At 61.2% G+C, this 57671-nt stretch carries 48 protein-coding genes; 21 read left to right on the forward strand and 27 right to left on the reverse strand.

From position 1 onward, the window contains the following. Nucleotides 1-167 precede the first annotated feature (167 nt). Nucleotides 168-1358, reverse strand: a complete 1191-nt coding sequence (gene metK / locus CKW29_RS19775) for a methionine adenosyltransferase (RefSeq protein ID WP_095081468.1) — start codon at nt 1356-1358, stop codon at nt 168-170. 19 nt (nt 1359-1377) lie between these two features. Continuing rightward, nucleotides 1378-2373, reverse strand: coding sequence for a metalloregulator ArsR/SmtB family transcription factor (locus CKW29_RS19780; RefSeq protein WP_095081467.1), 996 nt, complete (start codon nt 2371-2373; stop codon nt 1378-1380). Nucleotides 2374-2646: 273 nt separating this feature from the next. Between CKW29_RS19780 and tkt the strand changes: the two genes are divergently transcribed. The 6 genes from tkt to fba all read left to right on the forward strand — a co-directional run bounded on the left by tkt (nt 2647) and on the right by fba (nt 8998). Next, nucleotides 2647-4644, forward strand: coding sequence for a transketolase (gene tkt, locus CKW29_RS19785; RefSeq protein WP_095148945.1), 1998 nt, complete (start codon nt 2647-2649; stop codon nt 4642-4644). Nucleotides 4645-4837: 193 nt separating this feature from the next. Next, nucleotides 4838-5893 carry an erythrose-4-phosphate dehydrogenase gene (gene epd / locus CKW29_RS19790; protein ID WP_095146143.1) on the forward strand — a complete coding sequence of 352 codons (1056 nt, stop codon included), beginning with the start codon at nt 4838-4840 and terminating at the stop codon, nt 5891-5893. 25 nt (nt 5894-5918) lie between these two features. Continuing rightward, nucleotides 5919-7082: a phosphoglycerate kinase gene (locus tag CKW29_RS19795; protein WP_095146145.1), complete on the forward strand. Its 1164-nt coding sequence runs from the start codon at nt 5919-5921 to the stop codon at nt 7080-7082. Nucleotides 7083-7116: 34 nt separating this feature from the next. After that, the gene (locus CKW29_RS19800) at nt 7117-7338 is read left to right on the forward strand and encodes a hypothetical protein (protein WP_095146147.1); all 222 of its coding nucleotides are present in this window, start codon (nt 7117-7119) and stop codon (nt 7336-7338) included. Between the two features lie 59 nt (nt 7339-7397). Continuing rightward, on the forward strand, nt 7398-7733 hold the full coding sequence (locus tag CKW29_RS19805) for an MliC family protein (RefSeq protein ID WP_095146148.1): 336 nt from the start codon (nt 7398-7400) through the stop codon (nt 7731-7733). Between the two features lie 200 nt (nt 7734-7933). Beyond that, nucleotides 7934-8998: a class II fructose-bisphosphate aldolase gene (gene fba / locus CKW29_RS19810; RefSeq protein ID WP_095146150.1), complete on the forward strand. Its 1065-nt coding sequence runs from the start codon at nt 7934-7936 to the stop codon at nt 8996-8998. 87 nt (nt 8999-9085) lie between these two features. Here fba and CKW29_RS19815 read toward each other — a convergent pair whose 3' ends face one another. The 3 genes from CKW29_RS19815 to CKW29_RS19825 form a co-directional block, all read right to left on the reverse strand. After that, on the reverse strand, nt 9086-10285 hold the full coding sequence (locus tag CKW29_RS19815; RefSeq protein ID WP_095148946.1) for a type II toxin-antitoxin system HipA family toxin: 1200 nt from the start codon (nt 10283-10285) through the stop codon (nt 9086-9088). Beyond that, on the reverse strand, nt 10282-10533 hold the full coding sequence (locus CKW29_RS19820) for a helix-turn-helix transcriptional regulator (protein ID WP_095146154.1): 252 nt from the start codon (nt 10531-10533) through the stop codon (nt 10282-10284). The genes CKW29_RS19815 and CKW29_RS19820 overlap by 4 nt, the downstream gene beginning before the upstream one ends. Before the next feature lie 76 nt (nt 10534-10609). After that, nucleotides 10610-11281: a polysaccharide lyase family 7 protein gene (locus CKW29_RS19825; RefSeq protein ID WP_095146156.1), complete on the reverse strand. Its 672-nt coding sequence runs from the start codon at nt 11279-11281 to the stop codon at nt 10610-10612. A gap of 308 nt (nt 11282-11589) precedes the next feature. On the opposite strand from CKW29_RS19825, the gene CKW29_RS19830 reads away from it, so the two are divergent. The 3 genes from CKW29_RS19830 to CKW29_RS19840 are packed head-to-tail and all read left to right on the forward strand — an operon-like array spanning nt 11590 to nt 14567. Further along, nucleotides 11590-13713 carry a bifunctional diguanylate cyclase/phosphodiesterase gene (locus CKW29_RS19830; protein ID WP_095148947.1) on the forward strand — a complete coding sequence of 708 codons (2124 nt, stop codon included), beginning with the start codon at nt 11590-11592 and terminating at the stop codon, nt 13711-13713. Nucleotides 13714-13755: 42 nt separating this feature from the next. Then, nucleotides 13756-14247: a M48 family metallopeptidase gene (locus CKW29_RS19835; RefSeq protein ID WP_095146160.1), complete on the forward strand. Its 492-nt coding sequence runs from the start codon at nt 13756-13758 to the stop codon at nt 14245-14247. Between the two features lie 23 nt (nt 14248-14270). Further along, nucleotides 14271-14567 carry a helix-turn-helix domain-containing protein gene (locus CKW29_RS19840; protein WP_095146162.1) on the forward strand — a complete coding sequence of 99 codons (297 nt, stop codon included), beginning with the start codon at nt 14271-14273 and terminating at the stop codon, nt 14565-14567. Nucleotides 14568-14773: 206 nt separating this feature from the next. Here CKW29_RS19840 and CKW29_RS19845 read toward each other — a convergent pair whose 3' ends face one another. Then, nucleotides 14774-15226 carry a GNAT family N-acetyltransferase gene (locus CKW29_RS19845; protein WP_095147470.1) on the reverse strand — a complete coding sequence of 151 codons (453 nt, stop codon included), beginning with the start codon at nt 15224-15226 and terminating at the stop codon, nt 14774-14776. A 266-nt stretch (nt 15227-15492) separates the two neighbouring features. Between CKW29_RS19845 and CKW29_RS19850 the strand changes: the two genes are divergently transcribed. After that, nucleotides 15493-16230 (forward strand): ABC transporter substrate-binding protein, encoded by a 738-nt coding sequence (locus CKW29_RS19850; RefSeq protein ID WP_095147471.1) that lies wholly within the window; start codon nt 15493-15495, stop codon nt 16228-16230. 103 nt (nt 16231-16333) lie between these two features. Here CKW29_RS19850 and yccS read toward each other — a convergent pair whose 3' ends face one another. From yccS to betI, 10 genes are all read right to left on the reverse strand, one after another. Further along, on the reverse strand, nt 16334-18517 hold the full coding sequence (yccS, locus tag CKW29_RS19855) for a YccS family putative transporter (RefSeq protein WP_095147472.1): 2184 nt from the start codon (nt 18515-18517) through the stop codon (nt 16334-16336). A gap of 128 nt (nt 18518-18645) precedes the next feature. Continuing rightward, nucleotides 18646-19824: an NAD(P)/FAD-dependent oxidoreductase gene (locus tag CKW29_RS19860; protein ID WP_095147473.1), complete on the reverse strand. Its 1179-nt coding sequence runs from the start codon at nt 19822-19824 to the stop codon at nt 18646-18648. Nucleotides 19825-20034: 210 nt separating this feature from the next. After that, nucleotides 20035-21372 (reverse strand): ATP-dependent RNA helicase DbpA, encoded by a 1338-nt coding sequence (gene dbpA, locus CKW29_RS19865; RefSeq protein WP_371850799.1) that lies wholly within the window; start codon nt 21370-21372, stop codon nt 20035-20037. Nucleotides 21373-21528: 156 nt separating this feature from the next. After that, nucleotides 21529-22956: a multidrug transporter subunit MdtD gene (mdtD, locus tag CKW29_RS19870; protein ID WP_095147475.1), complete on the reverse strand. Its 1428-nt coding sequence runs from the start codon at nt 22954-22956 to the stop codon at nt 21529-21531. A 135-nt stretch (nt 22957-23091) separates the two neighbouring features. Further along, nucleotides 23092-24429, reverse strand: a complete 1338-nt coding sequence (locus tag CKW29_RS19875) for a TldD/PmbA family protein (protein ID WP_095148949.1) — start codon at nt 24427-24429, stop codon at nt 23092-23094. Continuing rightward, the gene (locus CKW29_RS19880; RefSeq protein ID WP_095147477.1) at nt 24429-25871 is read right to left on the reverse strand and encodes a TldD/PmbA family protein; all 1443 of its coding nucleotides are present in this window, start codon (nt 25869-25871) and stop codon (nt 24429-24431) included. Before CKW29_RS19880 ends, CKW29_RS19875 begins: the two co-directional genes overlap by 1 nt. Nucleotides 25872-26031: 160 nt before the next feature. Continuing rightward, on the reverse strand, nt 26032-26727 hold the full coding sequence (locus CKW29_RS19885) for an RraA family protein (protein WP_095147478.1): 696 nt from the start codon (nt 26725-26727) through the stop codon (nt 26032-26034). Between the two features lie 267 nt (nt 26728-26994). Beyond that, nucleotides 26995-28698 carry a choline dehydrogenase gene (gene betA / locus CKW29_RS19890; protein ID WP_095147479.1) on the reverse strand — a complete coding sequence of 568 codons (1704 nt, stop codon included), beginning with the start codon at nt 28696-28698 and terminating at the stop codon, nt 26995-26997. Nucleotides 28699-28841: 143 nt separating this feature from the next. Continuing rightward, complete coding sequence (gene betB / locus CKW29_RS19895) at nt 28842-30314, reverse strand: betaine-aldehyde dehydrogenase (RefSeq protein WP_095147480.1); 1473 nt, start codon at nt 30312-30314, stop codon at nt 28842-28844. Between the two features lie 178 nt (nt 30315-30492). Further along, nucleotides 30493-31101 (reverse strand): transcriptional regulator BetI, encoded by a 609-nt coding sequence (gene betI, locus CKW29_RS19900; protein ID WP_095147481.1) that lies wholly within the window; start codon nt 31099-31101, stop codon nt 30493-30495. 482 nt (nt 31102-31583) lie between these two features. Here betI and CKW29_RS19905 point away from each other — a divergent pair, with 482 nt between their 5' ends. Beyond that, nucleotides 31584-33524 (forward strand): BCCT family transporter, encoded by a 1941-nt coding sequence (locus tag CKW29_RS19905; RefSeq protein ID WP_256577110.1) that lies wholly within the window; start codon nt 31584-31586, stop codon nt 33522-33524. Between the two features lie 254 nt (nt 33525-33778). Here CKW29_RS19905 and choV read toward each other — a convergent pair whose 3' ends face one another. The 3 genes from choV to CKW29_RS19920 all read right to left on the reverse strand — a co-directional run bounded on the left by choV (nt 33779) and on the right by CKW29_RS19920 (nt 36813). After that, a complete protein-coding gene (gene choV / locus CKW29_RS19910; RefSeq protein WP_095147483.1) occupies nt 33779-34957 on the reverse strand; it encodes a choline ABC transporter ATP-binding protein in 1179 nt (392 codons plus the stop codon). Next, nucleotides 34954-35799, reverse strand: a complete 846-nt coding sequence (gene choW, locus CKW29_RS19915) for a choline ABC transporter permease subunit (RefSeq protein ID WP_095147484.1) — start codon at nt 35797-35799, stop codon at nt 34954-34956. The genes choV and choW overlap by 4 nt, the downstream gene beginning before the upstream one ends. 66 nt (nt 35800-35865) lie before the next feature. Next, nucleotides 35866-36813, reverse strand: coding sequence for a choline ABC transporter substrate-binding protein (locus CKW29_RS19920; RefSeq protein WP_095147485.1), 948 nt, complete (start codon nt 36811-36813; stop codon nt 35866-35868). Nucleotides 36814-37249: 436 nt separating this feature from the next. On the opposite strand from CKW29_RS19920, the gene CKW29_RS19925 reads away from it, so the two are divergent. Continuing rightward, nucleotides 37250-38626 carry an L-serine ammonia-lyase gene (locus tag CKW29_RS19925; protein ID WP_095148950.1) on the forward strand — a complete coding sequence of 459 codons (1377 nt, stop codon included), beginning with the start codon at nt 37250-37252 and terminating at the stop codon, nt 38624-38626. Between the two features lie 451 nt (nt 38627-39077). Further along, nucleotides 39078-40181: a GlxA family transcriptional regulator gene (locus CKW29_RS19930; protein WP_095081422.1), complete on the forward strand. Its 1104-nt coding sequence runs from the start codon at nt 39078-39080 to the stop codon at nt 40179-40181. 173 nt (nt 40182-40354) lie between these two features. Here CKW29_RS19930 and CKW29_RS19935 read toward each other — a convergent pair whose 3' ends face one another. From CKW29_RS19935 to CKW29_RS19965, 6 genes are all read right to left on the reverse strand, one after another. Further along, nucleotides 40355-40624 carry a hypothetical protein gene (locus CKW29_RS19935; protein ID WP_095147487.1) on the reverse strand — a complete coding sequence of 90 codons (270 nt, stop codon included), beginning with the start codon at nt 40622-40624 and terminating at the stop codon, nt 40355-40357. A 297-nt stretch (nt 40625-40921) separates the two neighbouring features. Further along, nucleotides 40922-42085, reverse strand: a complete 1164-nt coding sequence (locus CKW29_RS19945; RefSeq protein ID WP_095148951.1) for a gamma-butyrobetaine dioxygenase — start codon at nt 42083-42085, stop codon at nt 40922-40924. Between the two features lie 19 nt (nt 42086-42104). After that, entirely contained in the window at nt 42105-42581 is a 477-nt protein-coding gene (locus tag CKW29_RS19950; protein WP_095148952.1) for a thioesterase family protein, read from the reverse strand. A gap of 25 nt (nt 42582-42606) precedes the next feature. Next, complete coding sequence (locus CKW29_RS19955; protein ID WP_095147217.1) at nt 42607-43572, reverse strand: L-carnitine dehydrogenase; 966 nt, start codon at nt 43570-43572, stop codon at nt 42607-42609. A 53-nt stretch (nt 43573-43625) separates the two neighbouring features. Next, the gene (locus CKW29_RS19960) at nt 43626-44513 is read right to left on the reverse strand and encodes a 3-keto-5-aminohexanoate cleavage protein (RefSeq protein WP_095148953.1); all 888 of its coding nucleotides are present in this window, start codon (nt 44511-44513) and stop codon (nt 43626-43628) included. Between the two features lie 101 nt (nt 44514-44614). Beyond that, entirely contained in the window at nt 44615-45559 is a 945-nt protein-coding gene (locus CKW29_RS19965; protein WP_095148954.1) for a choline ABC transporter substrate-binding protein, read from the reverse strand. Nucleotides 45560-45752: 193 nt separating this feature from the next. Here CKW29_RS19965 and CKW29_RS19970 point away from each other — a divergent pair, with 193 nt between their 5' ends. Then, nucleotides 45753-46697, forward strand: a complete 945-nt coding sequence (locus CKW29_RS19970; protein ID WP_095147215.1) for a GlxA family transcriptional regulator — start codon at nt 45753-45755, stop codon at nt 46695-46697. Nucleotides 46698-46737: 40 nt separating this feature from the next. Here CKW29_RS19970 and CKW29_RS19975 read toward each other — a convergent pair whose 3' ends face one another. Together CKW29_RS19975 and CKW29_RS19980 are read right to left on the reverse strand one after the other, a co-directional pair. After that, a complete protein-coding gene (locus CKW29_RS19975; protein ID WP_095147214.1) occupies nt 46738-47154 on the reverse strand; it encodes a DUF3010 family protein in 417 nt (138 codons plus the stop codon). A gap of 117 nt (nt 47155-47271) precedes the next feature. Beyond that, entirely contained in the window at nt 47272-47673 is a 402-nt protein-coding gene (locus CKW29_RS19980) for a lysozyme inhibitor LprI family protein (protein ID WP_095147213.1), read from the reverse strand. Between the two features lie 237 nt (nt 47674-47910). On the opposite strand from CKW29_RS19980, the gene CKW29_RS19985 reads away from it, so the two are divergent. The 7 genes from CKW29_RS19985 to CKW29_RS20015 all read left to right on the forward strand — a co-directional run bounded on the left by CKW29_RS19985 (nt 47911) and on the right by CKW29_RS20015 (nt 56823). Then, nucleotides 47911-48888, forward strand: a complete 978-nt coding sequence (locus CKW29_RS19985) for a dipeptidase (protein WP_095147212.1) — start codon at nt 47911-47913, stop codon at nt 48886-48888. Between the two features lie 213 nt (nt 48889-49101). Further along, nucleotides 49102-49632: a DUF5943 domain-containing protein gene (locus tag CKW29_RS19990; RefSeq protein WP_095147211.1), complete on the forward strand. Its 531-nt coding sequence runs from the start codon at nt 49102-49104 to the stop codon at nt 49630-49632. A 15-nt stretch (nt 49633-49647) separates the two neighbouring features. Beyond that, nucleotides 49648-51708: a dimethylglycine demethylation protein DgcA gene (dgcA, locus tag CKW29_RS19995; protein ID WP_095147210.1), complete on the forward strand. Its 2061-nt coding sequence runs from the start codon at nt 49648-49650 to the stop codon at nt 51706-51708. 111 nt (nt 51709-51819) lie between these two features. Continuing rightward, complete coding sequence (dgcB, locus tag CKW29_RS20000) at nt 51820-53781, forward strand: dimethylglycine demethylation protein DgcB (RefSeq protein ID WP_095147209.1); 1962 nt, start codon at nt 51820-51822, stop codon at nt 53779-53781. Continuing rightward, on the forward strand, nt 53781-55001 hold the full coding sequence (locus tag CKW29_RS20005) for an electron transfer flavoprotein subunit alpha/FixB family protein (RefSeq protein ID WP_095147208.1): 1221 nt from the start codon (nt 53781-53783) through the stop codon (nt 54999-55001). Before dgcB ends, CKW29_RS20005 begins: the two co-directional genes overlap by 1 nt. A gap of 15 nt (nt 55002-55016) precedes the next feature. After that, a complete protein-coding gene (locus tag CKW29_RS20010) occupies nt 55017-55787 on the forward strand; it encodes an electron transfer flavoprotein subunit beta (RefSeq protein ID WP_095147207.1) in 771 nt (256 codons plus the stop codon). A gap of 124 nt (nt 55788-55911) precedes the next feature. Then, the gene (locus CKW29_RS20015; protein WP_095148975.1) at nt 55912-56823 is read left to right on the forward strand and encodes an RHS repeat-associated core domain-containing protein; all 912 of its coding nucleotides are present in this window, start codon (nt 55912-55914) and stop codon (nt 56821-56823) included. Nucleotides 56824-57671 lie beyond the last annotated feature (848 nt).

A 57671-nucleotide genomic window follows, 5' to 3' on the forward strand; every position in this document is an offset into this window, starting at 1 on the left:
TTTGCCGATGTCGATACCGAGAAGCGTCATCGTATTCATGAGAGATCCTCCGTCCGAAAACGAGAAAAGCCCTGCAAGCGTAAACCTGCAGGGCTTCTCGGTCAGGCTGACCATCTCATTAGCCCCGCAGGGCGAGCCGTGCGGGGCTTTTGCTGTAGCCTGGAGGCTTACAGGCCGGCGGCGGAACGCAGGGCGTCGGCGCGGTCGGTTTTTTCCCAGGTGAAGGTGGTGAAGGTGTCTTCGCCCACGGTCTTGGTTTCCGGAGTACGACCGAAGTGGCCGTAAGCAGCGGTTTCCTGGTACATCGGGTGCAGCAGCTCGAGCATGGTGGTGATCGCGTATGGACGCAGGTCGAACACTTCGCGGACCAGTTTGATGATCTTGTCATCGCTGATCTTGCCGGTGCCGAAGGTGTTCAACGAGATCGAAGTCGGCTGAGCGACGCCGATGGCGTAGGAAACCTGAATCTCGCAACGCTCGGCCAGGCCAGCTGCCACGATGTTCTTGGCCACATAGCGACCCGCGTAGGCGGCCGAACGGTCAACCTTCGATGGATCCTTGCCGGAGAACGCGCCGCCACCGTGACGGGCCATGCCGCCGTAGGTGTCAACGATGATCTTGCGGCCGGTCAGGCCGCAGTCGCCCACCGGGCCACCAATGATGAACTGGCCGGTCGGGTTGATGTGGAACTGGGTGTCCTTGTGCAGCAGTTCGGCAGGCAGTACGTGCTTGACGATCAGCTCCATCACGCCTTCGCGCAGGTCCTTGTACGACACTTCCGGGTTGTGCTGGGTCGACAGAACGACGGCGTCGATACCCACCACCTTGCCGTTTTCATAGCGGCAGGTGACCTGGGACTTGGCGTCCGGACGCAACCAGGGCAGCAGGCCGGATTTACGGGCTTCGGCCTGGCGCTGCACCAGTTGGTGCGAGAAGGTGATCGGGGCCGGCATCAGCACGTCGGTTTCGTTGCTGGCGTAGCCGAACATCAGGCCCTGGTCGCCGGCACCCTGATCTTCAGGCTTGGCACGGTCGACGCCCTGGTTGATGTCGGGGGACTGCTTGCCGATGATGTTCATCACGCCGCAGGTCGCGCCGTCGAAACCGACGTCGGAGCTGTTGTAGCCGATGTCGGTGATGACGTCACGAACGATCTGCTCCAGGTCAACCCAGGCCGAGGTGGTGACTTCGCCGGCGATGATCGCCACGCCCGTTTTCACCAGAGTCTCGCACGCCACACGGGCGAACTTGTCTTCAGCAATGATGGCGTCCAGCACCGCATCAGAAATCTGGTCGGCGATTTTGTCCGGATGCCCTTCAGACACGGACTCGGAGGTGAAAAGGGAGTATTCGCTCATCTCGATGTTTTCCTGATATTTACCGATGGTGAGTGTCGCCAGCCGGTCGCTGAAAATGGCGGACCTGAATCTGGAAACCATTACGTAAGCCTACATAGAGGCTTTCCCCGGGAACGAGTCCCGCAGCGGTGGCCCAACGGGCCAGATCGTCCTGTTCAAACCCCAACCAAAGATCACCGCAGGCCTCCCTGGCCCAACTTTGGTTGTGACTGCATAACTCTGTCACTAACAGGCTACCGCCTGGTTGCAGCAAGCCGGCCATCTGCTTGAGCGCATCGGCGGGTGCGGCGAAATGGTGCAAGACCATGTTCAGTACAACGCAATCGGCCGCCAGGCTCACGCCATTTAATGCATCGGCCAATTGAAGGCTGACATTGGTCAGCGTTTCACGCTCGCAGACCTGACGCGCCAGTTCGAGCATGGCCGGGCTGTTGTCGAGGGCCGTGACCTGGGTGAAGCGTCGTGCAAGCTCCGGCAGAAAACTGCCGTCGCCAGGGCCGACTTCGATGGCGGTGGCCGCTTCGTTGAAACTCAGTTTGTCGAGCAATGCCAGTACGCTCTCGCGGTACTGTGGCAGGCCAGCGATCAAGTCTTGCTGGGCACGAAATTTTTCCGCAACCCGTGAGAAAAAGTCCTGGCTGGCGGCAGCCCGCTGCCCGTGGACCTGACTGATCCGCGATTGCACATCGCCGGGCAAGGTCAGGTTGTCCACTTCTTCAAGCAAGGCAGCGTGCAGCTTGCCTCCGAGCAACTCGGTGTGGGGCAGGGCGCGACGGTAGAAAATCGCGTTGCCTTCACGGCGGGTTGCCACCAGGTCGGCCTGGGCCAGCACCTTGAGGTGGTGGCTCATGCCCGATTGGCCGGTTGCAAAGATCTGCGCCAGTTCCAGTACGCCAAACGAGTCGTTGGCCAGGGCGCGCAATACATTCAGCCGCAACGGATCGCCGCCGGCCTTGCACAGGGCCGCCAGCTCGTCGCAATCGTCGTGGCGAATGGAAGGCACGCGTAAATTCATAAGGCTGGCAGTCTAGTCACGCGTCGAAAGCACCGCAAGGTCAATATCAAAAAGTTTTGATATTGCTCGATAGATGGCACTTCCCAGGCCGGACCTTACTCTACAAACGAAACGCGGAAAGGTTTCACCTGACCAATACGCAGATATCCACAGGAAAAACCTGCCATATCGACTATCTGTCATTGCCCCGAGGCTGTCCGCTGAGGGAAAATGCTCGCCTTTTTTCCGTTCCGTTTTATTCACTCTCGATTCAGAATCCGCAGGAGATCAGCGATGCCCAGCCGTCGTGAGCGTGCCAACGCCATTCGTGCACTCAGCATGGATGCCGTGCAAAAAGCCAACAGCGGCCATCCCGGTGCCCCTATGGGTATGGCGGATATCGCCGAAGTACTTTGGCGTGACTACCTCAAGCACAACCCGAGCAATCCATCCTTCGCCGACCGTGACCGCTTCGTGCTGTCCAACGGTCACGGCTCGATGTTGATCTACTCGCTGCTGCACCTGACTGGCTACGACCTGTCGATCGATGACCTGAAAAGCTTCCGCCAATTGCACAGCCGCACCCCGGGCCACCCGGAACTCGGCTACACCCCGGGCGTTGAAACCACCACTGGCCCACTGGGCCAGGGCCTGGCGAACGCGGTGGGCTTTGCCCTGGCCGAGAAAGTGCTGGCGGCACAGTTCAACCGTCCTGGCCACAACATTGTTGATCACCACACCTACGTGTTCCTGGGTGATGGCTGCATGATGGAAGGCATTTCCCACGAAGTCAGCTCCCTGGCCGGCACTTTGGGCCTGGGCAAACTGATTGCCTTCTACGATGACAACGGCATCTCCATCGACGGCGAAGTCGAAGGCTGGTTCACCGATGACACCCCGAAGCGCTTCGAATCCTACAACTGGCTAGTGATCCGCAACGTTGACGGTCACGACCCGGAAGAGATCAAGATCGCCATCGAAACTGCACGCAAAAGCGAGCAACCGACGCTGATCTGCTGCAAGACCACCATCGGCTTCGGTTCGCCGAACAAGCAAGGCAAGGAAGACTGCCACGGCGCCCCACTGGGTGACGCGGAAATCGCCCTGACCCGCGCTGCACTGAAGTGGAATCACGGTCCGTTCGAAGTTCCGGCCGACATCTACGCCGAATGGGACGCCAAGGAAGCGGGTGCTGCCGCCGAAGCCGAGTGGGACCAGCGTTTTGCTGCTTACTCCGCCGAATTCCCTCAACTGGCCAATGAACTGGTTCGTCGTCTGAGCGGTGATCTGCCGGCCGACTTCTCCGAAAAAGCTTCGGCCTATATCGCTGAAGTCGCTGCCAAAGGCGAAACCATCGCCAGCCGTAAAGCCAGCCAGAACGCCCTGAACGCGTTCGGCCCGCTGCTGCCTGAGTTCCTCGGCGGTTCGGCTGACCTGGCCGGTTCCAACCTGACCCTGTGGAAAGGTTGCAAAGGCGTCACGGCTGAAGATGCCAGCGGCAACTACATGTACTACGGCGTGCGCGAGTTCGGCATGACCGCCATCATGAACGGCGTTGCCCTGCACGGCGGCCTGGTGCCTTACGGCGCGACCTTCCTGATGTTCATGGAATACGCCCGCAACGCAGTGCGCATGTCCGCCCTGATGAAGCAGCGTGTGATCCACGTCTACACCCACGACTCCATCGGTCTGGGCGAAGACGGCCCGACGCACCAGCCAATCGAGCAGTTGGCCAGCTTGCGCTGCACGCCGAACCTCGACACCTGGCGTCCAGCCGATGCGGTTGAATCGGCAGTGGCCTGGAAGTGCGCGCTGGAGCGTAAAGACGGTCCTTCGGCCCTGATCTTCTCGCGTCAGAACCTGCAGCACCAAACCCGTGATGCGGTGCAGATCGAACTGATCAACCGTGGTGGTTACGTGCTCAAGGATTGCGCAGGCGAGCCTGAACTGATCCTGATCGCTACCGGTTCGGAAGTCGGCCTGGCTGTTCAAGCCTTCGACAAACTGACCGAACAGGGCCGCAAGGTGCGCGTGGTTTCCATGCCTTGCACCAGCGTGTTCGATGCTCAGGACGCGGGCTACAAGCAATCGGTCCTGCCGTTGCAGGTCAGCGCCCGTATCGCCATCGAGGCCGCCCACGCGGACTACTGGTACAAGTACGTGGGCCTGGAAGGCCGCGTCATCGGCATGACCACCTACGGCGAGTCGGCGCCTGCGCCAGCCTTGTTCGAAGAGTTCGGCTTCACCCTGGAAAACATCCTGGGTCAGGCTGAAGAGCTGCTGGAAGACTAAGCACGACGCGGTGGTTTCATGACCACCGCAATCCCCTTGTAGGAGCGAGCGTGCTCGCGAAAAACGTGAGGGCAACGCGATTATCCAGATAGCACGCGTTATCGTTAACGTTCATCGCGAGCACGCTCGCTCCTACAGGGGGGGGGGCGTTGCACAAAAGAATTTCGTCTGGCTGCGTATTATCGAGAACCCCATGCCTCAACCGCGTCCCTACAAAGTTGCACTCAACGGCTACGGCCGGATTGGTCGTTGCGTCTTGCGTGCGTTGTTTGAGCGAGGCTCGGCGGCTGGGTTTGAAATTGTCGCGATCAACGATCTGGCCGACATGGCCAGCATCGAGTACCTGACACGCTTCGACTCCACCCACGGCCGGTTTCCCGGCGAGGTCAAGGTCGATGGCGATTGTCTGCATATTAATGGCGACTGCGTGAAGGTCCTGCGCAGTGCCACTCCCGAAGGCATCGATTGGGCGTCCCTTGACGTCGATCTGGTGCTCGAATGTTCCGGTGCCTACAACACCCGTGCCGATGGCCAGCGGTTTCTCGATGCGGGTGCGCCGCGAGTGCTGTTTTCCCAGCCGATGGCCAGCGAGGCGGATGTCGACGCCACTATCGTCTATGGCGTCAACCAGGATTGCCTGACCGGCGATGAGCTGCTGGTGTCCAACGCCTCCTGCACCACCAACTGCGGCGTGCCGTTGTTGCGCTTGCTGGATCAGGCCTTTGGCCTGGACTACGTGTCGATCACCACCATCCACTCGGCGATGAACGACCAGCCGGTGATCGATGCCTATCACCACGAAGACCTGCGCCGCACCCGTTCGGCGTTCCAGTCGGTGATCCCGGTGTCCACTGGTCTGGCGAGAGGCATCGAGCGCCTGTTGCCGGAACTTGCCGGACGAATTCAGGCCAAAGCCGTACGCGTGCCGACGGTCAATGTGTCTTGCCTGGACATCACCCTGCAGACCATGACCGATACTGACGCTACCGAGGTCAACCGGATCTTGCGCGAGGCGGCCACCCGCGGCCCGCTCAAGGGCCTGCTGGCTTACACCGAGCTGCCTCACGCCAGTTGTGATTTTAACCATGACCCGCATTCGGCGATCGTCGATGCCAGTCAGACCCGTGTTTCCGGCCCAAGGCTGGTGAACGTGCTGGCCTGGTTCGACAACGAATGGGGGTTTGCCAACCGAATGCTGGATGTTGCAGAACACTATCTGCAAACAGCGATTAAACAACCTGCTCTCTAAAAAGAGCTAACAGGAAGTGCGACCCATGACCGTGTTGAAGATGACCGACCTCGATCTGCAAGGTAAGCGCGTATTGATCCGCGAAGACCTCAACGTCCCAGTCAAGGACGGTGTAGTCACCAGCGATGCGCGTATCCTGGCCTCGCTGCCGACCATCAAGCTGGCCCTGGAAAAAGGCGCGGCCGTGATGGTCTGCTCGCACCTGGGCCGTCCGACCGAAGGCGAGTTCTCGGCCGAGAACAGCCTGGCGCCAGTCGCCGCTTACCTGAGCAAGGCCTTGGGCCGCGAAGTGCCGCTGGTGGCTGACTACCTGGGTGGCGTCGACGTGAAAGCGGGCGACATCGTGCTGTTCGAAAACGTGCGCTTCAACAAGGGCGAGAAAAAGAACGCCGACGAACTGGCCCAGCAATACGCCGCCCTGTGCGACGTGTTCGTGATGGACGCCTTCGGTACCGCTCACCGTGCCGAGGGTTCGACCCACGGCGTGGCCAAGTTCGCCAAAGTCGCCGCGGCGGGTCCGTTGCTGGCAGCCGAACTGGATGCACTGGGCAAGGCCCTGGGTGCCCCTGCCCAGCCGATGGCCGCCATCGTTGCCGGCTCCAAGGTCTCGACCAAACTCGACGTGCTCAACAGCCTGAGCCAGATCTGCGACCAGCTGATCGTGGGCGGCGGTATCGCCAACACCTTCCTGGCCGCTGCCGGTCACCCGGTGGGCAAATCCCTGTACGAGCCGGACCTGCTGGACACCGCCCGCGCCATCGCCGCCAAAGTCAGCGTACCGCTGCCGGTCGACGTAGTGGTTGCCAAGGAATTCGCTGAAAGCGCCACCGCTACCGTCAAGCTGATCGCTGACGTGGCAGAAGACGACATGATCCTGGACATCGGTCCACAAACCGCCGCGCAGTTCGCTGAGCTGCTGAAGTCGTCGAACACCATCCTCTGGAACGGTCCGGTCGGCGTGTTCGAATTCGACCAGTTCGGCAACGGCACCAAGGTCCTGGCCCAGGCCATCGCCGACAGTTCGGCGTTCTCCATTGCCGGCGGTGGCGACACCCTGGCGGCCATCGATAAATATGGCGTTGCCGAGCAGATCTCCTACATTTCTACCGGTGGCGGCGCGTTCCTCGAGTTCGTCGAAGGCAAGGTGTTGCCCGCCGTTGAAGTCCTGGAAAGCCGGGCAAAGGCCTAAGGGCCACCCGTTGGCCAGGCAAAGGAGTGTGGACATGGTCAAGACGTTAGCGATGTTGATCGCGGCGGGTGTACTGGCCGGCTGTGGGAGTAGTCCCACGGCCGCGCCGGAGCCGGGTGCCGGTGCGCCGGAAAAAGGCTGCTACCAGGCCGACTGGCAGGCGGAAACCAACCCCGTGCTCAACAAGCGTTCCGGGCCTGATGGCCTGGATAAATACGAGACGCACACACCCGCCAGGGAACAGGGTTGTCCTTGACAGGTCTGATTCAACAACGCCCAGTGCTATCGGCGTATGCCGCCAGCCGAGGAAGATGGATGAAAGGCTTGATCGCCGTGGCGTGCCTGGCAGTACTTGCCGGTTGCGCCAATTTGAACCCGTTTGCGTCGTCTGCTTCTGCGCAATCGGACAGTTGGACCCACTGGGTCTGTGACAGTCAGGCACCCGTGCACTGGCGCTACACCGACACCACGCGCAGCGCCGTTGATGTACGGCTTGGCGATGATCAGGTTCACCGCTTGAAGCTCGACCCAGCAGGCTCTGGTTCGCTGTACAGCGACGACCAGTTGGCGTTTCACGTCAAAGGTGAGGAAGGCCTGGTGTACTGGGTCGCCACCAATGATCTGATCGGTCGCGGTTGTAAGGCGCAGTAACAGGATTGAATAGACTCACAGCGATTCAGATGCGGCAGCGGGCAAGCCCTCTCCCACAGAGTCCTGTGCAGCACTTGAGATTGAAGCAGTACCGAATTCGCAGGCCGGCCTTTACCCCCGATCTGCAATAACTTGAATAGCAGCCGCCGCTACGGCAGGCTTGCACGATTAACGACCCTCAACCGGGAGAGACACACACAATGGCACTTATCAGCATGCGCCAGATGCTGGACCACGCAGCCGAATTCGGCTACGGCGTTCCAGCCTTCAACGTCAACAACCTTGAGCAGATGCGCGCCATCATGGAAGCCGCTGACAAGACTGACTCTCCGGTGATCGTCCAGGCTTCGGCTGGCGCCCGCAAGTACGCGGGTGCGCCATTCCTGCGCCACCTGATCCTGGCGGCGATCGAAGAATTCCCGCACATCCCGGTGTGCATGCACCAGGACCACGGCACCAGCCCTGACGTCTGCCAACGCTCCATCCAGCTGGGCTTCAGCTCGGTGATGATGGACGGCTCCCTGGGTGAAGACGGCAAGACGCCGACCGACTACGACTACAACGTCCGTGTGACCCAGCAAACCGTTGCCCTGGCTCACGCCTGCGGCGTATCGGTAGAAGGCGAGCTGGGCTGCCTGGGTTCGCTGGAAACCGGCATGGCCGGTGAAGAGGACGGCATCGGCGCCGAAGGCGTTCTGGATCACAGCCAAATGCTGACCGACCCGGAAGAAGCGGCTGACTTCGTCAAGCGCACCCAGGTCGATGCCTTGGCCATCGCCATCGGCACCAGCCACGGCGCCTACAAGTTCACCAAGCCACCGACCGGCGACGTGCTGGCTATCGACCGCATCAAGGAAATCCACAAGCGCATCCCCAACACCCACTTGGTGATGCACGGTTCTTCCTCGGTTCCGCAAGAGTGGCTGGCGATCATCAACCAGTACGGCGGCGACATCAAGGAAACCTACGGCGTGCCGGTTGAAGAAATCGTCGAAGGCATCAAGCACGGCGTGCGCAAGGTCAACATCGACACCGACCTGCGCCTGGCATCCACCGGCGCAATGCGTCGCCTGATGGCCAGCAACCCGAGCGAGTTCGACCCGCGTAAATTCTTCGGCGCCACCGTGACCGCCATGCGTGACGTGTGCATCGCGCGTTACGAAGCCTTCGGTACTGCCGGCAACGCTTCGAAGATCAAGCCGATCTCCCTGGAAGCGATGTACCAGCGTTACCTGAAAGGTGAGCTGAACGCCAAGGTCAACTAAGCCTTTAGCGTTAAGTCGTACTAACAAAAAAACGCCGAGAGGCGTTTTTTTGTTGGGATAAATTAAATGTAGCCTGCGAGATAAAAACTACCCAAAAGTCAGGGTAAATGGTGCCGCCGCTTGCTCAATGGCACTGACCACATGAGGCGCCTGTTCTCGATGCTGGGGATAACGCTCAAGCACCACTTCAAGCGCAGCAAGCAATCGCTGGATGCGCTCCTTGGGCTGCTCGACCTCACAAGTGCGCGCAAATTCCAGTAATCCTTGCCGCGAGGAAAACATTGACTTGTTACCCGCCAGGTCCAGCGCCAAAACATCCTCCGGAATATAGGCCGTGGTATTGACGATGTCGTAAGCCGGCGCCAGGCGCGCGTCGCGTTGCGTCGGCTCGGAATAGAGCAAGCCGAAGTTCTTCAAATGAGCGTCGCCATTCCCGACAATGCAACTCAGGGCCACGCTATCGAAAAGTTGATCGAGGGAAGAGCGCTGATGTTTTGCCGGGCAGAACACACGAACCGCCTTGGCGATGGCTGCATAACTCTTGCTGTACTTCTGGTCGGCCGAAAGCCCCATCAACACCGCCATGTCCTCAAAGCCAATCGGGTTGAGCTGGGCGTCGCGGTCAAAGCGACGCATGACAAACAGCTTGGCATTATCGGAGAGGTAAAACGGCGGAACGGGAATGCCCGCTTCTTTCGCAATGGACATGCAAAGGAACTCGTTGATCGCCAGACCGGGAAATTCGTCTCGGCCACTTTTGATGATCAGGTCCGAGGTTTTCGACGTCACTTGTGGTAACCCGGCTTCCTGTTGTTCCGGCACCAGCACTTTGGGTTGAACACCTGAAATGCCTGACCGCAGGATGTAGCGATCAAGAAGGCCAGCGAAGATATCTTCCGTGCCGTCCCACGTCAGAATCTCTTCGAGTTTTTCTCCCGGAAAGTGTTGCTCCCCCAGTAAGGCGTCAACCGCATCAGAGCGCACCTGAACTCTTCCGATGGGCGAAGTGCTACCGGAAAGCGCCAAGAGCAGCATCGGGTCGACATTGACGATTTTAGCCAGGCGATTACGCAGTTGCTCCAGTACATAGCCTTCCGGCAAGTTCATCTGAAAAATAGGATGCAGCTCACGCCGACGAAACTCGTCAGGTCGTACGGGCATCGACAAGCTGATTGCCATGCCAGGCAATGCATCTTCGTGATAGCGGAAAGTGAAACCCTCGGCACGGGTGAGAATCCTGCCGCTATTCCCCTCTGGAGTGCTGACTTTGAGAGAGGTCATTTTCATTCGAACAAATCCCCAAGCTCTTCAAGGGTTGGCATAGCGGCCGGCACGACAGTGAGCTCACAATCCAGAGCGCCCAGGATGCGCGCATAAGCGATCATGCCGACGGAAAGGGTGCCCTTCTCTACAGCAATGACTTTATGTCGTGTCAGCCCCGCGAGTTCAGCAAGCTGTGCTTGCGTCAGGCCACGGCTCACACGTTTTTCGCGTAACTGGTTGCCAAGGCGGGCGATCAGCAGAAAATAATCCATGTTCTGTTACCGTGACATTTATAGATGAATGTAACGTATACACAACTCCATGGCGATAGCTTATGTTTGGGTGCACTCAGGTTTGATCGTGATCAATATCCAGCTTGCTGAACGTCACTTTCCCGCCTTCGCTGGTGTAGCCGGTGTTGTCCTGCACATAGACCCCGGCCTTGAAGTACAGCGGCTTGTTGCTCCAGGTGGCGCTGATCTGGGTATCCCATGAGTAGCCGGCGGCGCTGATGCCCAGGGCTCCGCCGGGGCTGAGATGGATCAGGTAGGAGAATTCCCGGTCGAGTTTGACCCCGGTGGCGATGGTGATGACCCGACCCACATCGTCGTCCGGGCGCATGCGCACCTTGGCCACGATGTTGCCGGTCGAGGTGCTGGTCTTGTACTGGTATTCGACTTTCACCATCGGCTTCTGGCTGTTGTAGGCGTGAATCTGGCCGATGACGATCTTGCCCGAACTCGGCACCTGATTGACCGCCAGGGTGGCGCGTAGCGAGTTGTCGGCGTCAGGGTAGAGCCAGTTGTGCAGCGTACCGTTGCTGTAGGTTTCGCGCAGTTCAGTGCGGGGGTAGATCGCATTTTCGGTGCGCGAGCCGGTGACCGGTGTCCAGAAGAACAGGGTGCCGGTATCGGAGTGGAAATATTGGTCCTTGTAACCGCTCACCAGTCGAGGGGTGTCGATGGTGGTCGGCGGGCTGCCGACGGGAATGCTGAGGTTCCAGGTTGCGAGATCGATCATCGTCAAAGCGTCCATGAATGCTGCTGGAACGGGCGTGCCAGAAGCTCTGGCCCGCACCTTAGAGGGCGGTCTTTATAAGCGCTGAGGAGAGCTTTGTTAATGTCCGTCCGGCGGGTTATTGGCGTCAGCGGTCTGTCGACTGCCGCCCTCATCGGTTTTCGTGGCCTGTAACAACGACCGTTAGTCGGGAGCCTGGAGTTTTGCCGAGTGATGGCGTATTGGTTTCTTCTGGTTTGGTTGATCCCGGTCTAGAGTGAAACCTGTCCGGTTTTCGGTATCCCGCTTGACGCCATAACAAGAGAAGCAGCATGGAATGCGCGCAACCCAAGCCAGCTGAAGGCCGCCCGGTTCTATTGATCGTCGATGATTACCCTGAAAATCTGATCAGCATGCGTGCGTTGTTGCAGCGCCAGGATTGGCAAGTGATGACGGCGGCTTCCGGTTTCGAAGCCCTGAACCTGTTGCTTGAGCACGAAGTCGATCTGGTGCTGCTGGATGTGCAGATGCCGGACATGGATGGTTTTGAAGTCGCCCGCCTGATGCGCGGCAGCCAGCGAACGCACCTGACACCGATCATTTTTCTCACCGCCAACGAGCAGTCCCAGGATGCCGTGATCAAGGGCTATGCCAATGGTGCGGTGGATTACCTGTTCAAACCCTTCGACCCGCAAATTCTCAAACCCAAGGTACAGGCCCTGCTTGAGCATCAGCGCAACCGCCGGGCGCTGCAGCGCTTGAGTCAGGACCTGGAAGCGGCCCGGGCCTTCAATGCGTCGGTGCTGGAAAATGCCGCCGAAGGCATTCTGGTGGTAGGCGAAGAAGGTCTGATCCGCTTTGCCAACCCGGCCATCTCGCGCTTGCTCAACGCGACGGTGGCTGATTTGCAAGGTTCAGAGCTCGTCGACTTCCTGCAAAAACCGCACATCCCGGTGTGGAATGATTCAGACATCTACAGCGGTTACCGCCGGGGCGAAACGTGGCGCGTGCATGATGCGATCCTGCGCACGGCACCCGGTCAGCAGGTGCCGGTAGCGCTCTCCTGTGCGCCACTGCCGCCTGAGCAGAAGGCCATGGTGGTGACGGTGCTCGACATGTCGGTGGTGCGTCACCTGCACCAGCAACTGGAGTTCCAGGCGGTTACCGACCCCTTGACCGGGTTGCTCAACCGACGCGGGTTCTACCAGGCCGTGGAAAACCTGCTGCCGCGCAGTGAGCGCTCCGGCAGCACCTGGGTGCTGTTGTACCTGGATCTGGACGGCTTCAAGCGGGTCAACGATTTGTTGGGACATGACGCGGGTGATCGCGTGCTGCGCTGGGTTTCCGAGCAGTTGAAGGCCTGCCTGCGGCCATTCGACATCCTGGCGCGGATGGGCGGGGATGAATTTACCGCGCTGCTTGACCTGGAGCTTCCCGAGCAAGCGGCGAAGATTGCCGAAAAACTCATTGAGCGGGTATCGATCTGTCAGCAGATCGAGGGCATGGATATGGCGTTGGGGGTGAGCATCGGGATCGCCACTTACCCTGACTGCGGGGCCAGTCTCGACGGATTATTGCGCGCTTCCGATATCGCCATGTACGAGGCCAAGCGAGCCGGGCGCCAGCAGTATCGGTTCTACGACCATGAAATGAACGGCCGGGCGCGGACGCGCCTGATGCTTGAAGAAAGCGTGCGCACGGCCATCGAAAACAAGGATTTCAGCCTGGTCTATCAACCCCAGGTGTCGATTGTCGACGGGCAAGTGCGCGGGTTTGAGGCGTTATTGCGCTGGCAGCACCCGAGTGTCGGCGATGTACCGCCGGGGTTGTTTTTGCCGCTGCTGGAGGAAGCGCGGTTGATCAGCCGCCTGGGCAGCTGGATTTATCATCGCAGCACCCGGCAGCGAAAAATCTGGGAAAACCTGTTTGCCGAAGATGTGGTGATTGCGGTCAGCCTGAGCAGTACCCAGTTTGGTATGCCCAGCCTCGCCACCGAGCTACGTCAGGTGTTGGCGCGTCACCAGCTGCAACCGGGGCAGCTGGAAGTGGAAATCACCGAGGAGGCCTTGATGCAAAACCTCGATGAGTCGCACAAACAGTTGCGCCTGCTGCGTCACCTGGGGGTACGGGTCGCGCTGGATGATTTTGGTTCCGGGGCGTGTTCCCTGGCCCATTTGCGGGACCTGGCACTGGACACGCTGAAGCTTGACCGACACCTGATCGCCCGCATTCTCGATTCTCCCCGGGACGCGGCACTGGCTCAAAGCGTGATCGGGTTATGCAAGCAATTCGGGATGCTGGTGATCGCCGAAGGGGTGGAGACCGTTGCGCAGTATCAGTGGCTGGAGGCCAACGGCTGCCAGTACGTGCAGGGTTTCCTGGTGGCCCGGCCGCTGATGGCCGAGGACGTCGCGGGCTTTGTACGGCCGTTTGACTGGAGCGCGCTGACGGCCTGAATTCGCTACACTGGCGCTCTTTCGTCACTCTGTTGTTGCCCCATGACCGCGCTCAAGTACCTCCAGGCTTACCCTGCCACACTGCAAGCACAGGTGCGTCAGTTGATCGATGAGGATCGACTGGGCGAGTACCTGAGCCAGCGTTACCCGGACAAGCACGCGATACAGAGTGACAAGGCGTTGTACAACTATGCCTTGGAACTGAAACAGGAATACCTGCGCAATGCCCCGGCCATCGATAAGGTGCTGTTCGATAACCGCCTGGACCTGACTCACCGTGCGCTCGGCCTGCACACGGCGATCTCCCGGGTGCAGGGTGGCAAGCTCAAGGCCAAGAAAGAAATCCGCATCGCCTCCTTGTTCAAGGACGCCGCCCCGCAATTCCTGAAGATGATCGTGGTCCACGAACTGGCGCATTTCAAAGAGTCCGACCACAACAAAGCCTTCTACAAGCTGTGCGAGCACATGCTGCCGGGTTATCACCAGCTGGAGTTTGATTTGCGGGTTTACCTGACGTGGCGGGACATGCAGTAACTATCGCAACAAGGAGTGTCTGGATGGACGTGAGCAAGACCAAGAGCAGCTTCTACCGCCGCTTGTACGTGGCGTACCTGATCGACAGCGGGCTGGCCAGCAGTGTCCCGGCGTTGACCGAGGTGACGGGCATGCCCCGGCGCACCGCCCAGGATACGATCGCGGCGCTGGCGGACCTGGACATCCTTTGCGAGTTCGAGCAGGAGGAGGGCGCGCGCAACCATGCCGGGCGCTATCGGATTCGTGAGTGGGGGGCGATTGATCCGCGCTGGATCGAGCAGCATCTGCGGCAGATCAAGGCGGTGTTGGGGTATCCCTGAGAGAGGTGGCGCCAGTGCTGACGCCTTCGTGGGCAAGCCCGCTCCCACAGTGATTGGATCGTTCCCACGCTCTGCGTGGGAATGTCGCCCGGGACGCTCTGCGTCCCTTCGCAGGTGTGACGCAGAGCGTCACAAGATGTATTCCCACGCAGAGCGTGGGAACGATCAGGCACCAGTATTGCCCCCACTACAGGGCCTTGCCTGACCTAAGGCCGACGCATGCCGATATGTGGAATGTCGTCTTCCAGATATTCCACGCCCGTCACGACAAAGCCGTAGCGGCCGTAGTAATCCTGCAAATGGGCCTGGGCCGACAGGTAGATCGGCGTGTCGGGCCAAAGCTTCCCGGCTTGTTTGAGCGCTTGCTCCATCAACTCATGCCCCAGGCCCTGGCCCCGTGCATCGGCGGCAATCACCACACGCCCGATGACCACGTCACCGCCCTGTGAGGTCGGGTCGAGCAAGCGCAGGTAGGCCACCAGCCGATCACCGTCCCAGGCCATCAAGTGGCAGGTGTCACTCTCCAGATCCTGTCCGTCCACTTCCTGATAGGCGCATTTCTGTTCAACGACAAACACCTGCGTGCGCAGTTGCAAGATGGCATAGAGCTGCTCTTTGCCCAGATCGCTGTGGTGTTTGCAGACCCAATCGACTGTCATTTTCCCGTCCTGTGAAAAGCCTGTTTCCGATACTAAGCGTCTGGGGGCGGGATGTCTTGCGTGCATGAAAATCTGTGACAAAGGCCAAAATGCCATCATTCATTTCTCGCGACCCCGTCATCTTTGTGTAATCTGGATTGGCGCGCTTTTCAGTGGCGATGATGAGCTACTGTTAAAGGCCGGGGTTGTGGCCGCCAGGCGGCATACGGGTTATCGAGTTCGGCTAAAAACACGCTGGGCTGTACGCCCGCTAAGGATTTTTTGGCATGCCGCGATTGCATCGAGCCTTTGCCTTGATTGGATTGCTGTTCCTGAGCCAGAGCGCCACAGCGGAAAAATTACGCCTGGTGGCTGACGCATGGCCGCCGTTCACCGACATCGCATTGGTCAATGGTGGGCTGGCAACCGACATCGTCAGTACCGCCCTGGCGCGGGCCGGTTATGCCAGTGAGTTCGAGCAGGTGCCGTGGGCCAGGGCGATGCTGGGTGTGGGGGACGGTCGTTACGATGTACTGGTCAATGCCTGGTACAACGATGAGCGCACTAAAATGGGGCAGTTCTCCGGCGAATACCTGCTCAATCGGATTCGTTTCATCAAGCGCAAAGACACACCCATCGAATACAACACCCTTCAGCAGTTGCACACTTATCCGATTGCCGTGGTTCGCGGGTATGCCTACTCACCCCAATTCGACGCTGATGCGGCGCTGCAAAAAGTGCCGGTGCACAACTTCCCCATGGCGGTGCGCATGCTCGCCGCCGATCGCGTGAAGCTGGCGCTGGAGGATGAGTATGTCGCTCGCTACTACCTGGCGCGCGAATCACCCAAGGTGCGTAATGCCGTGGAGTTCTTGCCGCGGGCTTTGAGCGAAAACAGCCTGCATATTTTGGTCAGCCTGAAAAATCCCGATCATGCGCAGATCGTCGCGGGTTTCGACCGTGAAATTGCCGGGATGAAGGCCGATGGCAGCTATGACCGATTGCTCAGGCAGCACGGGATGTAAGTTCGATAGCTACAAGCTACAAGCTACAAGCTACAAGCTACAAGCGGCCAGCGTGAGCACGGTGAACCGTTCTGCAGGCGTTGGCTTGCCAGCGACGCGGCCCTCACGCCTGGGGCGTGTCCTTGATCAAATGCGCGGCCAGCGTGCGTAGCGGCCCCAATTGCCGGCATATCAGCGCCAGTTGGGTCTGCACCAGGCGCTGTCCCTCATCGATCTCATCGGGCATCTGCTCGAGTTCGGCGGCCAGGGTTTCTTCGTCGTCACTCTGGATCGCAATCGGCAATTTGTTTGCCAGGCCCTGGGCGATGTCGTCGATGCTGGCGGCCAGGCTGGCGCCGGCACCGTTGATCAGTTGCTCCCGGACGTCATCCGGGAGCCGGGTTTCACGGTGCGCGCCGAGCCCCGAAAGGTAGCTGAGCAGGGTGTGGGACAGCACCAGGAAGCGGAAGCCCACGTCCGCCTCTTTGCGAAAGTGCCCCGGCTCCATGAGCATGTTGGCCAGGGTGGTCGACAGCGCGGCGTCGGCGTTATGGGCATTGCGGCGGGCCAGGCGGTAGGCCAGGTCATCGCGTTTGCCGGCGGCGTATTGCTGCATGATTTGCCGCAAGTAGATGCTGTTGCAGGTCAGGGTATTGGCCAGCACCTTGTTCAGCCGCCGGCCCTGCCAGTCCGGCAGGAACAGGAAGACGGCGAGCCCCGCGATCAGGCTGCCGAGCAAGGTATCGAACAGCCGTGGCAGGAACAGCCCGTAACCATCCCCCACCTGATTGAAGCAGAACAGCACCATCAGGGTGATGGCCGCCGTGGCCAGGGTGTAGCGCGTGGTGCGGTAGATAAAGAACACCACCCCGGCGGCGATGGCGAAACACGATTGCACCAGCGGATTGGGGAACAGGTCGAACAGCGCCCAGGCCACGGTCAGGCCAATGGCCGTGCCGATGATCCGCTGGCCGAGTTTGCGCCGCGTCGCGCCATAGTTCGGTTGGCAGACAAACAGTGTGGTGAGGATGATCCAGTAGCCCTGGGAGGGGTGGATCAAATGCACCATGCCGTAGCCGATGCTCAGGGCTAGAGGCAATCTCAGGGCGTGGCGGAACAGCAGCGAGGTGGGGGTCAGCTGCGTGCGCAGGCGTGTCCACACATCCTTGAGGTTGCGCGGCGAACGATCCAGCAGGCTGCTGTCGGTGGCATCCGCCAGGGCATCGGGGTTGCTGGCATCGCTGAGCAGGCGGTCGAGGGTGCCGAGGTTGGCCGCCAGTGCGCGCAATGAGCGCAGCAAGCCACGCCAGGCCGGGTTGCTCTGCACACGCAAGTGTTCCAGAGAAGCGTCCAGGTCGCTCAAGGCTTGCGCAAAGCTGGCGTCGTAGACGAACGGCTGGCGCATCTGGATCGACTCGGCCAGCGCCCGGCAGGCTTTGCCTTGCTGGCGCAGCAGGCGTTGGCAGCGGAACAGCACGTCACTGTGAAAGAACGCGTCGGTCAGGGCGTTGTAGGGATAGTGCGAAGAACTGGCGCGCTCGTGGATGTCCTGGGCAAGGAAATACAGCTTCAGGTAGCGACTGACCTTCGAACCTGGCCGACCGTTGCCGACCCGGTGCAGGATGATCTCCTTGGCGGCGTTCAGGGCGGCCACCACCCGACCGTTCTGCTGGGCCAACTCAAGGCGACGGGCTTCGACGTCCATCTGGCGGATCGGCTCGAACAGCGACGATTTGAGCTTGAGGTAAAACCCCAGTTCGCGAAACAGCCGCGCCAGGCTTTGCTGCACCGGCTGGTTGGAGAACAGTGCCTGCCACAGCACCGACAGCAAGCCGTACCAGGCGGCACCGGCGACCAGCAGCATCGGTTCATGCCAGAAATCGGTGACCGCGCCACCGCGCTGGTCCACGCCGATCATGGTATAGACCGACAGAATCAGGGTGGCCGAGGCAATCGCACCATAACGTTCGCCCAGTGCCCCGAGCATGGTCAGGCCAAAACTCGCCAGTGCCAGGGCAAACACGAAGATGTAGGGGTAGGGGAACAGCCACTCGACCGAGAACGCGGCAACGCTGAAGCACACCAGTGTCACTGCCAGCGCATTCAGGCGGCCCTGCCAGCTGTCATCGGTCTCGGCCAGGGCGCTGGCGATGATCCCCAGGAACAGCGGGATCAGCAGGCCCATCTCGTCCTGGTACCAACACAGCGCCATGCTGCCGGTCAGGGCGATGAACACCCGAACGCTGTAGCTGAACTTATCCAGTGCCCAAAGGCGACGCAGAGACTGACGAAACGAAGTCGATGACATGAAGTGCGAAGGCCTTCCGAGGCAATGACGCTAAATTGAGCCAGTAATGACGTCGACGCAATGGCGCCGATCACATCCGGCAGCAAAAAGTGTTCCGCTCGGTAGCCTCTCGCAGGTTTTGGGTCGGGTCAGGCGTACTGCGCCGCCGCATAACCCGAGGCCCAGGCCCACTGGAAGTTGAAGCCGCCCAGGTGCCCGGTCACATCGAGCACTTCGCCGATGAAGTACAAGCCAGGGCTTTTCAGCGATTCCATGGTTTTCGAGGAGACTTCGTGGGTGTCGACGCCACCCAGGGTGACTTCGGCGGTGCGATAGCCTTCGGTGCCGGCCGGGACCAGCTTCCAGCTCGCGAGTTTTTCGGCGATCTCGGCAATCTCGGCGTGGGTGTACTGCTTCATCGGTTTGGAGGCGAACCAGCTGTCGGCCAGCAGGTTGGCCATCTTCTTGGTGAAGATCTCGCCCAGCAGGGTTTTCAACTCGCTGTTCGGTCGCTCGGCCTGTTGCTGTTGCAGCCAGGTCGGCACGTCATGGTCCGGCATCAGGTTGATTTCAACCGTGTCGCCGGATTGCCAGAACGAGGAAATCTGCAGGATCGCCGGGCCGCTGAGGCCGCGGTGGGTGAACAGGATGTTTTCGCGGAAACTCTGGTCGTTGCAGCTCACCAGGCAATCCACCGAAGTGCCGGACAACTCGCCGCACAGCTCCTTGAGCTGGTCGGTGATGGTAAACGGCACCAGGCCGGCACGGGTCGGCAGCAGCGTGTGGCCGAACTGTTTGGCCACCTGATAACCAAAACCGGTGGCGCCCAGGGTCGGGATCGACAGGCCGCCGGTGGCGATCACCAACGACTCGCAGGTGACCTGGCCCAGAGTGGTCTCCAGCAGGTAGCCGCTCTCGGTTTTCTCGATCTGCTGGATCGACGTGTCCAGGTGCAGGTTGACGCCCACCTGATCGCATTCGTCGAGCAGCATGCCAAGGATGTCGCTGGACTTGTTATCGCAGAACAGCTGGCCGAGTTTTTTCTCGTGGTAGGGCACGCCGTGCTTGGCGACCATCCCGATGAAATCCCACTGGGTGTAGCGCGCCAGTGCGGATTTGCAGAAATGTGCGTTCTGCGAGAGGAAATTGCTTGGTTCTGTGTACATGTTGGTGAAATTACAGCGTCCACCGCCGGACATGAGGATTTTCTTGCCCGCCTTGTTGGCGTGGTCCAGCAACATCACCTTGCGCCCGCGCCCGGCGGCGGTCAGTGCACACATCAACCCTGCGGCGCCAGCGCCAATGATCACGACTTCGGTAGAGCGCAAAACGGTGTCCTCAAAATGTGTAACCACAAAATCAGTGTGGGAGCGGGCTTACCCTGATGCCAGTCAGTTAAGGAAGTGAAGTCGCATTTGTAGGAGCGAGCGTGCTCGCGATGGACGTCAACGATAACGCGTGTTTTCTGATTAAACGCGTTGCTCTTGAGTTCATCGCGAGCAAGCTCGCTCCTACAAAGGTCGGTGTTCAAAGATTCCTTACAAAATCCGCACGCGCAACGAGCGGCCTTTGATCTTGCCGTCGTTCAGGCGCTGCAGGGCTTGCTTGGCGATGCTGCGGTCGACCGCGACGTAGGCCTGGAAGTCGAAGATCGCAATCTTGCCGACCTGGGCGCCCGGAACGCCGGCGTCGCCGGTCAGTGCGCCAAGGATGTCGCCCGGGCGGACCTTGTCTTTACGGCCGGCGCCGATGCACAGGGTGCTCATGGCCGGCAGCAGCGGGCCGCCGCCCTGAGACGTCAGGTTGTCCACCTGATCCCAGGTCAATGGCGTCTTCTGCAGTTGCTCGATGGCTTGGGCGCGATGGGCTTCGGACGGTGCGACGAGGCTGACGGCGATGCCTTTCTCACCGGCACGACCGGTACGGCCTACGCGGTGAATGTGGATTTCCGAGTCGCGGGCCAGTTCGACGTTGATCACCATGTCCAGTGCGTCGATGTCCAGGCCGCGAGCGGCGACGTCGGTGGCCACCAGCACCGAGGTGCTGCGGTTGGCGAACATCGCCAGGACCTGGTCGCGGTCGCGCTGTTCCAGGTCACCGTGCAGGCCAACGGCCGAGATGCCTTTGGCGGTCAGGTGGTCGACGGTTTCCTGCACCTGCTGCTTGGTGAAGCAGAAAGCCACGCAAGAGGCCGGGCGGAAGTGGCCGAGGACCTTGGTCACCGCGCTCATGCGCTCTTCCGGGGAGATCTCGTAGAAGCGCTGTTCGATCTGCGTGTCGTCGTGGAACGCCTCGGCCTTCACTTGCTGCGGGTTGCGCATGAACTTCGAGGCCAGTTGCTTGATGCCCACCGGGTAGGTGGCGGAAAACAGCAGGGTCTGGCGACGCTCCGGGGCCTGCATGATGATTTCTTCGATGGAGTCGTAGAAACCCATGTCGAGCATGCGGTCGGCTTCGTCGAGGATCAGGGTGTTCAGGCCGTGCAGCACCAGCGAACCCTTGCGCAGGTGTTGCTGGATACGCCCCGGGGTGCCAACGATGATGTGCGCGCCATGTTCCAGCGAGCCGATCTGTGGGCCGAAGGACACGCCGCCACACAGGGTCAGCACCTTGATGTTGTCTTCGGCGCGGGCCAGGCGACGGATTTCCTTGGCCACCTGGTCGGCCAGCTCACGCGTTGGGCAGATCACCAGCGCCTGGCAACCGAAGTAGCGCGGGTTGATCGGGTTCAGCAGGCCGATACCGAAGGCCGCAGTCTTGCCGCTGCCGGTCTTGGCCTGGGCGATCAGGTCCATCCCCTTGAGGATCACCGGCAAGCTTTGCGCCTGGATCGGCGTCATCTGGGCATAACCGAGGGAGTCGAGGTTAGCCAGCATGGCGGCGGACAGCGGCAAAGTATTAAAAGCGGTGGCGATGGTGGTCACGGGACGGGCCTGCAAAACAAAATGTCGCGCAGTGTACCAGCCCGGTGGCCAAACACCTGTAGTTTCCAGACGAGAAGTCGCCGAGCGCAGGCACTTATCGTCTGGAAACTAAGGCTCTATGTGCTTTTCCGGGCCTTTGTCCCGCCGTCCGTCATTTGGTGACAGCTGCAAAAAGATCGCCGCCGCCAGCATGGCCATGATTCCGACCGTCACAAAGGTCAGCTGGAAGGCCTCAAGCACATTGCTGGCAGCGCCGTTTCCGGTTTCTGCGGTAAAGCCGCCCAGCAACGCGCCGGCACAGGCCACGCCCAGGCTCAGGGCCAGTTGCGCGACCACCGACAGCAAGCTGTTGCCGCTGCTGGCGCTGGCGTCGTCGAGGTCGATCAGGGTCACGGTGTTCATCGCAGTGAACTGCAAGGAGTTGATCGCCCCCAGAATCGCCAGTAGCACCAGCAGCAGCCAATACGGCGTCTGTTCGCTGACCAGGCCCATGCTCGCCAGCATGATCCCCAGTGCCAGGGTGTTGCCGGTCAGGACGATGCGGTAGCCCAGGCGCTCGATCAACGGGCGTGCCACCCACTTGGCAATCATGGCCGCCGCGGCCAGCGGCAACATGCTCATCCCCGCCTGGGACGGCGAATACCCCATCGCCACTTGCAGCAGCAAGGGGACGAGAAAGGGCAGGGCGCCGCTGCCCAGGCGGGCGAACAGGTTGCCGAGAATGCCCACGGCAAAGGTCCGGGTTTTGAACAGCGAGGGGGCGAACATGGGGTTGTCGATATGCCCGGCACGCAGCCAATACGCGGCCAGGCAGGCCATGCCGGCGAACAGCAGCAACATCACCCGCAGGTGCGGCAGGTGCAGTTCTCCCAGGCCTTCCATGGCAATGGTGATCAGCACCATGGCCGCACCAAACAGCACGAACCCGAGGCTGTCGAAGCGGGTACGCTCAGCGCCGCGCAGGTCAGGGATGAACTTCCACACGGCATAGCAACCGACCAGCCCCACCGGCAGGTTGATCAGGAAGATCCAGTGCCAGGTCAGGTACTGCACCATCCAGCCCCCCATGGTCGGGCCGATCAACGGACCGAGCAGGCCGGGAATGGTGATAAAGCCCATGATCCGCACCAGCTCCGAACGCGGGTATGCGCGCAGCACCACCAGGCGTCCGACCGGCAGCATCAACGCACCCCCCAGCCCCTGGATCACCCGGGCGCCGATCAGCATGCTCAACGACTCCGACAGCGCACACAGCACCGAGCCGAGGCTGAACAGCACAATCGCGCCGAAGAAGATTTTCCGGGTGCCAAAGCGGTCGGCGATCCAGCCCGATGCCGGAATCAGCAAGGCCACCGTGAGCATGTAGGCAATGATCACGCCCTGCATGCGCAGCGGGTCTTCGGCCAGGTCGCGGGCCATGGCGGGCAGGGCGGTGTTGAGGATGGTCCCGTCCAGGGACTGCATGAAAAACGCAATTGCCACCACCCACGGGATCCAGCGGGCGGTGGTGGCGTCTAGGGCTGGGCGGTTGGGCATGGGACCTCTTCTTTTTGAGATGATCGTTCCCACGCTCCCGCGTGGGAATGCCTCAATGGACGCTCCGCGTCCGCTTCGGTAGGGGCGCGGAGCGTCCCGGCTGCATTCCCACGCAGAGCGCGGGAACGATCTGTGTCAAAGGGTCAAGGTCAGGCGGCTGACCAGCGCCCCTGGCAACAATGCCGAGGCGGTAGCGCGTTGGTCGTAGGTACTGGCTGACAGGATCAGCTCCCGCTCGCGGGTCAGCGCTTCCAGTTGCGATCCCAGCAAACTGTAGGCGCTGTCATCGAACCGCATGGTGCTCACCGAGGCCTGGATCTCGCCGTTCTCGACCCAGAAGGTCGCGAAACGGGTCATGCCGGTCAGGCGGGCGGCCGGTTGGTCCGAGTAGTTGAGGTACCACAGGTTGCTGATGTACAGGCCGGTGCCGAGCTGCTTGAGAATTTCGGCATCGGGCAATGTGCCGGCGGCCATGTTCAGGGCGCTGGGCGACTCGCCGTTACCGGCCCCATTGGCGCTCAGGCCGTACTCGGCGGCACTGCGCGAACTCACCAGGCGCTCGCCGGCGTTGCCGGCAACGATCAGGGCCAGGTCGCTGCGCGGGTAGCCTTCATCGGAGAACGCCGGGCTCAGGGAACCGCTGACCTTTTCATCCAGCGACAGCAGCGGACTGAAACGGCTGTCGCCGGCGTAGAGCCGTTGCAGCGGGCTGTTCTTACTGGCAATCGACTGCGCCGAGAACCCGCCCCAGCAGAGCATGCCGAGGATTTCGTCCAGCGCCGCGGGCGCCAGGTAGGCGCGGTATTGGCCCGGTGCGAGGGTGCGTAGCGGTCGCCCCAGGAACGCCAGTTGCTCACGCGCCTGCTGGAAGCGCTGGGCGAATCCCTCGTCACTCCATTCATGGCCGGCATAGCTGGCTTTCACGGCCTGGCCGTTGGTGTGGAACAGGCTGAAGTCAAAGTTGAAGCTGTTGGCCTGATGCCAACCGAAGGCTCCGGCGGAACTGGCAAAGCCCCGGCTGATGGGCCCTGCGGCGTAGAAGCCGACCAGATCCAGGCCTTCGGCGGCGCGGGCGATCGCGGTGACCACATGCTCGGTCTCCGGCAGGGGATGGGCCTGTACGCTTTTACTCTGCCAACCGTTGTGGTTGAGCAGCAGGTACGGGTCCTGGGGCAGCCACGGCAGGGTGTCGCGCAGTTGCTGCAGGCTTTCGGTCAGGCGCTGGGCGTCGACCTCGGGATCGCCTGCCAGGGTGATGCGCAAGTCGGCATGACGCCCGTTGTTGATCAGTTTCAAGTCCAGGCTGGCCTGCTGGACCTGGCCGGCCTGGCGCACCTTGGCGTGGTTGAAACGCACGAAGGCGGACGATTCGGCGGCGTAGCCCAGGGTGAACTGTTCTGGCTCGCGCAGGGCGGTGCGCAGGCAGGCCACCAGTGCTTTGAATTGTTCGACCTGGCTCATGACTGTCGCCATCAGGCGTCTCCCCCAAACACATCAATGTTGCTGAACACGCAGGCCGGCGACGCATGGCCGACGCGGATCACCTGGTTCGGTTCGCCTTTGCCGCAGTTCGGCGTGCCCAGCACCTGGCGCGTGCTGGCATCGCCCACCGCGCTGAGGTTGCGCCAGAACTGCGCGGAGATGCCCCGGTAGTTGGGGTTCTTCACCACGCCCTTGAGTTCACCGTTTTCGATCAGTTGGCCCCACTCGCAGCCGAACTGGAATTTGTTGCGCGCATCGTCGATGGACCATGAACGGTTGGTCGACATCAGTACGCCGCGCTCGATGCCGCCAATCAGTTGCTCAAGCGACTGGTCGCCGGGCTCGATGTTGAGGTTGGCCATGCGGTCGATGGGCGGACGGTTCCAGCCGCAGGCGCGGCTGTTGGCGACGCCGTTCATGCTGGCCCGGAACTGCGACAGCGCACCACCGAGCGGGCGCTCCAGCAGGCCTTCGCGGATCAGGAATTGTTTGCTTGCCGCAGTGCCGTCGTCGTCATGACCGTAGCTGGCCAGCTCCTCGGGAATATCCGGGTCGAAGGTCACGTTGAGCAGTCGGGAGCCGTACTGCAGGCTGCCGAAATCGCTGGTCTTGACGAAGCTGGTACCGGCGTAGTTGCGTTCATCGCCGAGGATCCGGTCCAGCTCCAGCGGATGGCCGATGGACTCGTGGATCTGCAGCATCATCTGGTCGGGCATCAGCAACAGATCGCACGTGTCTTGCGGGGTGTTGGGTGCCAGCAGCAATTGCAGGGCCTGATCGGCCACGGTCGGTCCGGCGCCGATCAACCCGCAGCGACTGATCACATCGGCACCGCCTTGCTGACCGAAGTTCTCGCGGCCCAGGCTGCGGGTCTGGCTGTCATTGCCGTCGTAGGCGGTGACGTCCAGCCCCGGATACACGAAACGTTGCGCCTGGCGCAGTTCGGCGCCAGCGCTGTTGAGGTAGATCTGCTCGACATGGGTGATGCCGATGCTGACTTCCCAATTCACCAGGCGCTCGTCCTTGGGCACGGCGGCGGACTCGGCGCCGAGCAGTTGGTAGCACTCGCTGAGGGACGGAAAAGCCTGTTGCACATTCGGTGACAGGTAGTCGGCGCGCTCGCTGGACACCGGCTGTTGGCGCAAGTCGAGCAGGGCATGGGCGGCGATCGAGCGGGCCTGTTGTTCGGCGCGCTCGAGGGCGGCTTGCAGGCCGGCACACGACAGGTCGTTGGTCGCGGCATAGGCTTCGACGCCATTGACCCGTGCGGTCAGCATCGCGCCTTCATCGCGGCTCAGGCGTGGCGGCTCGGCAACGTTCTTGCGCACCGACAGGTACTGGCCAGACTCGCGTACATAGCGCAGCGAAAAAAACTCGGCACCCGTGCGCAGTGCCGCAAAGCGCTGCTTGAGTTGGGGGTGGAAATCGAACATTCGGAGAACCTCCTTGTGAATACGCGGTGGCCTTGAGGGCCTCTTCGCGGGCAAGCCCGCTCCCACAGGATCTGGATCAGTCGCACATTGGTGATTCACACCCTGACATTGTGGGAGCGGGCCGGGCGGCGATCCGACTTGCCCGCGAAGCTTTTGCCGCTTAAACCGGGCAACCCTTGGCGCGCAGGATGGCGTCGAAGCGATCCGGGTCCAGGGTGCCGGCTTCGATAGCCGCAAGCGTAGCCTGTTCCCGCGCGAGCAGGTCGTGGCAACGCACCAGCAATTCCGGCAGTTCGGCCCGGGCGGCGGCGACCACGCCATCGCCATCGCCGATCATCAGGTCACCCGGGGCGACCAGCATGCCGGCGCAGGAGATCGGTACGTTGATCTCTCCACCACCGTCGGTGCTCGGGCCACGGTGTACGCCGCCGATGGCGTAGGCCGGCAGCTCGCCGGTTTGCCACTCGTCGAGGTCCCGCAGGGCGCCGTTGATCACCACGCCGACGATCCCGGCCTTGAGCGCCATGGCTCGCATGATGCCGCCGAACACGGCGCGGGTCAGGTCGGCGCTGCCGTCGATCACCAGCACGTCACCCGGGCGAGCCATCTGCATGGCCTTGAGGATCATCAGGTTGTCGCCCGGGCGTACGCGCACCGTCAGTGCACTGCCGAGCATCGGCGCGTTGCCGTGGAACGCTTTCAAGCCCAGGCCGCCGACGTTGCGGCCCAGGCAGTCGCTAACGGCCGCCGCGGGGATCTTGCTGAACTCGGTCAGCCATTTTGGATCGAGGGGTTCTACGTTGGGATTGATCAGGTAGCCGGTGGGCCATTTGCTCGAAGACACGACATCAAACATGAGAAAGCCTCGTGGTCAGCCAGGTGATGGCTTGTCGGTGGGGGCGGGGGGTGAAACGTTTGCGCGATACCTAGAGTAGGCCGGCGCGGGGGGAGGGAGCAAGGGTGGGGCGGTATAGGAAGGGGGGCGCGCGGTGTAGGCGGATCGTTCCCACGCTCTGCGTGGGAATGCCGCCCGGGACGCTCCGCGTCCCAATGCAGGCGTGACGCAGAGCGTCACAGGATGCATTCCCACACGGAGCGTGGGAACGATCACAGAAGTGACGGGTTACTGCGCGGTTGGGCCCACTTCACGCAATGGCTTGCCACGTACCGGGGCGGCGCCTGCGACGTAGTACTTGGCCTGGCTGCGTGGCAATGGCTGACGACCACGGATCTTGTCGGCGATTTTCTCGGCCATCATGATCGTTGGAGCGTTCAGGTTGCCGGTGGTAATCAGCGGCATGATCGAGGCATCGACCACACGCAGGCCCTGCATCCCGTGCACGCGGCCCTGACCATCGACCACGGCCATCTCGTCGGTGCCCATCTTGCACGAGCAGGATGGGTGGAACGCGGTTTCGGCGTGCTCACGGATGAATTTATCCAGTTGCTCGTCGGTCTGTACCTCGATGCCCGGGCTCAGCTCGCGACCACGGAAGGCGTCCAGGGCCGGCTGCTGCATGATTTCACGGGTCAGGCGGATGCCGTCGCGGAATTCCTGCCAGTCCTGCTCGGTGGCCATGTAGTTGAACAGGATGCTCGGGTGCTGGCGCGGATCCTTGGATTTGACCTGGATACGGCCGCGGCTTGGCGAGCGCATGGAGCCCATGTGTGCCTGGAAGCCGTGCTCTTTCACCCCGTTGCTGCCGTTGTAGTTAATCGCGACTGGCAGGAAGTGGTACTGAATGTTCGGCCATTCGAAATCCGGACGAGTACGGATGAAACCGCCGGCTTCGAACTGGTTGCTGGCGCCGATACCGGTGCCGTTGAACAGCCACTCGGCACCAATGGCTGGCTGGTTGTACCAGAGCAGCGACGGGTACAGCGAAACCGGCTGGGTGCACGCGTATTGCAGGTACAGTTCCAGGTGGTCCTGCAGGTTCTCGCCCACGCCTGGCAGGTCGTGAACCACCGGGATGTCCAGGCTTTCCAGAAGCTTGGCCGGGCCAACGCCGGAACGTTGCAGGAGCTGTGGCGAAGCGATTGCGCCGCTGCACACCAGCACTTCCTTGCGGGCACGGGCTTCAACGCGTTCTTCGGCGCTGCCAACCAGATAGCGCACGCCAACGGCACGCTTGCCTTCGAACAGAATCTTGTCGGTCAGGGCGTGGGTGACGATGTTCAGGGTCGAGCGTTTCTTGGCGGTATCCAGGTAGCCGCGCGCGGTGCTGGAACGACGGCCTTTGGGCGTCACGGTACGGTCCATCGGACCGAAACCTTCCTGCTGGTAGCCGTTCAGGTCTTCGGTACGCGGATAACCGGCCTGTACGCCTGCTTCAACCATCGCGTGGAACAGCGGGTTGTTACCGGCTTTAGGGGTGGTCACGCTGACCGGGCCTTCGCCACCGTGGTAGTCGTTCGGGCCGATGTCACGGGTTTCGGCTTTGCGGAAATACGGCAGGCAATCCAGGTACGTCCAGTCCTCAAGGCCAGGGTTTTTCGCCCAGCCGTCGTAGTCCATGGCGTTGCCGCGGATGTAGCACATGCCGTTGATCAGGGACGAGCCACCCAGGCCCTTGCCGCGACCGCATTCCATCCGGCGACCGTCCATGTGTGGCTCTGGATCGGTTTCGTAGGCCCAGTTGTAGCGACGGCCTTGCAGCGGGAACGCCAGGGCCGCAGGCATTTGGGTGCGAAAGTCGAAACGGTAGTCCGGGCCGCCGGCTTCGAGCAGCAGGACGGTGACGCCTTCGTCTTCGGTCAGACGGGTCGCCAGGGTATTACCGGCCGAGCCGGCACCCACAATGATGTAGTCGTATTCAGTGGTCATGAGATCTCCGGGAGCTGCAAGCTCCAAGCTTCAAGCCGCAAGCAAGAGCGGGCGAGCGGTGTTCTTGAGAATGGTGCGGCAAGCGCAGGCTGCTGTTGATCTTGCTTCTAACTTGCAGCTTGAAGCTTGCCGCTTCGGCCTACTCAGAAAACCGAGGCGTAATCGCCCAGCTCAACCTGTACCGATTTGATGCGAGTGAAGTTGTTCAGCGAGCTGATGCCGTTCTCACGGCCCACACCCGACTGCTTGTAGCCACCGACCGGCATCTTGGCGTCGGACTCGCCCCAGGCGTTGATCCAGCAGATACCGGCTTCGAGCTGATGAATCACGCGGTGAGCGCGGTTCAGGTCCGTGGTCACGACACCCGCGGCCAGGCCGAAGTCGGTGTCGTTGGCGCGGCGGATCACTTCTTCTTCGGTTTCATAGGTGAGGATGCTCATCACCGGGCCGAAGATCTCTTCACGAACGATGGTCATGTCGTCGGTGCAGTCGGTGAACACGGTCGGCGCCACGAACGCGCCCTTGGCGAATTCGCCGTCGGTCAGGCGACCGCCGCCGCACAGGACGCGAGCGCCTTCTTCCTTGCCCTTGGCGATGTAGCCCAGCACGCTTTCCATGTGGGCGAAGCTGACCAGTGGGCCGAAGTTGGTGTTCTCGTCTTGCGGGTTGCCAACGCGGATGCGGGCAACGCGCTCAACGATCTTGGCTTCGAAAGCGGCTTTCAGGTGGCTCGGTACGAACACGCGAGTGCCGTTGGTGCAGACCTGACCGGAGCTGTAGAAGTTGGCCATCATGGCGGTGTCGGCTGCGCGATCCAGGTCGGCGTCGTCGAAAATGATCAGCGGGGACTTGCCACCCAGTTCCATGGTCACGTCTTTGAGCGAGGAAGCGGAGGCGCTGGCCATGACTTTCTTGCCGGTGTCGGTGCCGCCGGTGAAGGAGATTTTTTCGATGCGCGGGTGCTCGGTCAGCCAGGTGCCGACTTCACGACCGCTGCCGGTCAGGACGTTGAACACGCCGTCTGGCAGGCCTGCCTCGGTGTAGATCTCGGCCAGTTTCAAGGTGGTCAGGGAAGTGACTTCGCTTGGCTTGAAGATCATCGCGTTACCGGCCGCCAGGGCTGGCGCGGATTTCCACAGGGCGATCTGGATCGGGTAGTTCCACGCGCCGATACCGGCCACGACACCCAGCGGCTCGCGACGGGTGTAGACGAACGAGGTGGTGCGCAGCGGGATTTGCTCGCCTTCGATGGCGGGCACCAGGCCTGCGTAGTATTCCAGCACGTCTGCGCCGGTGACGATGTCGACGTAGCGGGTTTCGGAGTACGACTTGCCGGTGTCCAGGGTTTCCAGGGCGGCCAGTTCATCGTTGCGCTCGCGCAGGATGTCAACGGCACGGCGCAGGATGCGCGAACGCTCCATGGCGGTCATCGCGGCCCAGACTTTCTGGCCTTTTTCGGCGCTGACGACAGCGCGTTCAACGTCGTCGAAGGTCGCACGTTGCACTTTGGCGAGAACTTCACCGTTAGCCGGGTTGATGGCTTCGAAGGTGGCATCGCTGCCAGCGTCGGTGTAGCCGCCATCGATGTAGAGTTTTTGCAGTTCGAAACGGGCCATAGAGTCCTCGCAAGTGCATAAGTGGTGGGCTAAAAACTACTGCGCTCGACAATCCTGGGTTGAAAACCTCCTCGTAATGCTCATTGACTAAAGTCAACTCTGCTTACTCGTCGGTTTTCGCCTTGTCTTGCCTTCGCTCGCTACGTTTTTAAACCGCGTATTTATTTAGTTTTCTGGTCTATGCACTCGTGCTTTTGCACTCCTGCTTGGCCAGTTGGATATCCATGTATTCGTAAGCGATTCGTTGCGCCTGCTCGGTGTCGAAAGCGTCTCCTGACAGCGCGCCGCGCAACCACAAGCCATCGATGAGCGCTGCCAGGCCGCGGGCGGCGCTGCGCGCTTGATCAAGCGGCAACACGCGGCGGAACTGGCAGCACAGGTTGGAATACAGGCGGTGATCGTTGATCCGCTGCAACCTGTGCAAAGACGGCTGGTGCATGCTGGTGGCCCAGAAGGCCAACCAGGTTTTCATTGCCGGGCCATTGACCTGGCTGGCGTCGAAGTTGCCTTCGATAATCACCTGCAGATGAGCCCGTGGGCTGTCATCTCCCAGCGCCTGGCGGCGCGCGGTGACGTTCTCGCTGAGGACGCTCATCAGATACCGCATCGTGGCGGCGATCAGGCCATTCTTGTCCTGAAAATAGTGACTGATGATGCCATTCGAGACACCGGCCAAACGGGCGATCAGCGCAATGCTGGCGTCCCCCATGCCGACCTGATCGACGGCCTGCAACGTGGCTTCGATCAATTGCTGGCGGCGGATGGGTTGCATACCGACCTTGGGCATCTTGCACATCTCCTTAGGCCTTCCAGCGGTCGACAAGCGGCTGCTGGATTGAGGGCCAGTCTATTTTGTTTTGATTGAACGTTCAATCAACAAAGAATAAGATCTGCGACAAATCGTCGCTGCCTACAGGTTTTTCCTCGGTGTAGTCGGCGGAAAAACGACATCCAAAAAAGCTCGAAACCCACGCGGGGCATGCTGCGAACCGATAGCGACGGACGAACTGAATGGGCATGACGCTTAGGGTCATGTGCGACGTCTTGTACGCGCGCAAGACCTTCGAGGTCGGTTTTCCATGCTTGTGCCGCGGTTTCGGGCTTTTTTCGGGGTGTCTTTATATCACCCGTCGGTCGGCTGCCAACTAACCGATTGGTCGGGTACTGCTTTGCCTTGTGTCCTTCTCTCGCACTGCCTGGAGCATCTGTGCAATGAGTTCTGCCTCTCTTATAAAGACCCCACCCGAGAAGGTGACGGTCAACGGTTGGGTGTTCTACACCTCCACCGCATTGATTCTGCTGCTGACCGCCATTCTCATTGCCGCGCCGCAAGAAGCCGGGAGAGTGCTGGGGGTTGCCCAGGCCTGGTTGTCGCGAAGCTTCGGCTGGTACTACATGGTGGTGATCGCCGCCTACCTGGTATTCGTCGTGGGCCTGGCGTTTTCGTCCTACGGCAAGCTCAAGCTGGGCAGCAAGGACGACACCCCGGACTTCAGCTATGGCGCCTGGGCCGGGATGCTGTTCTCGTCCGGTATCGGCATCTCGCTGCTGTACTTCGGTGCTTCCGAGCCTCTGGACCACTACTTCAACCCGCCAGAAGGCGTGGCCGGCAGCAATCTGGCGGCGCGTCAGGCGGTACAGCTGACCTTCCTGCATTGGGGCCTGCATGGCTGGGCGATCTATGCCTTGGTCGGCCTGGCGGTGGCGTACTTTGCCTATCGTCATAACCAACCGCTGGCGTTGCGTTCGGCGCTGTATCCGTTGGTGGGCGAGCGCTGGGTCAAGGGCGCGGCCGGTCATGCGGTGGACGGCTTCGGCATGTTCGTGACCCTGCTGGGCCTGGTGACCAACCTGGGGATTGGCTCGCTGCAAGTGTCGTCGGGGCTTGAGAACCTGTTCGGCATGGAGCACAGCAATACCAACCTGCTGATCGTGATTATCGTCATGAGCACCGTGGCGACCATCGCGGCGGTGTCGGGTGTGGAAAACGGTATCCGCCGCCTGTCCAACCTGAACATTGTGCTGTTCAGCGGCTTGCTGATTTTCGTGCTGCTGTTCGGCCCGACCCTGCACCTGCTCAACGGCTTCGTGCAGAACATCGGTGACTACCTCAACGGCGTGGTGCTGAAAACCTTCGACCTGTATGTGTATGAAGCCGATAACGCCAAGTCTGAGCGCTGGTTGGGCCTGTGGACCCTGTTCTACTGGGCCTGGTGGATTTCCTGGGCACCCTTCGTGGGCATGTTCATCGCGCGTATTTCCCGTGGTCGTACCGTGCGTGAACTGGTCGCCGGCGTGCTGCTGATTCCGTTGGGCTTCACCCTGGCGTGGCTGTCGATCTTCGGTAACTCGGCCCTGGACCTGGTGATGAACCAGGGGGCGGTGGAGCTTGGCAAGACGGCGCTCGAGCAGCCGTCCATGGCGATCTACCAGTTGCTCGAGCATTACCCGGCGTCGAAGATCGTGATCGGTGTGTCGATCTTTGTCGGTTTCGTACTGTTCCTGACCCCGGCCGACTCGGGCGCGGTGATGATGGCGAACCTGTCCTGCAAGGGCGGCAACGTCGACGAAGACGCCCCGCACTGGTTGCGGATCTTCTGGTCCGTGGTGATCACGCTGGTGACCATCGGCCTGCTGTTTGCCGGTAACTTCGAAGCCATGCAGACCATGGTGGTGCTGGCCGGCCTGCCGTTCTCGGTGGTGCTGGTGTTCTTTATGTTCGGTTTGCACAAGGCGATGCGCCAGGACGTGCAGATCGAACAGGAACAAGCCGAACTGGCGGCGCGTGGTCGTCGCGGCTTCAGTGAGCGTCTGACGGCGCTGGAACTGCAACCGACCCAAGCGATCGTGCAACGCTTCATGGACAAGCACGTGAGCCCGGCGCTGGAAGATGCGGCGGTGCAACTGCGTACTCAGGGTCTGGATGTGCAGACGCTGCTGGGCAAAGCCAAGCGTTGCATGGGCGTGCGGATCGAGATGGAAGAGGGCAACCCGTTTGTCTACGAAGTGAGCCTGGACGGCTACCTGGCCGCGCCAAGCGAATCGCCGAGCCCGGATGAAACGCGTACGCGTTACTACCGCGCTGAGGTGTACCTGCACAACGGCAGCCAGGAATACGACTTGATGGGCTTCACTCAGGATCAGATCACCCGTGACGTGCTCGATCAGTTTGAAAGCCATCGGCAGCTCCTTGGCCGGGTTTACAGCTAAGACTTGAGGTGATGCGGTGCATCAACTGCACCGCATCACCATTGTGGCGAGGGAGCTTGCTCCCGCTGGGCTGCGAAGCGGCCCCAAAACCCGCGACCCGGTTCTTGCAGATAAACCGCGCTGTATGGATTTGCGGTTGCTACGCAACCGAGCGGGAGCAAGCGCCCTCGCCACGGTTGTCCGTGTTCCAAGTCATATATGTATACGAACAAAAACGCCGCGATCTTCTCGCGGCGTTTTTGTGTCTGCTGCCCTTACCCCAGGTTCTTGCCAAGCAGTGCGTGGTACAGCTCGCTGTCGCCCAGAATCCCTACCACGTGATTGTTGTCATGCAGCACCAGCTTGTTGCCGGTCTGATAACGAATCTGCAGCGCGTCGCGCATGCCGATATTGGAGTCCACCAGGGTTGGGCGACGGCCCAGGCCTTCAACGGCTTGCCCCGGTGCCCAGTTCTGCAGGTCCAGGGCCGAGCCGTTCTGGCGCGCGCCCTTGATGGTGTTGCCTTCGGCCAGGTCCAGCCATGAGTCACCGCCCGGGTCCAGGCACACGGAGCCGTTGATGCGCTTGCAGTTGTCCAGGGTGCGCATCAGGCTGCGTCCGCACAAGACGTTCAGCGGGTTGGTGTGGGCGACGAAGGTCCGTACGTAGTCATCGGCCGGGTTGAGGACAATCTCTTCCGGCTTGCTGTACTGGATGATCCGGCCGTCTTTCATGATCGCGATGCGGCTGCCGAGTTTCAGGGCTTCATCCAGGTCGTGACTCACGAACACAATGGTCTTGCTCAGCTTGCGTTGCAGCTCCAGCAATTCGTCCTGCAGACCCTGGCGGATAAGCGGGTCGAGGGCCGAGAAGGGTTCGTCCATCAGCAGGATATCGGCGTCCATCGCCAGCGCCCGGGCCAGGCCCACGCGTTGCTGCATACCGCCGGAGAGTTCGTCGGGTTTCTTGTTGCGCCATTGGGTCAGGCCCACCAGTTCCAGCTTCTCATCCACCAGCTTGCGCCGTTCCTTCTCGGGGCGGCCCTGCATCTCGAGGCCAAAGCTGATGTTCTCGCGCACGGTCAGCCAGGGCATCAGGGCGAATTTCTGGAACACCATGGCGATGCGCTTGGTGCGCATCATTTTCAGCTCTGCCGGGGTGCAGGAAGCGATATCGATCTGCCGGCCTTCATGCTCGACGAACAGCTTGCCACGGCTGACGGTGTTGAGGCCGTTGATGCAGCGCAGCAGGCTGGATTTGCCGGAGCCGGACAGGCCCATCAGCACGCAGATTTCACCTTTTTCGATATCCAGGCTGGCCTTTTCAACGCCGACGATCAGCCCGGTCTTTTTCAGGATCTCGTTGCGTGTCATGCCCTGATCCAGCAGCTTGAGTGCCTCGCGTGGATCCTTGGAGAAGATAACGTCTACGTTTTCGAAGCGGATTATGCTCATGCGTCACCCCCTACTTTGGCGTCGGGTTGTTTGCAGATACGGTCGAGCATGATCGCCAGCAGTACGATCGCCAGGCCTGCTTCGAAGCCCAGGGCGATATCAGCGGTATTCAGTGCGTTGACCACGGGTTTGCCCAGGCCATCAGCACCCACCAGTGCCGCGATCACCACCATCGACAATGACAGCATGATGCACTGGGTGATACCGGCCGCGATGCTAGGCATGGCGTGGGGCAGTTCAATGCGCGAGAGCAGCTGACGGCGCGAGCAGCCAAAGGCCTTGCCGGCATCCATCAGTTCCTGCGGTACATCGCGAATGCCCAGGTAGGTCAGGCGGATGGGCGCTGCAATCGCGAACACCACCGTGGAGATCAGGCCCGGGACGACACCCAGACCAAACAGGGTCAGGGTAGGAATGAGGTACACGAACGTCGGTACGGTCTGCATCAGATCGAGTACGGGACGCATCATCGTGTAGAACATCGGTTTGTGCGCAGCGACGATGCCCAACGGCACGCCAATGAGCACGCAGACCAGGGTGGCGAACAGCACCTGGGCGAGGGTTTCCATGGTTTCCTGCCAGTAACCCAGGTTGAGGATCAGCAGGAAGGACAGGACGACGAAGCCGGTCAGGCCCCATTTGCGTTGAATGAAGTGCGCCAGCAGTGCGATAAGCCCGATCAATGCCAGCGGGTTGAACCAGGTCAGCGCAAACGTCACGCCGTGAATCATCGTTTCCAGTGTCACGGCGATTGCGTCGAAGGTGTTGGCGCCGTGTTGCGTCAACCATTCAACGAAGCCCGCGATGTACTGGCCTAAAGGGATTTTCTGATCAATCAGCATGGTAGTGAACGTCCGCATGCAAGGAAATAAACAGCCCGGGCGAGCACGCTCGCCCGGCATCAACGATTACTGTGCGAGCTTGGCTTTCACGGCCTCCAGGCCTGGTTTACCGTCAATGGTGGTCACGCCAGCGAGCCAGGTATCGAGCACCTGAGGGTTCTTCTTCAGCCACGCTTTGGCAGCCGCGTCTGCTTTCATCTTGTCGTCCAGAACATTGCCCATGAGGGTGCTTTCCATGTCCAGGGTGAACGACAGGTTTTTCAGCAACTGCCCGACGTTGCTGCACTCCTGGCTGTAGCCTTTGCGAGTGTTGGTGTAGATGGTGGCCTGGCCATAGTTGGGGCCGAAGAACTCATCGCCCCCGGTCAGGTACTTCATCTTGAAACGGGTGTTCATCGGGTGCGGTTCCCAGCCCAGGAAGACCACATCGGTGCTACGGCGCGAGGCACGTTCAACCTGGGACAGCATGCCGGCCTCGCTGGACTCGACGACCTTGAAACCGGCGTCCTTGAGGCCGAAGGCGTTCTTGTCGATCATGCTCTGGATCATGCGGTTGCCGTCGTTGCCGGGCTCGATACCGTAGATCTTGCCGTCGAGTTCTTTCTTGAACTTGGCGATGTCGGAGAAATCCTTCAGACCTTTTTCGTACAGCGCTTCAGGGACCGCCAGGGTGTACTTGGCGTTTTCCAGGTTGGCGCGCACGGTTTCCACGGTGCCGGCATCACGGTATGGCTTGATGTCGTTTTCCATGGTCGGCATCCAGTTGCCGAGGAACACGTCCATGTTCTTGCCGTCGGCCAGCGACTTGTAGGTCACCGGCACGGAGATCATGGTGGTTTTAGTCTTGTAGCCCAAGGCGTCGAGGATGACGCTGGTGGTGGCTGTCGTTACGGTGATGTCGGTCCAGCCAACATCGGAGAAGTTTACGGTACTGCATTGCGCCGGTTCTGTGGCTTGAGCCAGAAGCGGCAGACTCAGCATGGCGGCCAACAACAACGACGGGGAACCTTTCATGGGTGGACTCCTTGGTGTTTTTTTGGCGGTGTTCCGACAGGACAGCCGCACTTATAAGTGTTGCGGTTGGTGGGCGCTGAAGACAGCTCTGCCACGGCGCTTCGCAATCGAGTCGTAACTGATCATGGACCAGTGAAAATCTGACGCCTACAGGGTGCGTCGTATCCAGTACAGGGAGGGTCGCATCCAGTGTCAGTGAGGTCGTTTACAGCTTTAATCGGACCTTTTTAGTCCTCTGAGCCGCAAAAAAACGGCCGAAATGTGTCGTCTGCGGCCTGCGGCGTTAGTGGACATGAGTGCGTCGGTGTGAGACGTCGCGTGACCTGACAAAAGCTTGATGATGCGGGCCTGTCAACGGATTGCTGCTTGAGCGTAGCAGCTCCGTCACCGGGTGCCTCGGCACCTGGAATCTGCTCACCGAGGAGTCTCGTACGTCATGGCTATCAGCGTTTTCGACCTGTTCAAAATCGGCATCGGCCCTTCCAGTTCGCACACCGTGGGGCCCATGCGCGCAGCGGCGTTGTTCGTCGAATCACTGCGTGAACAACAGCGCCTGGAACAGGTTCGGCGCGTCGAAGTGCAGCTGTTCGGCTCCTTGTCGGCCACCGGTATCGGCCACGGCAGCGACAACGCGGTGATCATGGGGTTGATGGGCGAGTGGCCGGACGCAATCGACCCGTCGCAAATCGGCATTCGCATCGACACCCTGCGCGAAACCGACACCTTGCAGCTGGACGGTCGTTTGCCGGTGCCATTCATTTGGGCGCGGGACATGCGCCTGATCGATGAAAACCTGCCCTTTCACCCCAATGCCATGACCCTGGTGGCCGAAGGGGATAATGGCGAGTTGCACCGTGACACCTACTATTCCGTTGGCGGCGGTTTTGTCGTCGATGAGGCCCAGGCCTCAAGTGGTGTGGTGGATCTGGACAGCACGGTGCTGCCGTACGATTTCTCCAGTGCGGCGGAGTTGCTGGCGCTGTGCCGCACGCACAACCTGCGGGTTGCCGAGCTGATGATGGCGAACGAGCGGGTCTGGCGTTCTGAAGAGGAAATCCGCAGTGGTCTGATGAAGCTCTGGCGTGCGATGCAGGACTGCGTCGAGCAAGGTCTCAAGCACGAAGGCATCCTGCCGGGCGGGCTGAATGTGCGTCGGCGCGCGGCAAAACTGCACCGCAGCCTGCAAGAATTGAACAAGCCCAACGTGATCGGCTCGACCTTGAGCGCGATGGAGTGGGTCAACCTGTTCGCGTTGGCCGTCAACGAAGAAAACGCGGCGGGCGGGCGCATGGTCACGGCACCCACCAACGGCGCGGCGGGGATTATCCCGGCGGTGCTGCATTACTTCATGAAGTTCAGCGAGGCGGTGACCGACGCCAATGTCGTCGACTACTTCCTCGGGGCGGCGGCGGTGGGCATTCTGTGTAAAAAGAACGCGTCGATTTCCGGTGCCGAAGTCGGCTGCCAGGGCGAGGTCGGTTCGGCCTGCGCGATGGCGGCGGCCGGGTTGGCGGAGATTCTCGGCGCCACGCCCGAGCAGTTGTGCAACGCCGCGGAAATCGGCCTGGAGCACAACCTGGGCCTGACCTGCGATCCGGTCGGCGGGCTGGTACAGGTGCCGTGCATCGAGCGCAATGCGATTGCGGCGGTGAAGGCGATCAATGCGGCGCAAATGGCCTTGCGCGGTGACGGCCAACATTTCATTTCGCTGGACCGGGTGATCCGCACCATGCGTGATACGGGGGCCGACATGCACGACAAGTATAAAGAGACCTCGCGCGGCGGGTTGGCGGTCAGTGCGGTGGAGTGTTGAGTGGCGGATGAACCCCTGCCACGGAGAGATCAGAACTGCGCGCTAAGTGCGCACTCATACAGCGACGCGCCACCTTTTGGCGCGTCGCAAACAGACAAGCCATTCCCGCAAGGTCAGGGATCCAAACCGAGCCTGACCGTCCGTCGCTCGTGCCTGCGGTGACACTCTTTCTCGACGGGCCACAGCCCTGTTCCCACAAGTGCTACCGATCTGCTCACAGCCTGCCGGGCTGGGCACTTGCCAGCTCGATAACCCTGACTCGATTTGTGTCTCGATTGACACATGTAGACACACTGCGACGTCGTTTTCAGGAGTTATTGAATGCTCATTCAACTTTAGGCATGGCAATTGCTCTGTCATGACAAAGCCCCGTCTCACGGCACGAGAACGATGGCCATAAAAAGAGCCTCCGCCTGAGGCCATCACCTGCTTTGTGTGAGGAGATACCGCGATGACGTCGTTCAACTCCGGGGCTCAACCCCAGAACCGTGCGCCTCAATCCATCGGCTTTTTGCTGCTGGACAATTTCACGCTGATTTCCCTGGCCTCCGCCGTAGAACCCCTGCGCATGGCCAACCAATTGTCCGGACGCGAGCTGTATCGCTGGACGACCCTCACCGTTGATGGCGGCCAGGTCTGGGCCAGTGACGGGCTGCAGATCACCCCCGACGCCTCCATGCACAAAGCCCCGGCCCTGGACACCATCATTGTGTGCGGTGGCATCGGCATTCAACGTACCGTGACCCGTGAACACGTGTCGTGGCTGCAAAGCCAGGCCCGCCAGTCGCGCCGCCTCGGGGCGGTCTGCACCGGCAGTTGGGCGCTGGCCTGCGCGGGGCTGCTGGACGGCTTCGATTGCAGTGTGCACTGGGAATGCCTGGCCGCGATGCAGGAAGCCTTCCCGCGTGTGGCCATGAGCACTCGCCTGTTCACCCTCGACCGTAACCGGTTCACCAGCTCCGGCGGCACCGCACCACTGGACATGATGCTGCACCTGATCAGCCGCGATCACGGCCGTGAGCTGTCGGCGGCGATCTCGGAAATGTTTGTCTACGAGCGCATTCGTAACGAGCAGGATCACCAGCGTGTACCGCTCAAGCACATGCTGGGGACCAATCAGCCGAAGTTGCAGGAAATCGTCGCGCTGATGGAGGCCAACCTTGAAGAGCCGATCGATCTCGATGAGTTGGCGGTGTACGTCGCCGTGTCGCGTCGTCAGCTGGAGCGGCTGTTCCAGAAATACCTGCATTGCTCGCCATCGCGTTACTACCTCAAGCTGCGCCTGATCCGCGCCCGGCAATTGCTCAAGCAAACGCCGATGTCCATCATCGAAGTGGCCTCGGTGTGTGGCTTTGTTTCCACGCCGCACTTCTCCAAGTGCTACCGCGAATACTTCGGCATTCCTCCGCGTGACGAGCGCGTGGGCTCCAACACCACCCAACAGGTGGCGATGATGCCGATCCCGCAGGCGATGGTGCTGGCACCGTTGTCCGGACCAATGTCGGCCTTGAGCCAGGCGCGCAACGAATCGACCTTTGCCAGCGTAAGGCTGTAGTCACCTTCGAGCGGGCTTTTGTGGCGAGGGAGCTTGCTCCCGCTCGACCGCGAAGCGGTCGCACATTGGGCAAACGCGTTTCTACAGACCTGACGCGTTTGTCTTTTTGGGGCTGCTACGCAACCCGGCGGGAGCAAGCTCCCTCGCCACAGGAAAGCCGTCCGCTCTGGACATCAGGCCCGGCGGCTTTGGCTTTGCTGGTATTGCGCCAATGCCGGCAGCAGTTGCTTGTCGATGGCCTGGCGTACCACGGGCAGGATCATCGCGCTGCTGGTGTACATCTGCTTGACCATGGTCCGCAGGGTGTTGGCCCGCACATCGTCCAGGCCGCGTACCGCGCACTCGCAGGCCTGATCGGCCGTAGCGCCACTGGGCACTTCAAAACCCAGCGACTTGAGTTGGCCCAGCAGGTCTTCCTGGTCTATCAAATCGGCGTGCATCATGACGCAATCCTTCTTTAAGGGAACGGTGTCTTGCCTCGATTCTGGTGGGGGTATCGGGCGCGGGCAAGGGCGATTTGTCGCGATGGCCGCAATACCTATGAACAGGTCGTTTTCGGCTAACTCCAGCGCTCGGCGACTGGGCACACTGGACTCAGCTCGCTACACGAAGGTTTGGTCACCCTCGCGCATCGGCTCCTCAACAGTACCCTCTGCCCCGATCCTGTCACGGCTTGATCGGGGCTTTTTTTACCTGGAAACCAGGTGGTGGGGAGGTGCCTGAACCGGCGCCATCGTGGTTTAGCGTTGCAACACCAGAATCCGCGACAACAATTCATCGCGATCGACGTAGCAACCCTGGAAATGCCGAGCGCCGCTGGTGGGGTCGAAGGCGTGGCGGGCATGCAGGGTGCGACGGTTGTCGAAGCACCACATCTGGCCGGGATCCAGGCGCTGGACAAGGCGGAACCTGGCTTCGCGGGTCATGGCGATAAAGCGGCGATAAGCGCGATAGAGGCTGGGCATCTGCTCGGCCGGGGCATCGAACGGGCCGCGCAGAAAGTTCGCCATACGGATTTCCGACACCTGGCCCATTGCGTCCAGGGCGATGATCGGTGCCAGGCAGCGGTAGTCGCTGTGGCGGTCCTTGTTGCGAAACTCCACGGGGATCTCGCACAGCGCCTGGAAGGCTTCGGGGTCTTCCTGGCGCAAGGCAGCGGCGATGGCAAAGCCGTCGACAAAAATGCTCTCGCCGCCGTCGGCGTCGTTGACCAGGCAATGCAGGAACTGCAGCCCCGGCTGCAACTCCCGCGTCGGCAGGTCGCTGTGCAACGGCAGGTTGAAGGCGGTGTAGGCATTACTGTCGGCATCGGCCCTAGATTGCACGTTGAACAGTACGCCGAAATTGCTCTCGCGGATAAACGAAATCCGCTTGGCGATCGACGTCAGGGAGCCGGGTTCGGTGGGCATGCCACGCACCTGGGTCAGGCCGGTATCGCGCAACGCCAACAACCATTGCAACAGGGCTTGCGGATCATCCATCACGGCCTGGTACTCGAACACCGGCAGCTGCAACTGGTTGTTCCACAATTGGCGCTTGGGTTGGTTGGCACGGCGCTCGGCACGGGAATCGTCGTCATAGGCGTGGGCTCGCAACCAGCCGGGATCGAAGTGACTGACGTGGCCGTCCTGCCAGTCGATCCGCAGGCAGCCCTCGGTGTCCACCCGGATGATGGCGGGAACCAGGTCTTCAGGGACGTCGACGATTTCCAGCACTTGCTCGCGAGTCACGCTGTAGACGCACTCGGCGCAGGGGCAGTTATCGCGTAACCAGGGGTGATGAAAGGGGCTGGTCCGGCCATCGGCCCACTTCACCAATACGCGATCCGCCAGGGGGTGCACGGCGGACAACGGGCTGATCATTGGGTAACGGCGAAAGTCGGCTACGGCGGCGCGGGTGTTCATGGACGCTCCTTGTGCGGTGTTATTTTTCCGGTGGCAGTGCAATGACCCGGCCGATGTAAGTCGGTGTGGGCAGGCCCGATTGCAGGGCGGTCAGGGCCCGCAGCTTGTTGGCGACCTGCTCGCTGAACGGCGTCGAACGGGGGCCGGCAAGGTCGACGTGCAACAGCATCTGCTCGTTGCCCGCCAGCTCCAGTGGGTCGTCCACCCGGTGCAGGCTGTGGTAGAGGTGCAGGCGCTTGCGGTCGTGGCCGATGATCCGGGTGTGCACTTCAACCTCGGTGCCGAGCTTCACTTCGTGCAGGTAGTTGAGGTGCAGTTCAAGGGTGAACAACGAGTTGCCCGTGGCTTCGCGGTGGTTGCTGTCCATACCCAGCTGATCCATTAGTGCGTCGGTGGCGTAGCTGAAAATCAGCAGGTAAAAGGCATCGCGCAGATGGCCGTTGTAATCGACCCAGTCGGGGATGATGGTGGTTTGGTAGGTGGTGAGGGTGGGCATGGTGGAACTCCACAGGTTTCGGGGTTTATTCGCTGAAGGTCATTCCATGCTTGGCCTTGGTGGTCTTCACCGCGTCCAGCACCGCCAGCAGGCAGTCATCACGATAGCGCTCCAGCGCCGAAATGCTGTGTTTACCCAACTGATCGTGGGTGCCGTCGACCACATCGTCGATCAGCTTGTCGGTCAGTTCCGGTGCCGGCAGGTAGGTCCACGGCAGTTGCAAGGCCGGGCCGAACTGAGCCATGAAGTGGCGCATGCCAGCATCGCCACCGGCCAGGGTGTAGGTCAGGAAGGTGCCCATGAACGACCAGCGCAGCCCGGCGCCAAAGCGGATGGCATCGTCGATTTCACCGGTGGTGGCCACGCCGTCGTTGACCAGGTGCAACGCTTCTCGCCACAGCGCCTCAAGCAGGCGGTCGGCAATGAATCCCGGTACCTCCTTGCGCACATGCAGCGGGCGCATGCCCAAGGACTCGTACACCTTCATCGCGGCCTGGATGGCTTCAGGTGCGGTGTTCTTGCCACCGACCACTTCCACCAGGGGCAGCAGGTACACCGGGTTGAACGGGTGTCCGACCACGCAGCGTTCAGGGTGGGTCGAGCTCTCGTAGAATTCGCTAGGCAGCAGGCCCGAGGTGCTGGAGCCAATCAGGGCATCGGGCTTGGCCGCCGCGCTGATCTTGCCGTGCAGTTCGAGTTTCAGTTCAAGGCGCTCCGGGGCGCTTTCCTGGATGAAGTCGGCGTCCCGCACGCACTCTTCGATGGTCGCCACAAAACGCAGTCGATCCTGTGACGCGCCGGGTGCCAGGCCCTGTTGCTCAAGGGCTCCCCAGGCATTGGCGACGCGTTTGCGCAAGGCGGCCTCGGCACCGGGCGCCGGGTCCCAGGCCACCACATCCAGGCCATGGGCGAGGGCGCGGGATACCCAGCCGCTGCCGATGACACCACTGCCCAGTGCCGCGAAGGTTTTGATTTCGGTGATAAAGCTCATGGCGATTTCCTGAATGAATTCGGTGATCTTTGTAGGAGCGAGGGTGAACGTGATTAACCGCGCTGGACCAGGCCCATTTTCTTGCGGCCTTCGGCCGGGGTCAGCACACGGGCGCCGAGGCGGCTGAGGATTTCGCTGGCGCGTTCGACCAGTTGGCCGTTGGTCGCCAGTACCCCCTTGTCCAGCCAGAGGTTGTCTTCCAGCCCGACCCGGACGTTGCCGCCGAGCAGCACCGCTTGGGCGGCCATCGGCATTTGCATGCGGCCGATGCCGAAGCCGGCCCACACCGCATTGGCGGGCAGGTTGTCGACCATGGCCTTCATGGTGGTGGTGTCCGCCGGCGCGCCCCACGGGATGCCCAGGCACAGCTGGAACAGCGGGTCGTCGAGCAGGCCTTCCTTGATCATTTGCTTGGCGAACCACAGGTGACCGGTGTCGAAGATTTCCAGCTCGGCCTTCACCCCCAGTTCTTGTATGCGTTTGGCGCCGGCACGCAACTGGGCCGGGGTGGAGACGTAAATGGTGTCGCCGTCGCCGAAGTTCAGGGTGCCGCAGTCCAGGGTGCAGATTTCCGGCAGCAACGCCTCGACGTGGGCCAGGCGGGTCAGCGGGCCGACCAGGTCGGTGTTCGGGCCGAACTCCATCGGATTCTCGCCGGCCCCGATCTCCAGGTCGCCGCCCATGCCAGCGGTGAGGTTGACGATGATGTCGACGTCCGCTTCGCGAATCCGCTCCATCAACTCACGGTACAGCGCCACATCACGGCTGAACTTGCCGGTTTGCGGGTCGCGCACATGGCAATGGACCACGGTGGCCCCGGCTTTGGCGGCCTCCACCGCGGCCGCGGCGATCTGTTTCGGAGTGACCGGCACGTGCGGGCTCTTGGCGGTCGTGTCGCCAGCACCGGTGAGTGCGCAGGTGATGATGACGTCATGGTTCATGGTGGGATTTCCTTCAGGCCGGATTTTCCGGGCGTAATGGGGAGGCGTAGCGATCCCGTTCGCAGCCGTCGGCGGCTGCGAAGCGGTGGTTCATGTCGGTGTTACTGGTGAGTCAGTTGCAGGTTCGCGGCAGCCGGTTTGCCGTCGAAGGTAGTCACGCCTTCGAGCCAGCGTTGCTGATCCTGCGGGTGATCCTTGAGCCACTGGCGGGCCGACTCGAAGGCGTCCTTGTGGTCGAGCAGCGGTTGCATCATCCGGCTCTCGTCTTCGGCGGTGAAGGTCAGGTTACTCAGCAGGCGGCTGACGTTCGGGCACTGCTCGGCGTATTTCGGTGCGGTGACGGTCCAGACCGTGGCCATGCCTTCGTTCGGGCCGAGGGCGTCGTCGCTGCCGGTGAGGTAGGTCATCTGCACGTTGACGTTCATCGGGTGCGGCGCCCAGCCGAAGAACACCACGGCTTCCTTGCGCCGTACGGCGCGATCCACCGCCGCGAGCATGCCGGCTTCACTGGATTCGACCAGCTGGAATTTGCCCAGGCCGAACTGGTTCTTGGCGATCATCGCCTTGATCCGGGTGTTGGCCCCGGAGCCGGGCTCGATGCCGTAGATCTTGCCGCCCAGTTCCTTTTCGAACTTGGCGATGTCGGCGAAGGTCTTCAGGCCCTTGTCGGCCAGGTAGGTCGGCACGGCCAGGGTGGCGCGGGCGTCCTTGAGGCTCGGGGCTTCAAGGACTTTGACCTGGTTGGCGTCGACGAACGGGGTGATGGTCTGGGTCATCAGCGGGTTCCAGTAGCCCAGGAACAGGTCCAGGCGCTGGTCGCGGATGCCGGCGAAGATGATTTGCTGGGAAGCGCTGGTCTGTTTGGTCTTGTAGCCGAGGCCATCGAGCAGCACTTGTGTCATGGCGCTGGTGGCGATCACGTCGGTCCAGTTCACCACGCCCATGCGCACGTTCTGGCACGCGGCAGGGTCGGCAGCCATGGCGCCGGAACTCAAGAAAGCGGTACCACTGAGTGCAAGTACACAGCTGCTGATCAGTCGTTTCATGGTGGGATCCTCGGCAGGTCGTTATTGTCGGGTCCGGCATCTGTCGTGCCGGTGATGTCACGTTACGCAGCTCAACATCGCAGAAAACGCACAGCGGCGACCAGCTCTTGCACTGCAGCGACCTGTGCCCTTGTCTGTCGCTGGCAAGTGGCGTATCAACGTTCACACGCTACCCGCCATCCGAGTGCGTTCCATGTCCCAGGATTTCTACTTTTTGCTGATGCCGGGATTCTCGGCGATTGGTTTCATTTCGGCGATCGAGCCGCTGCGGGTGGCCAACCGCTTTCGCGGCGAGCTGTACCGCTGGCATGTGCTGAGCGCCGACGGCGGGCCGGTATTGGCCAGCAATGGCATGTCGCTCAACGCCGACGCGGCGCTGGAGCCGCTGAAGAAGGGCGCGACGTTATTGGTGGTTGCTGGCTTCGAACCGCTGAAGTTCGTCGACCCGGCTCTGGAGCACTGGCTGCACCGCCTGGATCACGAGGGCGTCACCCTCGGTGGGATCGATACCGGCAGTGTTGTCCTCGCCGAAGCCGGCCTGCTGGACGGCCATCGGGTGACCCTGCACTGGGAAGCCATCGAGGCCTTCAAGGAGTCCTATCCACAGCTGAGCGTCACCCAGGAACTGTTCGAAATCGACCGCCGACGCATCACTTCGGCCGGCGGCACCGCGTCCATCGATTTGATGCTGGACCTGATCGACCAGGCCCACGGTCCAGAGCTGGCGGTCCAGGTCAGCGAGCAATTCGTACTCGGGCGCATCCGCCCGCGCAAAGACCACCAGCGCATGCAGATCGCCACGCGCTATGGCATCAGCAACAAGAAACTGGTGCAGGTCATCGGCGAGATGGAACGGCACAGCGAGCCGCCCCTGAGCACCCTGGAACTGGCGGAGTCGATCAAGGTCACGCGACGGCAGCTGGAGCGCCTGTTCCGCCTGCACCTCAACGATACGCCGAGCAATTTCTACCTGGGCCTGCGCCTGGAAAAAGCCCGACAACTGCTGCGCCAGACCGACATGAGCGTGCTGGAAGTGAGTATTGCCTGCGGGTTTGAATCACCGTCGTACTTCACCCGCAGTTATCGGACACGCTTTGCGCGGTGCCCGCGGGAGGATCGACGTACCGCCAAGGCATGATCGCTCCCATGCGGAGCATGGGAGCGATCAGTGCAGGGCTTTACTTCTTCATCAGCGCCGAACATGCCGCTTTGAAGGCTTCATGCTGATACTTGTTCAACGAGGCCGGCAGGGCGAAGTCGTGTTTTTTGTTTTGCGCATTGATGGTCTGCGGCGACAGTAGCGTCACCTCGCAATTGTCCAGCAGCTGGAAAACCCCTTCGATCTTGAACGTGGTCGGCCCGCCGGCGAATTCGCCTTTCTTGCTGCGTTTCTTGATCGCGATCCGGTCGATGGCGTGTTCGCGGACAAACGAGGCGACGTGCGCCGCGAAGGCTTTGACGTTGGCGGCTTCGTCGTCATCGTCCAGGGCGATCTTCTTGGTGTTCAGGGCGACGTGGCTCAGGGCCTGACCGTCAAGGGAAGCTACAGCGATGATGGCTTCGCTGCCTTTGATTTCGATACCGCAGAGTTTCATGTAAGTCCTTTGGATTGTGTTGGGAGGCGCGTTGTTTGTCTTGGCGCTTGCGGACAAACGCAGCTCAGCCAGATCGCGCCCAATGGAACCGGGGTTACCGAACTGTCGCCGTAAACCTTATTCCTGCGCAATCGACTCGAGAAACTCCGATCGTTCGTCGCTCTTGTTCGCCAGGCAGTCGTTCTGGTCGATGGCATAGGCCTTGCTGCCCACGGCGGCGGGGAACGGCGCAATGGCGCAATCGGCATCCCGGGACTTCATCCACAACTGTTCGGCGGTCTGGAGTTTGCCGGTGATGTCGACCACTTGTGTCTTGCTGTCCGCGTATTGGGCTTTGACCCGCTCCAGCAACCCCTGGAAATTCTCCTTGAGCAACTGTTCCGCGGTGGTTTTGTTGTAGGCCGAGCATTCCAGGGTCTGGATGTCGTTTTCGACCGCATCGCACGGGCTGTTGTCAGCCTCTTCGGCGGCATGTACGCCGGTGGTCATCAGTGCCAAAGCCAGGAAGATCGATTTCATTGCGCCGCCGCCCCATATTCCAGTGAACCATCCATTGATGCGGCGGATTCTGGCTCAAGCGCCGGCTAAAGAACAGGCAGGCAAACAGCACTGGCCAGGCCCCTTTGTCGTGTCTTGACGCTTTCGGCAATTCCCCTGTCGTTTTTGCACCCGGCTGCACAGGCACCGAGGCATATGCTGACCCCAAAGCGCCGGCAGACGATTCGGCGCATGAATCGCTAATAAGGGGACAGCCTGATGAGCCCAGCCGAATTGCACGCCGACAGCATCGTTATCGACGGGCTGATCATTGCCAAGTGGAACCGTGAGCTGTTTGAAGACATGCGCAAGGGCGGCTTGACCGCGGCCAACTGCACCGTGTCGGTGTGGGAGGGGTTCCAGGCGACCGTCAACAACATCGCCGCCAGCCAGAAATTGATTCGCGAGAACGGCGACCTGGTGATGCCGGTGCGCACCACGGCTGATATCCGCAAGGCCAAGGAGCTGGGCAAGACCGGCATCCTCTTCGGCTTCCAGAATGCCCACGCCTTCGAAGACCAGATCGGCTATGTCGAGGTCTTCAAGCAACTGGGCGTCGGTATTGTGCAGATGTGCTACAACACCCAGAACCTGGTGGGCACCGGTTGCTACGAGCGTGACGGCGGCCTGTCGGGTTTCGGTCGCGAAATCGTGGCCGAGATGAACCGCGTCGGCGTCATGTGCGACCTGTCCCATGTGGGCTCCAAGACCTCCGAAGAAGTCATCCTCGAATCGAAGAAGCCGGTCTGCTACTCCCACTGCCTGCCGTCGGGGCTCAAGGAGCACCCGCGCAACAAGTCTGACGAAGAGCTCAAGTTCATTGCCGACCATGGTGGTTTCGTCGGCGTGACCATGTTCGCACCGTTCCTGGCCAAGGGCATCGATTCGACCATCGACGACTACGCCGAAGCCATCGAATACACCATGAACATCGTCGGCGAAGACGCCATCGGCATCGGCACCGACTTCACCCAGGGCCATGGCCAGGACTTCTTCGAATACCTGACCCATGACAAAGGCTACGCCCGCCGCCTGACCAGCTTCGGCAAGATCATCAACCCGCTGGGTATCCGCACCGTGGGCGAGTTCCCGAACCTGACCGAGACGCTGCTCAAGCGCGGCCATCCCGAGCGTGTGGTGAGAAAGATCATGGGCGAGAACTGGGTGAACGTTCTCAAAGACGTCTGGGGCGAGTGAATAACTCTGGAGCCTACTCCGCTCGCCGATAGCTGCGTCAGGTCCTCGCGCCAAGCTCGCCGTACGTCCCGTACTGTCTCGCTTGTCGCTCCGGTCCTTCCTTGCTCTCGACGTGCTCGCTACGGCTCCAAAGTCATTCACACAGCTTGTTTATAAGAGCAAAGCAAAAGCTTTGCTAAGCACTGACCACGAATTTTCTGGAGTTAAGTTTCCATGGCCAAGATCGCCCCGCAATTGCCTATCGAAGTCGACAGCGAGACCGGTGTCTGGACCTCCGACGCCCTGCCGATGCTGTACGTGCCGCGTCATTTCTTCGTCAACAACCACATGGGCATCGAGGAAGTGCTGGGCGCCGACGCCTACGCCGAGATTCTCTACAAGGCCGGCTACAAGTCCGCCTGGCACTGGTGTGAAAAAGAAGCCGAATGCCACGGCCTGGAAGGCGTCGCGGTGTTCGAACACTACATGAAGCGCTTGTCGCAACGGGGCTGGGGCCTGTTCAAGATCCAGGACATTGACCTGGATAAAGGCACTGCCAGCGTCAAGCTCGAGCACTCGGCGTTCGTCTACGTGTACGGCAAGGTCGGACGCAAGGTCGACTACATGTTCACCGGCTGGTTTGCCGGTGCCATGGATCAGATTCTGCAAGCGCGTGGCAGCAAGGTCCGCACCGTCGCCGAACAAGTCTACGGTGGCTCCGAAGAAGGCCACGACGACGGTTTGTTCACCGTCAAGCCGTTGTAAGTCGAGGAACCCGCCATGGCTTTCGAAGCAATGTTCCAGCCGATCCAGATCGGCAAACTGACCATCCGCAACCGCGTGCTCAGCACCGCGCACGCCGAGGTCTATGCGACCGACGGCGGCATGACCACCGACCGGTACGTCAAGTATTACGAAGAGAAGGCCAAGGGCGGGATCGGCCTGGCGATTTGCGGCGGCTCGTCGGTGGTGGCCATTGACAGCCCACAGGAATGGTGGAGCTCGGTGAACCTGTCCACCGACCGCATCATCCCGCACTTCCAGAATCTGGCCGACGCCATGCACAAGCACGGCGCCAAGATCATGATCCAGATTACCCACATGGGCCGTCGCTCACGCTGGGACGGCTTCAACTGGCCAACCCTGATGTCGCCGTCGGGCATCCGTGAACCGGTGCACCGCGCCACCTGCAAGACCATCGAGCCGGAAGAAATCTGGCGGGTGATCGGCAATTACGCCCAGGCTGCGCGCCGGGCCAAGGCTGGCGGCCTGGACGGCGTCGAGCTGTCGGCGGTGCACCAGCACATGATCGACCAGTTCTGGAGCCCACGGGTCAACAAGCGTACCGACGAATGGGGCGGCACCTTCGAAGGGCGGATGAAGTTCGGCCTGGAAGTGTTGAAAGCCGTGCGCGCCGAGGTCGGTGACGATTTCTGCGTCGGCATGCGTATCTGCGGTGACGAGTTCCACCCGGACGGCCTGTCCCACGAGGACATGAAACAGATCGCCAAGTATTACGACGACACCGGCATGCTCGATTTCCTTGGCGTGGTGGGGTCGGGGTGCGACACCCACAACACCCTGGCCAACGTGATCCCCAACATGAGTTATCCACCGGAGCCGTTCCTGCACTTGGCGGCCGGGATCAAGGAAGTGGTCAAGATCCCGGTGCTGCATGCCCAGAACATCAAGGACCCGAACCAGGCCACGCGGATTCTGGAGGGCGGCTACGTCGACATGGTCGGCATGACCCGCGCCCACATCGCCGACCCGCACCTGATCGCCAAGATCAAGATGGGCCAGATCGACCAGATCAAGCAGTGCGTCGGCGCCAACTACTGCATCGACCGTCAGTACCAGGGCCTGGACGTGCTGTGCATCCAGAACGCCGCGACTTCCCGTGAATACATGGGGGTGCCGCACATCATCGAGAAGTCCACCGGGCCGAAACGCAAGGTGGTGGTGGTCGGTGCCGGCCCTGCCGGGATGGAAGCGGCGCGTGTGGCCGCCGAGCGTGGCCACGACGTGACCCTGTTCGAGAAAAAAGAATTCATCGGCGGGCAGATCACGACCGCTTCGAAAGCCCCGCAGCGGGACCAGATCGCCGGGATCACCCGCTGGTTCCAGCTGGAGCTGGCACGCCTGAAAGTTGACCTGCGCTTGGGCGTAGCCGCCGACGCGGCGACCATTCTCGACCTGCGTCCGGACGTGGTGGTGCTGGCCGTTGGCGGCCATCCGTTCCTGGAGCAGAACGAGCACTGGGGCGCGGCCGAAGGCCTGGTGGTCAGCAGTTGGGATGTGCTCGACGGCAAGGTGGCACCTGGCAAGAACGTGCTGGTCTACGACACCATTTGCGAGTTCACCGGGATGTCGGTGGCCGACTTCCTCGCCGACAAGGGCAGCCAGGTCGAGATCGTCACCGACGACATCAAGCCGGGTGTGGCCATTGGCGGTACATCGTTCCCGACCTACTACCGCAGCATGTACCCCAAAGAAGTGATCATGACCGGCGACATGATGCTGGAAAAGGTCTACCGCGAAGGCGACAAGCTGATTGCGGTGCTGGAAAACGAATACACCGGTGCCAAAGAGGAGCGGGTGGTCGACCAGGTGGTGGTGGAAAACGGCGTGCGGCCGGATGAAGAGATCTACTACGCGCTCAAGGAAGGCTCGCGCAACAAGGGCCAGGTGGATGTCGAAGCCCTGTTCGCGATCAAGCCGCAACCGTCGTTGAGCCAACCGGGCGATGGCTACTTGTTGTTCCGCATCGGCGACTGCGTGGCCCAGCGTAATACGCATGCGGCCATTTATGACGCACTCCGGCTCTGTAAGGATTTTTGACGGCTTAGCTGCAAGCCGCAAGCTGCAAGCCGCAAGTAAAAGCGCAGCCTCGCCGCTGCTCTGACTTGCAGCTTGCAGCTTGTAGCTTGCACCTCGCCAGAGGTGACTCTGATGTTGAACACCCTTCTTCCAATCCTGTTGTTCGCTGCCCTGGGCCTCGCGGTTCTGGGCGCGTTGCGGCGGGTGAATATGTGGCGCCGGGGCCGGCCTTCGAAAGTCGACCTGATCGGCGGCCTGCTGGCCATGCCCAAGCGCTACATGGTCGACCTGCACCACGTGGTGGCGCGGGACAAATACATTGCCAATACCCACGTCGCCACGGCCGGCGGTGCGGTGGCGTCCATGGTGCTGGCGATTCTGGTTCACGGTTTCGGCCTGCATAACCGCATCCTCGGCTATGCGCTGCTGTTGATGTCGGCGGTGATGTTCGTCGGTGCGATCTTTGTGTACCTGCGTCGGCGCAATCCACCGGCCCGGCTGTCCAAAGGCCCGTGGATGCGCCTGCCGAAAAGCCTGTTGGCCTTCTCCGCGTCGTTCTTCCTGGTGACCCTGCCGGTGGCAGGCATCCTCCCGGAAAACTTTGGCGGCTGGCTGCTGGCGGTGATCCTTGGCATCGGCGTGTTGTGGGGCGTCTCGGAATTGTTCTTCGGCATGACCTGGGGCGGGCCGATGAAGCACGCCTTCGCCGGTGCGCTGCACCTGGCCTGGCACCGTCGCGCCGAACGTTTTGGTGGTGGTCGTTCTACGGGTCTCAAACCGCTTGACCTGAACGACCCGCAAGCCCCCTTGGGCGTGGAAAAGCCCAAGGATTTTACCTGGAACCAGTTGCTCGGCTTTGACGCCTGCGTGCAGTGCGGTAAATGCGAAGCGGCCTGCCCGGCGTTCGCCGCCGGCCAGCCGCTGAACCCGAAAAAACTGATTCAGGACATGGTGGTCGGCCTGGCCGGTGGGACGGATGCCAAGTTCGCCGGTAGCCCCTACCCATCCCTTGACGGCAGGGGCAAGCCAATCGGTGAGCACGCCGGTAACCCGCATCAACCGATCGTCAACGGCCTGGTGGACGCCGAAACCCTGTGGTCCTGCACCACCTGCCGTGCCTGCGTCGAAGAATGCCCGATGATGATTGAGCACGTGGACGCCATCGTCGACATGCGCCGGCACCTGACCCTGGAAAAAGGCGCGACGCCGAACAAGGGCGCCGAAGTCCTGGAAAACCTGATCGCCACCGACAACCCGGGCGGTTTCGCCCCGGGCGGGCGGATGAACTGGGCGGCGGACTTGAGCCTCAATCTGCTCAGCGAAAAGAAAGCCACTGACGTGCTGTTCTGGGTCGGCGACGGCGCCTTCGACATGCGCAATCAGCGCACCTTGCGCGCGTTCGTCAAAGTCCTGAAAGCGGCGAATGTTGACTTTGCCGTACTGGGCCTCGAGGAGCGTGACAGCGGCGACGTGGCCCGGCGCCTGGGCGATGAAGCCACCTTCCAGCTGTTGGCCAAACGCAACATCCAGACCCTGGCCAAGTACAGCTTCAACCGCATCGTCACCTGCGACCCCCACAGTTTCCACGTACTGAAAAACGAGTACGGTGCCTTCGATGGCAACTACCTGGTGCAGCACCACAGTACCTACATGGCAGAAATCATCGACGCCGGTGCGCTCAATCTCGGTCAGCACAAGGGCAACAGCGTGACCTACCACGACCCGTGCTACCTGGGGCGCTACAACGGCGAATACGAGGCGCCGCGCCAGGTCCTGCGTGCGCTGGGGATCGAGGTCAAGGAAATGCAACGCTCCGGTTTCCGTTCGCGCTGCTGCGGCGGCGGTGGCGGTGCGCCGATCACCGATATCCCCGGCAAGCAGCGGATTCCCGACATGCGCATGGAAGACATCCGCGAGACCGGTGCCGAACTGGTGGCCGTGGGTTGTCCACAGTGCACCGCGATGCTCGAAGGCGTGGTCGAGCCCCGGCCGCTGATCAAGGACATCGCCGAACTGGTGGCCGACGCGCTGCTCGAAGACGCGGCGCCCCGGCCGAACTCTCCGGCCAAACGTGAACCTGCGGAGGCCCACTGATGAGCGACATTATCCGCCGCGACCCACGGGCCGAATGGATCGCCCGTAACCGCCTGCATCCGCTGCACGCGGCCATGCAGCCGGTGCAACACAGCTGGATGGGGCCCAACGGGGTCATCCGCAAGAATCCCCATGGCATTGGCTTCATCGGCCCCAACGGCATCAAGCGGATCGACCGCAGCGGTGCCCAGCAGGGCGGTGCGGCCAAGCGTACGGCGGCCGTTGAAGTGCAACTGCCGTTGCATCAGGTGGCGGCCCCTGCGTTCTACATCGGCGTGGTGCCGGACATGGTCGGTGGTCGCTTGAGCAGCCACGACCGCGACCTGCTGGGCCTGGCCCATCAGTTGGCGGGCAAGGACGGCGCGGTACTGGCGATTGTCTTTGGCGAACACAAGGAAAGCGCCTTCAGCACGGCCGGTGTCGACCGCCTGCTGGTGCTCGAGGGTGACGAATTCTCAGGATATGCACCGGAGCAACGGGTCCAGGGCCTGCGGGCTGTGGATAACCAGTTCAGCCCACGTCACTGGTTGCTGCCGGATAGCCGTACCGGTGGTGGCGAATTGGGTCGACGCTTTGCCGCCGCCCTGGGCGAACGCCCGGCCACACGGGTCTGGCAGGTCAAGGATGAGCAATGCATCGGCCGTGCCGGTGCCGGTCTGCAGGACTTGGCGCGACCTGTCGCGCGCTTGATTCTGGCGGCCGTGGAATGTGCCGAACCGGTCAGCGATACCCGTCACGAAGCACTGCCCGTGGAGTTATCCACAACCGTGGCGCGCAGCCTGTCGCGGATCGAAGATCTGGGCGCGGTGGCGGTGGACCCGGCGGCGATTCCCATGGCCGAGGCCGAGTTCATCTTCTCCGGCGGCAACGGGGTCAAGGACTGGGGACTTTTCCACAGGACCGCCGAAGCCCTCGGTGCCACCGAAGGCGCGTCCCGCGTGGCGGTGGACGACGGCTTCATGGCCCGCGACCGTCAAGTCGGGGCGTCCGGCACCTGGGTGACCGCGCGGGTCTACGTGGCGGTGGGGATTTCCGGGGCGATCCAGCACCTGCAGGGCATTGGCGCCTGCGACAAGGTGGTGGCGATCAACCTGGACCCCGGGTGCGACATGATCAAGCGGGCCGACCTGTCGGTGATCGGCGAGAGCGCCGAGATGCTTCACGCCTTGATCGCGGCGGTAGAGGCTTACCGCAACGGTGCCAAGCGCGATGCGGCTTAAGGGAAGGAAAGGGTTATGAGCACGAAAATCATCAGCCTGGTGTCCATCGGCGCCCACCCGACCTCCGGTCGGCCACGTCGCGCGGAACAGGATGCGCGGGCGGTGGAACTCGGTCTGCAACTGGCTGGGGATAACTTGCAGGTGTTGCATGCCGGCGACGTCGCCGAGCCTGCGTTGCGCGCCTATCTGGGCATGGGTCTTGAACAGTTGCATGTCCTGGAACAACCGGCGGGCGCCGATGCGTTGCCGGCATTGACCGACTATTTGCGTAGTGCAGGTGCCCAGGTGGTGCTGACCGGCAGCCAGGCGGAAACCGGTGAAGGCTCGGGCATGTTGCCGTTTCTGCTAGCCGAAAGCCTCGGCTGGCCGTTGGTGGTGGGGCTGGCGCAGGTCGAGTCCATCGAAAGCGGTTCGGCGTTGGTGCTGCAGGCCTTGCCCCGTGGTCAGCGGCGGCGCTTGAAAGTCCGCTTGCCGTTTCTGGCGACGGTGGATAACGCCGCGCCCAAGCCTCGGCAAAGCGCGTTCGGCCCGGCTCGGCGCGGGGTATTGCAGGCCGAGGACGTTGAAGTGCTCGACGATGAACTGCTCGCCGTCGCCACGCTGCAACCGGCCAAACCCCGGCCTAAACGTCTGAAAGTGATCAAGGCCAAGAGCGGTGCTGACCGCATGAAGGCGGCCACGGCCAAGGCCAGTGGCGGCGGTGGCCAGGTGCTCAAGGGCGTGAGTGCCCAGGAAGGCGCCGAGGCGATCCTCAAGCTGCTGATTGAAGAGGGCGTTGTTCGCTAGTTCCGAGGGTGCCCTGGCAGAACTGCTAGTGTTGCATTCAACGCGCTTTTGTTAGGTTGATGAGCATGGATTGAGCCCCCCGCAGCAGCACTGCGGGGCGTCTGGATTGATGCGAGGCCACCTGATGCACACCGTCGGTAACACCCCACGTCCTGCCCGCCCACCAGCAACCACGGTGGCGCTGCCACGCACCCTGTTGCTGGCGACCGATCTGCAACAATCGATCCTCGCCGAGCTGGACCGCAGCGGTCCGAACCTTCGCACTTACACCGCCTATGGCTCGCCCAGTAGCCTGCGCCCGATGAACGCCGGCCTGGGCTTCAATGGGCAGCTCAAAGAGCGTCCTACCGGCTGGTATCACCTGGGCAATGGCCATCGGGTCTATAACCCGGTGCTGATGCGGTTTCATAGCCCGGATCGGTTGAGTCCGTTTGGTGAGGGGGGATTGAATCCGTATGCGTATTGTTCGGGCTCACCCATGAACCGGGTTGATCCATCTGGTAGGTCATGGTTGTCTCTGCTGGGGAATGCTGTGGGGACTGCTTTGAATACCATCTTTGCCGGGGCGGCGATCAACAGGTCGGCAGCGGCAATCGTAGCTGGAAAACCTCAAAGCATGCTGACGCGCATTGGCAACGCGATGAGCTTTTGGGGGGGCGCTACGGGTGTGCCGGCCCGTGCAGTGGGCGTCCCTGCGGCGATAGTGGCGCAGATGCCTGCCACCGGCATGTCGCTTGGATCTAACGTGGGGATCATTGGCAGCCAGGTTCTCACGGGGGTAGGTGCAGTCAAACAGAATTACGTTATTGCTCGGACATGGATGGCAACCGCTACCAGCAATGGGCAGTCAAGATGGCGTGTGTTGTGGGAGGCGACCAAGGAGGCCAGTGGGTGGAACTTGCTCCGCAGGCAAGCGCCTGGTCAGGTGCCGGGAAGGGTGCCTGATCCTTTGAAAAATGTCGTGGTGGTGCCCCGAGGCGAAAACCCGCAAGCCGCTGGCCCGGGCGACACTGCCGGCTCTATACGCCTGTCCTAATGAATGTTACAGGCGCAGGCATAATTACCCACAATCCCTGTTAGCGCTTCTGTGGATAACATGTTCACCCCTCGCTACACCCCCTGCACAGCAAGCCCTGCAAGCCTTTGTACGAAAAACAACCAGTGCTACTGGTTGTTTTTTCAAGCTTTTTTAAGTGGATGAGGAGATCCCTTGTTCGAGACTTGCCCCCAATCTCTGTTGGCGCTTCTGTGGATAAGATGTTCGCTGTCGGCTGCGAGCCTTATGGGTCTGGCTCTGCAAGGTTTTGATCAATAAATAACCAAATGCGTGTTTTTACCCCTCGATGGCCACTCAAAGCCTTGAAATCTGCTGTCTGGACCGTGTTTTCCACAAAACATGGCAACGATGCACAAGTTGCCCCCAAAGTCTGTTGGCGCTTCTGTGGATAAGGTGTTTGCGATCCGATGCAGGCCACGTATACCGTGGCTTACAGGGTTTTGGTTAAAAAGTGATCAGTTGCCGATAAAAAACCGTTAATTGAATAAGTCACGGATTTTCTTGGTTTTCTGTGGAGAAATTCTTCCACGTATCCACAGTTGTCCCCAATTGCTGTGGGTGAAGATGTGGATAACTTGTTTGCTGAAGGCTGGGAGCCACGGGGGGTATAGCTCTGAACGAAATAGATCATATTTCGTACAGTTCTAAAGGATGAGAAAGATATAGCCGGGAGAAAACCTAATGCGAACAAGACTCCTGTAGGAGCGAGCTTGCTCCGGGCGGCGTTCCGACGAAGGTCGTGAACGATAACGCGCAAAACCAGAAGCTCAGTGCTGCCTCGGGTTTTTCGCGAGCAAGCGGAGCGCCGCCCGGCTCGCTCCTACAGG

Source organism: Pseudomonas sp. Irchel s3a18, assembly GCF_900187535.1.
Taxonomy (GTDB): Bacteria; Pseudomonadota; Gammaproteobacteria; order Pseudomonadales; family Pseudomonadaceae; genus Aquipseudomonas.

What these genes read in the sequence shown, in the direction of transcription:
- metK (WP_095081468.1), bottom strand. Translation starts at nt 1,358, where the DNA reads ATGAGCGAATACTCCCTTTTCACCTCCGAGTCCGTGTCTGAAGGGCAT.
- CKW29_RS19780 (WP_095081467.1), bottom strand. Translation starts at nt 2,373, where the DNA reads ATGAATTTACGCGTGCCTTCCATTCGCCACGACGATTGCGACGAGCTG.
- tkt (WP_095148945.1), top strand. Translation starts at nt 2,647, where the DNA reads ATGCCCAGCCGTCGTGAGCGTGCCAACGCCATTCGTGCACTCAGCATG.
- epd (WP_095146143.1), top strand. Translation starts at nt 4,838, where the DNA reads ATGCCTCAACCGCGTCCCTACAAAGTTGCACTCAACGGCTACGGCCGG.
- CKW29_RS19795 (WP_095146145.1), top strand. Translation starts at nt 5,919, where the DNA reads ATGACCGTGTTGAAGATGACCGACCTCGATCTGCAAGGTAAGCGCGTA.
- CKW29_RS19800 (WP_095146147.1), top strand. Translation starts at nt 7,117, where the DNA reads ATGGTCAAGACGTTAGCGATGTTGATCGCGGCGGGTGTACTGGCCGGC.
- CKW29_RS19805 (WP_095146148.1), top strand. Translation starts at nt 7,398, where the DNA reads ATGAAAGGCTTGATCGCCGTGGCGTGCCTGGCAGTACTTGCCGGTTGC.
- fba (WP_095146150.1), top strand. Translation starts at nt 7,934, where the DNA reads ATGGCACTTATCAGCATGCGCCAGATGCTGGACCACGCAGCCGAATTC.
- CKW29_RS19815 (WP_095148946.1), bottom strand. Translation starts at nt 10,285, where the DNA reads ATGAAAATGACCTCTCTCAAAGTCAGCACTCCAGAGGGGAATAGCGGC.
- CKW29_RS19820 (WP_095146154.1), bottom strand. Translation starts at nt 10,533, where the DNA reads ATGGATTATTTTCTGCTGATCGCCCGCCTTGGCAACCAGTTACGCGAA.
- CKW29_RS19825 (WP_095146156.1), bottom strand. Translation starts at nt 11,281, where the DNA reads ATGATCGATCTCGCAACCTGGAACCTCAGCATTCCCGTCGGCAGCCCG.
- CKW29_RS19830 (WP_095148947.1), top strand. Translation starts at nt 11,590, where the DNA reads ATGGAATGCGCGCAACCCAAGCCAGCTGAAGGCCGCCCGGTTCTATTG.
- CKW29_RS19835 (WP_095146160.1), top strand. Translation starts at nt 13,756, where the DNA reads ATGACCGCGCTCAAGTACCTCCAGGCTTACCCTGCCACACTGCAAGCA.
- CKW29_RS19840 (WP_095146162.1), top strand. Translation starts at nt 14,271, where the DNA reads ATGGACGTGAGCAAGACCAAGAGCAGCTTCTACCGCCGCTTGTACGTG.
- CKW29_RS19845 (WP_095147470.1), bottom strand. Translation starts at nt 15,226, where the DNA reads ATGACAGTCGATTGGGTCTGCAAACACCACAGCGATCTGGGCAAAGAG.
- CKW29_RS19850 (WP_095147471.1), top strand. Translation starts at nt 15,493, where the DNA reads ATGCCGCGATTGCATCGAGCCTTTGCCTTGATTGGATTGCTGTTCCTG.
- yccS (WP_095147472.1), bottom strand. Translation starts at nt 18,517, where the DNA reads ATGTCATCGACTTCGTTTCGTCAGTCTCTGCGTCGCCTTTGGGCACTG.
- dbpA (WP_371850799.1), bottom strand. Translation starts at nt 21,372, where the DNA reads ATGCTGGCTAACCTCGACTCCCTCGGTTATGCCCAGATGACGCCGATC.
- mdtD (WP_095147475.1), bottom strand. Translation starts at nt 22,956, where the DNA reads ATGCCCAACCGCCCAGCCCTAGACGCCACCACCGCCCGCTGGATCCCG.
- CKW29_RS19875 (WP_095148949.1), bottom strand. Translation starts at nt 24,429, where the DNA reads ATGGCGACAGTCATGAGCCAGGTCGAACAATTCAAAGCACTGGTGGCC.
- CKW29_RS19880 (WP_095147477.1), bottom strand. Translation starts at nt 25,871, where the DNA reads ATGTTCGATTTCCACCCCCAACTCAAGCAGCGCTTTGCGGCACTGCGC.
- CKW29_RS19885 (WP_095147478.1), bottom strand. Translation starts at nt 26,727, where the DNA reads ATGTTTGATGTCGTGTCTTCGAGCAAATGGCCCACCGGCTACCTGATC.
- betA (WP_095147479.1), bottom strand. Translation starts at nt 28,698, where the DNA reads ATGACCACTGAATACGACTACATCATTGTGGGTGCCGGCTCGGCCGGT.
- betB (WP_095147480.1), bottom strand. Translation starts at nt 30,314, where the DNA reads ATGGCCCGTTTCGAACTGCAAAAACTCTACATCGATGGCGGCTACACC.
- betI (WP_095147481.1), bottom strand. Translation starts at nt 31,101, where the DNA reads ATGCCCAAGGTCGGTATGCAACCCATCCGCCGCCAGCAATTGATCGAA.
- choV (WP_095147483.1), bottom strand. Translation starts at nt 34,957, where the DNA reads ATGAGCATAATCCGCTTCGAAAACGTAGACGTTATCTTCTCCAAGGAT.
- choW (WP_095147484.1), bottom strand. Translation starts at nt 35,799, where the DNA reads ATGCTGATTGATCAGAAAATCCCTTTAGGCCAGTACATCGCGGGCTTC.
- CKW29_RS19920 (WP_095147485.1), bottom strand. Translation starts at nt 36,813, where the DNA reads ATGAAAGGTTCCCCGTCGTTGTTGTTGGCCGCCATGCTGAGTCTGCCG.
- CKW29_RS19925 (WP_095148950.1), top strand. Translation starts at nt 37,250, where the DNA reads ATGGCTATCAGCGTTTTCGACCTGTTCAAAATCGGCATCGGCCCTTCC.
- CKW29_RS19930 (WP_095081422.1), top strand. Translation starts at nt 39,078, where the DNA reads ATGACGTCGTTCAACTCCGGGGCTCAACCCCAGAACCGTGCGCCTCAA.
- CKW29_RS19935 (WP_095147487.1), bottom strand. Translation starts at nt 40,624, where the DNA reads ATGATGCACGCCGATTTGATAGACCAGGAAGACCTGCTGGGCCAACTC.
- CKW29_RS19945 (WP_095148951.1), bottom strand. Translation starts at nt 42,085, where the DNA reads ATGAACACCCGCGCCGCCGTAGCCGACTTTCGCCGTTACCCAATGATC.
- CKW29_RS19950 (WP_095148952.1), bottom strand. Translation starts at nt 42,581, where the DNA reads ATGCCCACCCTCACCACCTACCAAACCACCATCATCCCCGACTGGGTC.
- CKW29_RS19955 (WP_095147217.1), bottom strand. Translation starts at nt 43,572, where the DNA reads ATGAGCTTTATCACCGAAATCAAAACCTTCGCGGCACTGGGCAGTGGT.
- CKW29_RS19960 (WP_095148953.1), bottom strand. Translation starts at nt 44,513, where the DNA reads ATGAACCATGACGTCATCATCACCTGCGCACTCACCGGTGCTGGCGAC.
- CKW29_RS19965 (WP_095148954.1), bottom strand. Translation starts at nt 45,559, where the DNA reads ATGAAACGACTGATCAGCAGCTGTGTACTTGCACTCAGTGGTACCGCT.
- CKW29_RS19970 (WP_095147215.1), top strand. Translation starts at nt 45,753, where the DNA reads ATGTCCCAGGATTTCTACTTTTTGCTGATGCCGGGATTCTCGGCGATT.
- CKW29_RS19975 (WP_095147214.1), bottom strand. Translation starts at nt 47,154, where the DNA reads ATGAAACTCTGCGGTATCGAAATCAAAGGCAGCGAAGCCATCATCGCT.
- CKW29_RS19980 (WP_095147213.1), bottom strand. Translation starts at nt 47,673, where the DNA reads ATGAAATCGATCTTCCTGGCTTTGGCACTGATGACCACCGGCGTACAT.
- CKW29_RS19985 (WP_095147212.1), top strand. Translation starts at nt 47,911, where the DNA reads ATGAGCCCAGCCGAATTGCACGCCGACAGCATCGTTATCGACGGGCTG.
- CKW29_RS19990 (WP_095147211.1), top strand. Translation starts at nt 49,102, where the DNA reads ATGGCCAAGATCGCCCCGCAATTGCCTATCGAAGTCGACAGCGAGACC.
- dgcA (WP_095147210.1), top strand. Translation starts at nt 49,648, where the DNA reads ATGGCTTTCGAAGCAATGTTCCAGCCGATCCAGATCGGCAAACTGACC.
- dgcB (WP_095147209.1), top strand. Translation starts at nt 51,820, where the DNA reads ATGTTGAACACCCTTCTTCCAATCCTGTTGTTCGCTGCCCTGGGCCTC.
- CKW29_RS20005 (WP_095147208.1), top strand. Translation starts at nt 53,781, where the DNA reads ATGAGCGACATTATCCGCCGCGACCCACGGGCCGAATGGATCGCCCGT.
- CKW29_RS20010 (WP_095147207.1), top strand. Translation starts at nt 55,017, where the DNA reads ATGAGCACGAAAATCATCAGCCTGGTGTCCATCGGCGCCCACCCGACC.
- CKW29_RS20015 (WP_095148975.1), top strand. Translation starts at nt 55,912, where the DNA reads ATGCACACCGTCGGTAACACCCCACGTCCTGCCCGCCCACCAGCAACC.